This is a genomic window from Symplocastrum torsivum (assembly GCF_059505465.1).
On record NZ_JCACKQ010000049.1, the window covers coordinates 1 to 52,276 of the forward strand.

Below are 52,276 nucleotides of genomic sequence, written 5' to 3' on the forward strand. Positions count from 1 at the left end.
ACCCAAGGAGTGATCTTTGGAATCCCCGCACCTTGATTGTCGGGGAGGATGTCAAACTGCCTTTTATCTCAGTGCAGAGCCTATTTAGCGAAGTGATACCAAATCCGTGTCTGCTACTCCCTTTTTCAAATGCTTGCGAAACTTTCTAGAGACGTTCCGGCGGAACGTCTCTACGACTCTTTTCCCTTCTGCCTTTTGCCTTTTGCTATATGAGACGCGATCGCACTAAATCCCAAATTCCTCTTCTTCTTCTTCTCAATGCTGTCATCTGCGATGACGAGGCAAAAGGTAGTCACGACGGCACTGGTTTCACATACTGCTCACACCACTGAATCATCTCCCACAAAACGTGACCAACACTCTCACGTCCCCGATAGCCGTGGTCTTCCAAAGGTAACTCCACCCAGCGTACTGTACCCCCCAATCCTTTAATTGCTTCATACAGCCGCTCACTTTGTAGGGGATAAGTACCAGGATTACTGTCAACGGCACCATGAATTAGTAGCAGTGGCTTACTAATTTTGGCAGCATGAGTCAAAGGAGATAAATGGATGTAAGTCTCAGGCGCTTCCCAGAATGTCCGTTGCTCTCCCTGAAAGCCGAAGGGTGTGAGTGTGCGGTTGTAAGCGCCACTCCGCGCAATCCCTGCTCGGAACAAATCACTATGAGCCAGTAAATTAGCGGTTGTGAAAGCACCATAGGAGTCGCCTCCAATCACCAGACGGTTTGGGTCAGCAACACCCCGACTAACGACACAATCCACAGCGGCTTTTGCTCCCATCAGTAATTGCTCAACGTAGCTATCATTGGGTTCTGCGTCGCCTTCGCCAATAATCGGTAGTGTGGGATTATCTAGAACTGCATAGCCTTGGAGTAGGAGAAACAGTACTGAAGCCCCATAAGGACGGCTAAAGGTATTCTCAGCCGTGGTAATCTGACTAGCTGTTGTTGTGTCCTTAAATTCTTGGGGGTAAACCCAAAAAACCATCGGCAGTGCCCCATCCCGATTTGGGTCATAGCCTGGAGGTAGGTATAACGTTGCAGAGAGTTGTACGCCATCAGCCCTTTTGTACTGAAGCAGTTCCTTATGGACATCAGCCAATTGGGGAGCTGGGTCTTGATAATCGGTTAACTGTACTATTGATGAGGATTTGTGTTTGTACAAGAAGAAATTAGGTGGTTCTTGCTGAGACTGGCGCTGGGTGATGAACTGTTCAGCCTGATCATCAAGGACATCGACTATCTGCTCGAAGTAAGGAGCTTTCGCTTGCCACAGCCGTTTGCTTTCTCCTGTTGCTAGTTCCATCTGGTCAAGGAAGGGGTAAACTCCTGATGCTGAAGCACCTCTCCCTCTGAAGTAGATTGAACTACCATCTGGAGTGAATCGCAGCACTTCCTTCCCATAATCACCAGGAGTCGTCAGGGGTGAACCTGGGTCACTGTATTGGTCTTGGTAATTGCGCTCAACAAGCAGTTTGGGGTCAGAATTGGGTGCTTTGAGATTAAGATGCCAGAGTCGTTGCTGGCGGTTGTCGTACCACCACTCCCACACCAAGGCAACATCGTCTCGTCCCCAAGTGATGTGTTGAAAACGGTATTCAGATTGCCAGAGTTCGGTAGGCTGGCTGGTAAAGGGTGATTCTAGCTCAAAGAGGGCATCTCGCTTGTCTACTTTGCGCCCTGCATCACCCCCGTCTAGCGCTTCCACCCAGTAAAGTGTTGCACCAACATCTGCCCGCCAGTGAACTCGTCTTCTGCCTTGGCGAACGGAACCGAACTTAATGGGGATATCATCAGCAAGCGGTAAGTCTGCTACTTGATAGATGAGCTTACCTGTGCGATCGCGAACCTCAACTTTTTCGGGAAATCGAGAGGCTGGCACTTGGTAGGAAAAGGGTCGATGCAGAGTGGTGAGCAGAATGAATTTCCCGTCTGGCGAGGGAGTAGCATCATCAATCAGTGCAGGGGTGAGTAAAGGAGTTCGCTTGCCATCCAAAGAGACGTGTTCTAGTACAGAGGTGAGGTAATACTCGAACAGTGCCTCGTCTTGAGCATTTTGCAACAGGTTGGTGTAGGTGATGGCTGGGGCTTTGCGTCCCAGGTTTTCTTGTACAAGCGGCCCCGTTGGAACTGGGGAGGCAACTGGCGGTAAGCCTCGATCAGCAGGTATGACTTTGCACAATAACCCTTCGTCTCCTGGCAACCATTTATAAGGACTGCCGTAGGTGGCATTGAGTATCGGGTCAGTGAGGCGGCGCGGTGTGCCAGATGGCAAGTCTACCGCCCATAGTTCAAGCCCTGATTCTTGAGTTAGGGTAAAGGCAAGCTGTTGCCCATCCAGTGACCAACGAAGAAAGCCGATGCGCGAATCTAAAGGTAGGTCAAGGGAACGTGTCGCACTAGAATTGATGGGTTTAATTGTGAGGCGACGATAGGTGGAATGACGTGCTGGGGCGTTGGTGTTTGGGTTAATCCGGAATCCAGCTAAGGCAATCTCTGGTTCAGCGAGTTCTGCAATGGGAGGTAAAGGCGATCTCTCTAACTCCACTAGCCACTGATTATCCGGAGACAACATTAGGGCTGGCGGGAACGGCGCATCTAAAATCTGGTTAATTGGAGCAGGTGGCGACTGCCATCCTAATTGAGTATCACTAGACAGAGGAGTTGTCATTAGCCACGTAGAGGTAAAAGGAAAGCTTAACAAACAAAACTTTTCTTTTGAAACCACCATGCACGGCGATGTTAACTCTAGTCTTGATGAGGTGGAGTTGTTGAGAGTTAATAGTGCGATCGCTCTCTAGTTTTTCCAGCATACTTCTTGGATGCGATCGCTCTAGCAATGATTCTGGCTTATCGGCAAACTCTTGTATCAGCGGGTTTAGCTAGCGTTTCTGAAACCAATAGACAGATTAACAGTTACAACCCACCCTCAACCCACTGTTATGGGTAATACAAGGGAAGCTATGTGCGATTCTCTATGTGTTTTGTTCGTCAAGTTGACGTTTAATTATGAATACAATAGTATTCGTTTATGGTATACACAGTCATTGATTTATTTGCTGGTGCTGGGGGCTTGACTACAGGTTTTCACTTAGCGGGTTTCCAGACAATATGCGCTATTGATAGAAACGAAAAAGCTTTAGCGACGTTTAAGCATAACTATCCACAAACCCAGCTTGTTCTCGAAAAGGATATTTGTAAAGTCAATCCTATGGAGCTTCGACTGGCGCTTCAATTGAAGCGAGAAGAACTAACAGTCTTGGTTGGTGGTCCTCCGTGTCAAGGATTCTCACGCAATATCCCGGCTGAATGCAGATACCTGGAAGATCCTCAAAACCAGCTATACAAAACTTTCTTAAATTTTGTCAGAGAATTTAGACCTTTATATGTTGTGATGGAGAATGTACCGGAAATCTTAAAAGCCTATAACGGTGCAGTTAGAGAAGAGATCACCATACAACTAGAAAAGATGGGGTATGGGGTAACATCCGCATCATTAAATGCTGCAAACTATGGCGTTCCCCAAACTAGGGCAAGAGCCTTTTTTGTTGGATGTTTAAATAGTACTGCTCCTACATTACCGGAACACACTCATCATGGTGATATTCAATCTCTTAAGCCCAATCAACGAAGTATTCAACTGAACCTACTTCAACCAGTGGACTCGCCAATCGTTACTGTTAGAGATGCTATTGGAGATTTGCCAGTACTAGAGGCTGGGCAGGAATATACTGCACAGACATATCTTTTTGAACCACAAAATAACTATCAAAGGTTACTACGTAGTGGCAGTAACAAGCTCGTTAATCACATTGCTCGTGAATTGAGTCCCATCCAGATGTCTAGAGCTAGAGCCTTAAAAGAAGGGCAAGACGCTAGAGACCTACCTCCAGAGCTGGCTCCAAAGAAGCATTATAGTGGGGCTTATGGAAGGCTTTACTGGGATAAACCTGCCAGAACTATTACTAAATGGGTTTTTCATCCTGGATCTGGAAGATTCTTTCATCCGATAGAGAACAGAACTATCACAATCCGAGAAGCTGCAAGGCTACATTCTTACCCAGATAATTTTCATTTTCTGGGTTCATACACAGAAATGGCTGCCCAGATCGGAGAATCAGTACCTCCCCTATTAGCTAAAGTTATAGCTGAATGTATCCTCCAGAGGTGTCATCGTCATCATCAGGTTGTTCTGAACTAAGCTTTTCCTCAAGAGTTGACAAGATGGCTTTCACATACTCGTCAGGTGTAAGACGGTTTCGCTCAATTCTGATCCGGATTGGTTGTTCTGGTATTGTTTGAACCTTGAAGAGCTGCTTTTGGTTTCTATACCATACTAAAGATAGTTGACCATTAACCTTTCCCTGTAAGCCTTTGCCAGCCAAACCAGTAGTTCTATCTACCGACCAGTCCCAGAAAAACATAGTTGGATCGAGGGGGATTAAGGGATATTCTATATAAATATATTCAATAGCGTTTCTCTTCTTGCAAAGAATACCTTCGTAGCTATTTGTTACACCTTGCAGATTACAATCTTGTATTAGTTTTTTATTCCAATGCCGAATGACGGCTTCTCCAAGAATTGCTGGCGGTGAGTCTACTGTCAAGTTAGGAAAGCCGAGTACTTGGGCTTTTGTGATCACATCAGCTCTTTGAATCACAAATGCAAAAGTAAATCCAGGATTAAGGTTTGATAGCTGAATTGTTTTTAATGACCAACCTGTTCCTGTTCTGATATCAACAGCATCATGAAGAAGTTTTGTGCGCCCCAACGTAGGATCTGAAAGGGGAATATTCTTAACGTAATGAAATATAGCTTCCCACGAGTAATCCTCTATTGAGCCGACAACGGGAGCTGCGATTGTAGCAATGATAGCTTCCCTTAATCTCTCAACTTCATTACTCGTCAGCATCAAGAGTTTCCTCAACTGCTTCCAGCAGTGCGCTCATTGTTACACCCAGAGCAATAGTGATTTGATGGAGAACCCGAACAGATGGGCTTTTTAACCCACGCTCAAGTTGACTGATGTATGTTCTATGGAGGTTTGCAACCTCTGCAAGATACTCTTGTGACCAACCTTTAGCAAAGCGAATACGTTGTATTTCTGCACCTAGAAGACGATCTAATTTTTTGAGTGGCATTAAAGCTAAGTTAATGCTTTGAATACAATAGTTCTATAGACTAAAGTATTCAAATCGGTGTCAGCTCATGTAAGTCTTTACCCTGCCCCTACATAGGGTCTGTTTCGGTATTCAATTGGATGGGAGCGATCGCTCCCTCGCCTATTAAAAGATTGCAGTAAAGCGATCGCACTTCTTCCACTATGATTGCTCCTCATCCTCGGCTGTCTCACCAAGGTAAAGCCTAATAAACTCCTTAGCAGCCTCTGGATTGATTTGCTGAAGCCCTTCCCGAATCTCCAGCATCGTTTCCGCCACAGGGTCTCTAATTTCACTCACCCAACGGCTCACATTAGATCGTCTAATCCCCATCGCTACAGCTAGCTGATTCTGGGTAATCCCATATGTTTCCAACACTTGTTTAAGGGTCACCCCCGATCACTTCTACAAGCTGACCTATCAACCTGCACCCATCAGCGCTTGGGTACTTCACCCAGAAAACAACGACACCCGATGCCATGCGATCAAAACCATCATTCAAGATGCCATAAAAAAGCAACCCAAAAGCTTCACGAGGAGAGCCTCATGACCTACTTTGAAAAACTGCATCCCTGGTGCATCATCCGCCCTCTGCCCAATTTGCAACGGCGCGTCATTGCTCGGTGTCGTCGCCGCAATGATGCCGAAGCTCATCTGCAAGTCCTCCGACGACTCATGCCAACGGTTCCCTTTGAAATCGTCTTTGACGCAATGCCCGATGAGGGAAAAACCGGTTTGCAAAAGTCCCAAGAATGACCTCCTCACTAAAGCTCCGGCTTAATTCCCCCGAAACTGGAGGAAATAAGAATAATCCGGCTCCCTCCCCGCATCAGGGAGGGTTGGGGAGAGGTTCTCCGAGAATTACTGCTGCTGATCAACTGCACTACCTCAAACCGCTATGAACGTTCTGCGCCATCGCATCAACCCCAAAACCTTTGTCATTACCAATAGACAACTTGCCAAGTATCTCAAAATTGCTACAACGCGGATTTGGCGTTGGGAAAAATGGGCGCACGTACTTTGGGTACATATCCAAGGTTTAGGCGGCTACTTCATCAGCTACCGTCAGCTAGAGCAATGGATAGCTGCTTGCTCCACCTTGATTCGTTCTTGCCGAGATTTGAAAACACTTACACTCGTTTGGTCAGCCATTCAGCGGGAATCTCAAAGATATACAGAAGAAGCAATTCTACGACTGTCTCAACTTCATGAACAACGACTTACAAAATTATGTCATTACAGAGAATGCGATCGCCTTTCCTAGAAAAAATGCGATCGCTTTGTGAAACAATCTTGCTAATAACAACGATTGAAACCATTGAAATATCAAGGGTCTAGTGCAAGAAGTGACGGATGCCAGTGAAAACCATCAACACGGTTAGCTGGACGGCTTGGTTACTGGGAGTGATATTTAATAGTTTTCAGACATTATCTTTGAAATCATCTAGTCTCATTTGATTTCCCTGTCAATCTTTAAATAGAGGAGTGTATAGTGCTATTTCCTGTGAAAAGAAGACGCATTTTTTCCTTCATTGCTTGGATAGTTGCAACCGTCATCATTTTGGCAGTTGGAGTAAGTTGTAATAACCAATCTCCTGTCGTTCAGGCAAACGCTAACTTACTTGTATCTGCTGCCGCTAGCTTGAAAGATGCCCTCGAAGAAATTAAACCTCTTTATCGACAAACTAAGTCGAATGTTAACGTTGCCTATAACTTCGGAGCTTCCGGTGCCTTACAGCAACAAATTGAAAATGGTGCGCCAGCAGATATCTTTGTTTCTGCTGCTCAAAAGCAAATGGATGCTTTGGAATTGAAGAATCTTATCCTCAAGGATACTCGTCGCAACCTTCTGACTAATCGGCTTGTGTTGATTGTGCCAAACAATTCTTCTAGAATTACCGACTTCACCCAATTAACAGGCTCTACTGTCAAGAAAATTGCGATCGGAGAACCCAAGAGTGTCCCCGTTGGGCAATATACCGAGGAAGTCTTCACAAACCTGGGAATTTTAGAGCAGGTTAGACCAAAACTTGTGCTTGGAAACAACGTCCGTCAAGTCTTAGCTGCCGTTGAAAGTGGCAATGCCGATGCAGGTGTTGTATACACCACAGATGCGAAAACATCAAACAAGGTAAAAGTGGTAGCGACAGCCGCAGAAAACTTGCATTCCAAAATTATCTATCCCGTAGCCGTACTCACAAATAGTAAAAATGCTTCTGCTGCCAGGGAGTATGTCGAGTTTTTGTCTAACAATCAAGCGAAAACTGTATTTGAGAAATATGGATTTGGCACGGTTCGTTAGCAAGATTGGTCAGTTGTGCTTACTTTGTATTCAGTTATAGCAAAAGGCAGAGGGCAGAAGGGAAATGATTGATTGGTCAAGATTTCAGTATTTGGCAATAGTCCTAATTACCTTGGCAACTGCTATACAAAGGACAACGAAGCATTAACAAATAACAATTGTTTTTATGCAATTTGACCCTTCTCCTTTATGGATATCCCTAAAAACGGCTTTGTTTGCCACTGCCTTTTCCTTCTTTCTTGGTATTGTAGCGGCTTACTGGATGTTGGGATATCGAGGCAAGTGGAAATCATTCATTGAGGGAATTTTCGTCTCGCCCTTAATTTTGCCACCCACAGTAGTTGGGTTTTTATTACTGCTGCTGTTTGGTAAAAATGGTGTCCTTGGGCAACTACTACTATCGCTGAACATTAGTATAGTTTTCACCTGGTACGCTGCTGTTATTACAGCTACGGTAGTTGCCTTCCCATTAATGTATAAAACAGCACTGGGAGCATTTGAACAAATTGATGCCAATTTGTTGCGCGTTGCTAGAACCCTTGGTGCTTCTGAAGTGACAATTTTTTGGCGAATCACTTTGCCTCTCGCCATGCCTGGGATTTTAGCGGGAACTACTCTAGCTTTTGCCCGTGCATTGGGTGAATTCGGTGCCACCTTGATGCTAGCGGGTAACATCCCCGGACAAACCCAAACGATTCCAATGGCTATCTATTTTGCTGTTGAAGCTGGGGCGATGAATGAAGCCTGGATATGGGTGCTGGTAATCATGGGCATTTCTCTATCTGGCATCATTGCTGTTAATTACTGGGGAATGGGGAATAGGGAATGGGGAATAGGGAATAGGGAAAAACCAGCACTTAACAACTTCAATAACCCTCCGTCGCACTCAGCACTTGCTAACTCAGGACTGTTTGTCGATATTCAGAACCAACTTCCTGGGTTTTTGTTGGATGTATCCTTCAGTACGAATGAGCAGGTTCTGGGAGTACTGGGGGCTTCCGGTGCTGGCAAAAGTATGATTCTTCGGTGCATCGCTGGGATAGAAACATTGACTAAAGGGCGTATTGTCTTGAACGGACGGGTGCTATTTGATTCGGAAAGAGGGATTAATATTCCGTCTCGCGATCGCCACATTGGTTTTTTGTTTCAAAATTATGCCCTGTTTCCTCACCTAAGTGTTGCTCAAAACATTGCTTTCGGCTTGCCAAAGGGTACATCAGCCTTAACTAGCAAGCAGCAGGTAGAAGCCCAACTGGCAGCCATGCAGTTGCAGGGCTATGAATCGCGATATCCTCGCGAACTCTCTGGGGGGCAGCAGCAACGGGTGGCTTTAGCGAGGGCTTTGGCAAGTCAGCCGGAAGCATTACTCTTGGACGAACCGTTTTCAGCACTAGATACTCACTTGCGAAGTCAGCTAGAACAGCAATTGATTACCAGCGTGGAGACTTACCAAGGCGTTACCTTATTTGTGACGCATAATCTGGAAGAGGCTTATCGGGTTTGTCAAGATTTGTTGGTGATGGAACGAGGAAAAGCGATCGCATACAGTTCCAAAGAAAACATTTTCGAGCGTCCAAATACGGTCAGTGTTGCACAATTGACGGGTTGCAAGAATTTCTCCCGTGTTGTCGTTAAAGCATCCCAACAGGTAGAAGCGATCGATTGGGGTTGCACACTTCGGGTTATCGAACCTGTCTCAGAGTTACTCTCCCATGTTGGAATTCGCGCCCATCAGTTAATCTTTACCAACAACTCCAACCAAGAGAATACTTTCCCCTGCTGGGTGGCGAGAACCAGTGAAACGCCACACCGGATGACGCTATATCTCAAGCTGAATGTTTCTCCTACCAGTCCCCAGGATTACCATCTGCAAGCGGAAGTGTTTAAGGAAAAATGGGCGATTCTCAAAGACCAATCGTTCCCGTGGCACATTCGTTTAGACCCATTGCGACTGATGTTGATGCAATACACAGAAGACGAGCGCCTTTCATAGAAAAATGCGATCGCCTTCTTTAAATAATCTTGCTAATAACAACGATTGCAGCCGTTGCAGTATCAACACTTTAGTGTAAGAAGTGACGGATGCCAGTCAAAACCATCACCAAACCTAGCTCATTAGCCGCTTGGATAGAATCTTTATCCCGTAGACTTCCTCCTGGTTGAACAATCGCAACAATCCCTGCTGCTGCTGCTGTTTTCACAGAATCATCGAAGGGGAAGAAGCCATCACTAGCAAGTGTTGCCCCTTGGGCTTTTTCTCCCGCTTGTTCTAAAGCAATTTTGACAGAACCAACGCGATTCATTTGACCTGCACCGACACCTAACGTTGTGCGATCGCGTGTTACGACAATGGCATTCGACTTCACATGCTTGCACACCTTCCAAGCAAATAATAGTTCATCCAGTTGCTCTGGTGTCGGTTGCTGTTGTGTAACGACTTGCCAGTTGTCTGGGGTAGCAATCACATCATCAGAGGCTTGCAATAGGAAACCACCAGCAATGAGTTTTACGGTTTGCTTATGCCCAGTTTGCAAGTCTGGCAAAACCAAAACCCGTACCTTCGACTTAGCCGCAAGAATTTCTTGAGCATCAGGTTCACAGCCTGGTGCAACCACACATTCCAAAAAGGTTTGAGTTAGCGCCGTTGCCGTTGCCGCATCAATCGGTTGATTGAAGGCGACAATACCACCAAAGGCAGAAACTGAGTCAGCATTGAAGGCTTTTTCATAAGCTTCGGAAAGTGTTGTTCCCAACGCTACACCACAGGGATTGGTATGCTTGAGAATCGCCGCCGCTGGAGTATCAGTGAATTCTGTAATGATGCGTCGTGCGGCTTCTAAATCGACTAAGTTGTTGTAACTCAGTTCTTTTCCTTGGAGTTTGGTTGCCGCTGCCCAACCTGTGGGGACAGTTCCTGTTTGATACCAAGAGGCAGGTTGATGGGGATTTTCGCCATAGCGCAAGGATTGTAGTTGCTGCCCGGAAAGCATGAATCGTTCTGGTAGTGATGTAGCCTGCTGTGTACCTACGAGATAAGATGCGATCGCTTGATCATAAGCTGCCGTGTGCGAAAAGGCTTGAATTGCACAAGCTTGACGAAACTCTAGCGATGGCACACCCTTAGCCTGACGTAACTCCTCCAAGTAGGCATCATACTGATTGGGATTACACAGAACCGTCAAGTGAGCATAGTTCTTGGCAGATGCCCTCAGCATTGCGGGACCACCAATATCAATTTGCTCAATCGCTTGGGCTAACTCAACTCCGGGTTGAGCGATGGTTTGCTCAAAGGGATACAGATTTACAACAACCAAATCAATCGGACGAATCGAGTGTGTCTCTAAATCGGCAATATCCTGTGGTAAGTCTCGACGCGCCAGAATACCCCCATGAATCCGAGGATGCAGGGTTTTGACTCTTCCTCCTAAAATTTCAGGAGACCCCGTGTAGTCAGAAACTTTTGTGACGGGCAGCCCTGCGGTTAAGAGTGATGCTGCTGTTCCACCACTGCTGATTAAATCAAACTCAAATTCTTCTACTAGCTTCCGGGCAAAGTCAATCAGCCCAGTTTTGTCCGACACACTCAGCAGTGCTAGATGTCCCATGAAAAAGTCCCTCTGCTCTTATCCGCTAACAACGCGCAACTCTAATGATTCCAGAATAAAGGCTGGATCGCATCACTTAGTGATTATCAGATTGAAGAGGTCATTTATCGCTCTTCCATCACTCTCGGATAAATTGACGAGTTTGGGAGGATACAGCAACGGAAAGTTAAGGTTTTACCCCAGACTGAGGGCAGAGGGATAACAGAGCTTGGAGTCCCAACATCCCAACCCACTGTGTTATCTTACTAGACTGCTTATACTGCAAAATCCAGCGTAGCAATAACGTATAATAAACCGAAGTTAAGCCACTCTCAGATACAGCATCGTCACAATTTGAGCAGTAGCTGAAATACTTCGGCAAGATACACAGTACCGTTGCGATCGCGATCTTCGGTGCCTCCAAGGTGGATTGCGGTACAGCCGATTAGCAAGAAACAACGACTTGATGCTTAGTTATCTTAAGGGAACAGTAGCAACTATTCAGAAAGGTACTGGCAATCGTGTCACTCTGATTCTGGAAGTCAACCAAATTGGATATGAAGTACAAATTCCTGGGCGTTTATCACAGGAATTGCAAGCCGCATCAAAAGAACCCGTGCAAGTGTTTACTCATCTGCAAATCCGAGAAGACCAACAGGTACTATATGGCTTTTCCTCTGCTGCTGAACGAGATTTATTTCGTCAGTTGTTGAGTGTGAGTGGGATTGGGGCACAACTTGCGATCGCATTAATCGACACTCTTGGACTCCCCAATTTAGTGCAAGCGATTGTTACAGGTAATATTCGCACCTTGTCCAAAACTCCCGGCGTTGGCAACAAAACCGCAGAACGCATTGCCCTAGAACTAAAAACAAAGCTTGCCGAATGGCGTCAGCTTGCTGGTACAGCAACACCTGCTTCGTCAACAGGACTATCACCAGCCCTTCAAGAAGATGTCGAGATGACGCTACTTGCCTTGGGGTATGACAACAATGAGGTTAATCAAGCGTTGAATGCGATTAGCCAAGATGCACTGCTGGCTAAAAGTACAAATGCGGAAGATTGGATCAGAAATGCGATCGCGTGGTTAAGCCAGTAAATGATTGCTTTGTCTATCCTTGCCCAGTAAATTACCCAAAGTAGTCTAATAGCAAACAATTTCCTTGGCTTACGACAACATCTGTAAATATCTAGCAGAGGAATATCCCGCTGAATTTGTTCGTTGGCTCTCTGGCGATAAGACAAGTGCAAGTGACATTACCGTTCTCAAAACGGAACTGAGCGTAGAACCAATTCGTGCTGATTCCCTAACACTGCTGCAAACAGCTAACCAAATTCTGCACCTAGAATTTCAAACCCTACCTAGCTCTAGTCCACCACTACCGTTTAGGATGCTTGACTACTGGGTAAGACTTAAACGCTTGTACCGATGTCCGGTTGAGCAAGTTGTGATTTTTCTAAAGTCTACCAACTCAGAAACCGTATTTATCAACGAGTTCACCGACACTAACACGACACACCGTTATCGAGTTATTCGCCTCTGAGAGCAAGATCCCACTCCACTGCTAACCAACCCCGCACTGTTACCTTTTGCATGTCTGGCTCGTACTGATTCTCCTACGACCTTACTAGAACAAGTCGCTGCCCAGGTCGATAGAATCGAAGAACCACGACAACGGGGGAGTCTCGCCGCTTGTGTAGAAGTGCTGGCGGGTCTACGATTTGACAAAGATTTTATTCGCCAACTGTTCACGGAGGAACTGATGCAGGAATCTGTAATTTATCAAGACATTCTTCAAAAGGGATTACAACAAGGTCTGCAACAAGGTCTGCAACAAGGAAGACAAGAGGAAGCCTTATCATTACTCATGCGTTTACTAACTCGGCGATTTGGCGAGGTTGACCCTCAGTGGCAAGAGCGGGTTCGCGGGTTATCTCTTGCTCAGTTGGAGGAGTTGAGTGAGGCGCTGCTGGATTTTGAGAGGGTAACGGATTTAACTATCTGGTTGGATGAGCATCAGCTAGAGGAGAATAGCGATCGCTTAGATGGATAACCTAAGTGTATAATCGCGTAATTAGCAGAATAACAGCGCTAGAAGCAGTAAAATAGCTTATTCGTAAGCTTGTGAACCCAGAGTTTAGATAAGGCTATTCATTTCCAGATAATCTGCCAGGAAGCAAGTTTATCTCTTGGGAACGATTCCCTATCGGAATTTAAGACTAGACAATAGCTATGTCTGCTTCAACTTCTTGAACCTCTTGGCTGGGGATTTTATGGCAAGTCCAATTGAATTTAATTTATTTGCTCCTTACAACAAAGGGGCGGCATTGATTGGGTCTTTCTCTAATTGGGAAGACATTCCTATGGAGAAAGGTAAGGATGGTTATTTCCGGACGAAGGTTGAGCTTGAGGATGGAGTTTATCAGTATAAATTCCGTATTCAATCCAAGTCCTGGTTCTTTGAACCCGATCAATGGGTGGATGTTAACGATCCCTACGCCACAAACATCGATAACCCTACACAAAACGGTGTTGTGCGGATTAAAGATGGTCAACGGATTGTCGATACCTACGTTTGGCAGCACGATGACAAGCCATTACCTAGCGACCATGAGTTAGTTATCTACGAATTGCACGTTGGTAACTTCTCCGGCGGTGAGGCTGATGCCTATGTTAGAGGTCAGTACAAGCACGTTGTTGAAAAATTAGATTATCTCACTGACTTAGGGGTTAATGCGATCGAGTTGATGCCAGTCAAGGAGTATCCTGGTGACCATAGCTGGGGCTATAATCCTCGCTACTTCTTCGCTACAGAATCCAGCTATGGCACAACAGATGAGTTGAAGCATCTGATCGATGAATGTCATGCGCGTGGAATTCGCGTCATCATGGACGGGATTTATAACCACTCAGAGGCTGAAAGTCCTCTAACCCAAATTGACCACGACTACTGGTATCATCACTCTCCACGTGACCCTGAAAATAACTGGGGACCAGAGTTTAACTACGAATTCTACGACGAAAGCCTGGATACTTACCCAGCCCGCAGGTTTATGGGAGACCAAGTAAGCTTCTGGGTTGAAGAGTATCATATCGACGGCATTCGCTTTGACGCGGCGCGACAAATTGCTAACTATGATTTCATGCACTGGCTTGTTCAGGAAGCCAAAAACTCGGCTAACATGAAGCCTTTTTACGCTGTTGCCGAACATATCCCTGAAACCTCCAGCATCACAAATGCAGATGGACCAATGGATGGTTGTTGGCACGACAGTTTCTATCACTGCATTCTGGAACATATCTGTGGTGACACGTTTGATCTAGAACGCCTCAAGGATGTGATTGATTGCAAACGGCAAGGCTTTATGGGGTCAACCAATGTTGTGAATTACCTAACAAATCACGACCACAATCATGTTTTGGCAGAGTTGGGTGAGCGTGGCATCTTAGATGATGAAGCGTTTAAGCGCAGAAGGTTGGGCGCTGTCATTAATATGACAGCCGTAGGAGTCCCTCTACTCTGGATGGGTGAGGAGTTTGGTGAGTATAAGTACAAAACTCAAGAGCAAGCAAAAATTGATTGGACGTTACTCAGTCATGACCTCAATCGCAATTTATTTGAGTTTTTGAAAGGCTTAATTCATCTTCGTAAAAACAATCATGCTCTCTACACCGAGAACATTGACTTTATCCATGAAAATCCCGAAGCCAAAGTGTTAGCTTACAGCCGTTGGAATGGTGAGGGTTCGCGTGTGGTTGTCGTAGCAAATTTCTCCGACGACTTCCTTGCTGGTTATCGCGTTCCTAACTTCCCTGAAGCAGGGACGTGGCACGAGTGGACGGCTGACTACGACGTAGAAGCAGGTGAAGATGGCATTCTGGTTGACCTTGGCGGATATGAGGCGAAGGTGTTTGTCTGGCACTAGCCTGAGCGAATTGGGAGGCTAATTCTACTCACATCAGAAGTAATTGACCCAATTTTGACAGTGGCAGGCTGCTCTATCTAAAGAAGTGTTTTAGCACTCATACTCTAAACTTGCCTTAATCAAAGCCTAACCACAGAGGAGCAGAACTTAAAAATCTTCTCCTCTGCTTTCGTTGTTGAAGCGAGAGACCATAAATCGGTGCTTGATCTGCCAGAGTACGCAGCAAAAATATTTATTCTTACTTCAAACTGAGTCGCGACGATTTGTGACTCTTGTGCCGTGATATCCTGATGTTTGCGCCCTGCTCCCTAGTGAATTAAGTCGCTGTGGAGATTGGCTGTTCCCTATCCCCTTTAATATTGGATTGCAGTATATCTGCCATGTTCTCATCTGAATTACCCCACGAGAATGGGCAATCTGGTAACGAAAGCATCACGCTAACGGATGCAGCAGGGCGATCGCTCAATTGCTACGTTGAGCATTCTCTGGAGGTGGAAGGTTCCGAATACCTACTCCTCTTACCTGTGGATTCCCCTGTGGAAATTGTTGTCTGGGATGATGAAGAAGACGAAGACTTAGCTGACGCGACTCTCCTTGAAGATGACGAGGAGATTGATTTAGTCTTCTCTGATGCCCAAGCGGTTCTCGCTGAGCAAAATCTTACCCTCAAGCGCACTGCCTTCACCCTCACCGTTGCGGGTGAACTCCCATCTGTGAATGAGGACGATATCCTCACAATTGAGATTGAGGAAGATAATGTTGAACTAGAACCAGAGCAGTTTCAGCTTCTCGCTAGCTTCTATCATGAAGAACAGGAGTACGGGATCTACACTCCCCTCGATCCACTCCTATTTTTTGCTCAGAGAAATGAAGCTGGTGAGCCTGAGTTACTTTCCCCAGAAGAATTTAAAAAAGTGCAGCCGCTGCTGGAAGAACTGCTGTTTGATGAACTAGACGAGGAGTGAGCATCTTACGAAAGAAGAGAGGGAGAGTCCAGAAGTAGTGATTTCCGAAAATACCACAACCCTTGTAGGCAAAATCTTGTCTAAATCAAGGGTGATGTCTTGAAGAAATTATCGGGTAAAATTTTTTTCTTCACCCTCTTGCTCCCCTCTCATCTTTAGTAGTACACCAATATGAAAGCTGTCAGAAGCATCTCCAAGTGGTCATATTATCTTGCTTTGCTACCAGTAATACTGGCTGTCTGTGCATGGCAAGGCTGGGCGTGGTGGAGTTGGGCACAGTCGCCACCTACTCTATCTCCTGCTTCCAGTACAACAGCAGGAAATGACGTACAGATTCAAATCCCTTCAGGGACAGCGGCGCAGCAGATTGGTAATGACCTGGAAGCCGCTGGTTTAATTCGCTCGTCCCACGCCTGGAAGCTATGGACGTATTGGCTGAGATTCCAAGATCGTGAGGGTGGATTTCAAGCGGGAACTTACAAACTATCGCCAACTGAACCGCTACAATCCATTGCTGAGAAAATTTGGAGTGGCGAGGTGATGCAACTCTCGTTCACTATCCCTGAAGGGTGGTCACTCCAGCAGATGGCAACTTATTTTGAGTCTTTGGGGTATTTCAAAGCTCAAGACTTTCTGACGGCGGCGAGTCAAATTCCTAAAGATAAATATCCTTGGCTACCCGATGGGATACCGCACTTAGAAGGGTATCTGTACCCAGATACTTATCAGCTACCGAGCGATCGCGTTTTGCCTCAACAAGTCATCGAACTGATGCTCAACCGCTTTGAGCAGGTAGCGCTACCGTTGTATCAGCAAGGACAACAACAAACTCAGCTCAACTTTGCTCAGTGGGTAACCTTAGCTAGCATTGTGGAAAAAGAGGCAGTCATTCCTGCTGAACGCCCTCGCATTGCAGGTGTCTTTGCCGCTCGTCTACGTCAAGGGATGAGACTAGAAACTGATCCAACTGTTGAATATGGACTAAACATTCGACAAACGGCTGATCAGCCTCTGACCTATGCACAAGTAAAAGTTCCCTCGCCTTACAACACCTACCTCAACCCTGGTCTACCCCCCACCCCAATTGCGAGTCCGGGTGTTGCTAGTCTGAAAGCTGCACTCAATCCTGAAAACACTGATTACCTCTTTTTCGTTGCTCGGTACGATGGCACTCACGTTTTCAGTAAAACGGTAGAAGCCCACGAAGCCGCTAAAGTAGCTATCCGCAAACAACGGCAAGCCCAGCAAAAAGCCTCTCCTTAACCAACACTCTTGCTATAGCTGCTAGTTATTGGCTTGGAGTGTTAACCTAAGCGAAAGGTAATTGCATCTAAGAACGTGAACCCCTAATACGAAGTCTGGTTAATTATTCCCTTGAGCGACCTAGGTTTAAAGTCCACTGCAACGGACCCGATGGTAGGCGTAGCCAATGCTTTTGTCGTATCACGCTACGCGAACAGGAAAACACAGCCAAAAGGGGAAGAGAAGAACGTTCAATTGTCAGAATGCAAGCCGATTACTAAATAACTACTGATGTCTTGGTTATCAAATTTACAACCTGATTTAATCTTGGGAGGTCCAATCTTGAGCCTGACTCAAGATATCCTAAAGCACTACCACATCAAGGGTCTAGTCTTGGATGTTGATGAAACTCTAGTACCTTTGAGAGCAACTAAAGCTTCCACAGAACTCATGGAGTGGGTGGAGCAAGTTAGACCTGTGGTATCGATCTGGCTCGTTAGTAACAATCTTAGTGAAAGTCGAATTAGTAGCATTGCCAAGTCGCTCAATTTGCCCTATATGCTAGGGGCACGTAAGCCTTCACGGCGAAAGCTCAAAAAAGCAGCGGAGGCGATGAACCTCCCTGTGAAACAGGTTGCTATGGTAGGCGATCGCTTATTTACCGATGTGCTGGCAGGCAATCGCTTGGGGATGTTCACCATCCTCGTAGAACCGATGGTAGACCCAGCGAGAACGGTCACTTCCTACCCAACTCGTGATTTTGAAGTTTGGATATCTCAATCCTTAGGAGTAACAATTACTTCCACGCAACAAAACTTAAATAAACCTGACAAATCAAGAGAAAGCGAAATATAAAAAAAAGATTATGAAGACTGATATTTTAAGGAATTCATGAGATTCTTAATATTGGTTCAAATGGGGTCAGCCACTATAAAGACCCTAACTATAAGAAGCCATAATTAGTCCTTTTAGAGCGCCAAGCTTTTCAGCGTTGAGAAGTGGGCGCTTTATAGTTTTGCATTGCAAGGAAGTCTCAGTCGTTGTGAAGATGAGGGGAGGCGTTACGCCATTTTCTAGTGAGCAAGAACCTGTAAAATCACTCCATGCCCCAAACGATTGTTGTTAAAGTTGGCACATCCAGTCTGACCCAACCAGCCACAAACCAGCTAGCTCTCTCGACCATTGCCAAAATAGTTGAAACTCTTACTCATCTGCGAGTCTCAGGTCATCGCATCGTGCTAGTGACCTCTGGTGCCGTAGGGATAGGTTGTGCGCGACTAGGATTAAAGTCACGACCCCAAACGATGGCTCTTAAACAAGCTGTTGCCGCTGTCGGTCAGGGACGCCTGATGCGGGTATACGATGATTTTTTTACTAGCCTCTCTCAACCGATCGCCCAAGTTCTCCTTAGCCGTCGTGACTTTGTACAGCGTAGCTGCTACGTCAACGCCTACGCGACATTTCGGGCTTTGCTGCAATTGGGCGTTATCCCAGTCGTGAATGAAAATGACACCGTTGCTGTCGAGGAACTAAAGTTTGGCGATAATGATACACTCAGCGCCCTAGTAGCAAGTTTAATTGAAGCCGACTGGTTATTCTTATTAACCGACGTAGACAGGCTTTACTCTGCTGATCCACGCCTGGTACCAGATGCCCAGCCAATTACACTCGTCAATAGCATTGAGCAGCTAGAAGAATTACAGATACAAACGGGTGACGCCGGTTCTCAGTGGGGTACTGGTGGCATGGTTACAAAAATTTCTGCTGCTCGTATCGCTACCAGTGCTGGGGTGAGGACGGTGATTATGGAAGGACGTCGCCCTGAAGCCATTGAAAAAATCTTGCAGGGAGAACCTCTCGGTACACAGTTTGAAGCACAGCCCCGGACTGGCAATGCCCGCAAGCGTTGGATTGCCCACAACCTCGTTCCAACAGGTAAGCTTTATCTCGATAGTGGGGCGGTAGCAGCAATAGTCCAAGCAGGGAAATCCCTATTAGCGGCTGGAATTACAGCAATTGAGGGGGATTTTCGCTCATCAGAGGCAGTACAGCTATGCGACAGCACTGGCACGGAAATTGCTAGAGGGCTAGTCAACTATAGCAGCACTGAACTCCAGCAAATTCGAGGGCATCAATCGGACAAAATCCCTGCTATTTTGGGCTACGCTGGCGAAGAAACTGTTGTTCACCGCGACAACTTAGTTCTGAGCAATTAGCTAAGCTGTTGCATTAATAGTTTGATGCCTCAGGGGGAGCAATATCTGCTCCAGCTTTGACACCGTTTTTGCTAGCTTTTAGTCCAGGTTTACTAGTTGCTTCTGCACGATCAGCTTTAGGAGAGACGGAGGCTTGAGAAGGAGTAGCTGGCTCAACCTCTACTGATGCGCCTGAAATCGCTTGTTTGGACATTAAACCTAGTCCTCCAACTGCTCCTGCAATTAGAGCTGTATAACCAAGGTACAAGTGTACTGAATTCAGTTGAATACCTGGAATTGCTGCGGATTCGTACCAGGAGGGAACAACGGATTTCACGGGGTCAGGTTGCGGAATGGAATCTGCGATCGCCACACCATTCAAACCTAAAGCACAGCCGATTCGACGGATGAAGCCGCGAACATAGACATCCTCTGGTAACTGGTCTATGCGCCCCGTTTCCAATGATTCAATGTGATGAAGTGGTACAAGGGTTTGAGTATGAAGTTGCTGTACACTAAGCGATCGCGCTTGACGTGCTTGCCGCAGTTCTTGACCGACTTGACGCAGAAGTTCCTCTCGCTGTTGTGCGATCGCTTGTGCCGCTAGTTCTGCCTTACTTGTTTTTTTTGCCGACTTAGTCTCACCAAATGTTCTGCTGATGAAACCGGGGCTTTTGGCTTTCTCAACGGAAGGGGTAGCTTCTTCGATGGAGGTTGCATGAGGCTGTGATTCTGCCTGCACTGGTTGCTCATTTACCATGGGGGGGGAATTTGTCTCCTCTTGACCAGCTTTGTTCGTTCCGTCGTTAGTCACAGGAACGATTTTATACTGTCTGACAAATTGCTGGAATGTCAACCGAACGGCTTCTCGCCCGACTGCTTTAACTAAAATTTGAGCGGTGCCAAATCCCTCTCCTAGCATCGTCTGTAACCCAGCCATGGTACGGCGGTAAACTTCGCTATCGAGCAGTTCCGCTTCTATCTGAGTTAGGACATTTCGTAGTCCTTCCTGAGTAATCTCAATAGGTGGGGATTCGATAAAACCGTTACCGTATGTAGGTTGCATTACCATAGCTGCCTGTTATTTCCGTACTTGAATAAAACTGTTTTGACCAGAGGCGAATTACCCCTAACTCCGGTGAGCCACATAAGGATAAAGATGGGAGTGCTACCAGTACACCCACCAAAGTTTTTGCTAAATTGACATTGGGCTTGGGCTTTCTATGTAACCTTTCGAGCAGCCTAAGGACAAATCCGGAGAGTTGTGTTAGAAAAAGCCTTTGTGGATTGGATCTTGAGCGAATAAGCTGCCCTACAAGACTTGTAGGGAGATGGGAGAGATTTTCCTTCTGAAGTGACTAAAGGAAATTAAGCTAAAAGCGATCGCTCCTTGCCTACGACACCTGCCTTGACCCTTCCCAAAAACCAAAAACCACCTCGAATTTTAAGTCTGAGGTGGTTTATTTAAGTGGAGCCTACGGGAATTGAACCCGTGTCCGCCTTGGGTATTGACCTACCGTTCATTCACAGGTTTAGCCCTTCTGACCCTCAGGGCGGGAACCATCCATTATCCCGGATGACAGGATTCTCTGGTGAAGTCTTTTCCCCTCAGCCGACCAAAGGCACCTAAAGAGAGCATCCGTTGGAGTTGGTCTATAGTCCTTAACGGAGTCAAACTATAGACGCTCGAACCGATTAGAGGTTATTAAGCAGCTACAGGAGCAGCCTTACGAGCGAAAGGAACGATGTTGTTCGCATTTACTTTTTTTTTGAGTCCGGTATTAACGAGAGAAGACTCACTCTCGACCTGAATCACGGGGCGGCTTTCGCCAACACGTCGAAACCATTAAGGCCCCATTTCATCTATTTACCATTATAGTCGGGGAATCAGGAGTGTCACAAGAGAAGTTCAGAAAGCGGGGACTGCTGGAGTTCAGAATTTCCTATAGCTCAATCTGGGGCATCAAAATCCTAACTAAATTCAATTGTTCTCATTCTCCGTCGTATTGGGTTCAGGCTTCTTTGGGAGAGCGTCTTCCGGTGGTGGGGCTGGTGTTACAGGTTGTTCAGCTGGCGCACTAGTTGATGGTGGTGGTGGGGCAGCTTGTGAAGCTGGGGACGCTTGCGGTGCTGCCGATGGCTGAGGTTGACTAGTTGAAGTGGCTGGGTTTGAGGTGGGTACAGGGTCAGGTGCTTCACCTGCTGGCACAGATGGAGTGTTTGTCTTTACTGGCGTTGGTGATGGCGAGGCAGGTGCAGGTGCGCTGACTGGCGGCTGCTGAGATTTTTTGCGGCGACGAGAAGATCGGCGCACGGGTGTCTGCACTGGGGGAGAAGGGCGAACTACCTCTACTGGTTTAGTCCGCTTTGGCAGTGTATCCTCCTGGACTTCATCAACTCTAGGCTGTACAGTAGGAAAAATTGATGGTTGGGTAGTGGGGGGATCTGAGGTTTCTTGAGGTTTTTGGGACTGATGCCAGACCGTGCCTACAGCCGCTAAACCTGTTGCGATCGCCAATCCCATCCCAGCTAAAATTTTAGGAGTACCTAAGCGCTTAACACCTTGAATCTGAGTAGCAGGCGGCGATTCTGGCTTAATTTCAGGTAACGGTTGGGGAACAATAGGAATCGTTGCTACTGTCTGGGTTCGGCTTAATCCAGGTACCGTAGTACTACCCTGGTCATAAGGGTCAGGTAAAAGTGACAACCATTCATCTACACTGGCTGGTCGGTAACGCGCCTCTACTGCCATACCTCGCATCACCGCTTGGTTAATCGCTGCACTCACATGAGGTTGTAAATCGCGGGGGGCACTCATCGGTTGGCGATCGCGAATTACAGCCGGGGTCGGGACTTGTTTAGTCAACAAAGCATAAAGCGTTGCCGCCAAACCGTAGACATCCGATGCGGGTGTACGCTTTTCCTTGCTTAAATACTGTTCAATCGGAGCATAACCCTCAGAAACCATACTTGTATGGGTTTGAGTTGAGTCAGTTTTAAACTCTCGTGCAATCCCAAAGTCAATTAAAACTACTTCCTGGGTACCTTGCCGCAGGATGATGTTCTCTGGCTTGATATCCCGATGAAGTAAGCCCTTTTGATGTACAACCTTTAAGGCTTCTCCAATTTGTCGGATGTAGTTAATCGCTGTTGCTTCACTTAAAGCTTGTCCTTGAAACACAACAGCTTGCAAAGTCTGACCTGCTACATAGTCCATAACCATGTAAGGCGAATCCGCTTCTACAAAGAAGTCACTAACCCGGACAATATTCGGATGAATGCATAAAGCCAGCCGTCGCGCTTCATCTTGAAACTGGCGCTGAAACCGGGCAAAGTCTGAGTGTAAGTGCAGGGACTCGTTAAGGGTTTTAATCACCACTAGCTGACCCAAGTAGTGATGGGTGGCTTTGAACGTAACCCCAAAGCCACCCCGCCCCAATTCTTGCTCTATGGTATATTTGCCACCCTGTAAGGTTTTGCCAACTAACGAGTTCATAACGCTGACACCGTTGTTCATTTTCGGTTGTTAGTCTTCTCAGGAGAGTCTAACAACTGGTATATTGACGAAGCACTCGTATCTAAGTTGCAATTAAGCTCTCTGTTCAGAGTATAAATACGTTGCCTGTATCAACCAACTCCTCACTCTAGCTCAAAATTGCCTTTCGTGAGTAGAACGCTAGTGCAAGAAGGCTCTTATGCAGGAGGCTCCAGGGCAGAATGAATATTGCTTGTACAGTGAGCTTCTTAACCTTTTTCAACTAAATAGTTATTTCCGCCCTGCTGGACTAGTTCATCAAATTATTGCCACTTATTGACACTACCCAGTATCGAATAGATATGTACAATCGAATTTTTATCTAATGCGATAGGTTTGTGTGCTGACAGGAGAATTCAATTCTTCCAAAGCGGCAACTCTCTCTTACCGCTGAAATAGGCACCTGAGATTTTGAAATAAAACTCTATGGATATATAAAAATAAGACGATAACTTAGAATTTAATAAAGCTAAATAAAGTAAGTGCCGAGCAATGAAATATTTTTACTTTCTGATTTTTTACACTTTATTTACGGAAATAATTTAGTATTAAAACAGATTTAGAAAATTGTATTTATCCAATTTACTTGAAGAAAAAGTGTTAGCAAAACATACTGTCAGGCTGATTGATTTGCCCTACATTCACCAAGCTTTACAACGCAATGCCAATGTGAACGCTAAAGTAAAAAGACCATTCGTTAATCAATATGTATTTGAGGTAGTACTGTTATGACTAATACTGCTTCTGCCCAAACTGGAAACTTCTGGGACCTTGAGTTTGTCACGCCGCAACCGACACAGGATGCTGACCTACTCAGGCAACTAAATTTTGTTCCGGGTTTGAAAGAAATTCTCATGCTGCGTCAAGTCCATGCTCTAGAACACGCAACTGTTTGGGTTCTTGGTGAGCGAGGGAATCTTGGTAATGCCAATGGTTCAACAACGACTCGGCAGTCAGACAATGTAACTTTAGGAGGCTTATCCACTGACGAGGGTTTTTATCTCTATGGTCGGGTAAACCTAGCTGATTTGAGAAGAGCTGTTCCCACTGCCTTGCAGCGCCTTACAACAGGAGAATGGGACTTGGCAGTACATCCGCGTTGTGGCACTAATCTCTCTGTCGGTATGTTTTTAACCGCTGGGCTGGCGTTAGGCACTCATCTACTTCTGCCACGAGGTCCAATTGAGCAAATTATCGGTCTGGGTATAGCCGCAGCAGCAGCGACTCAACTAACCCCTGATATTGGTAGCCTTGCCCAACGATACCTGACAACCGCCATTCCTTTTAACCTGACAGTTGTGGACATTACGCCCACGTCCGATATCTGGGGGCGTCCGGCGCATTTCGTCCAAGTCCGGTGGCAGGAGTAGGCGCATTTTGAAATCGAGATTTTCGCTGAAAGCTTGGAAAATACGCGATTTTGCTAGCGATTCAGCCCCCAGTTCCACTCGCCAATCCCCAATCAGTAATAAAACTTAAAAGGCAGATTAAACAGATAGCCCACAACCAGTAGTACGCTGTAAAGCTAGAGCGCAAGGGAAAAAACTCTTATGGTTCAACGTGGTTCTAAAGTACGAATTCTCAGAAAAGAATCTTACTGGTTTCAGGATGTTGGCGTTGTCGCGACTGTAGACCAGAGCGGCATCAAATACCCAGCAATTGTCCGTTTCGAGAGAGTCAACTACGCAGGTGTCAATACCAATAACTTTGCTCTGGAGGAACTCCTAGAGGTTGAAGCACCCTCAGCCAAGACAAAACAAGTCTTGCAAACAGCGGGTGGCGGCAAAAGCACCCCCACAGACGAGAGAGTGCGTAAGACAGGTCAGGGTACTACAACCAATAATCCGAAAGCTCCTAAGGTACCAGAGGAACCGGGTGGTGACAAAGTTGTAGAAGGCGATCCTAATCAGGGAACGGAAGCGCGTTAAGACGTGCCAGAGTTACCTGAAGTTGAAACAGTCCGCCTGGGTTTAAATCAAGTAACCTTGAACCAGGTAATTTTGGGTGGCGATGTGTTGCTTGCTCGCACGATCGCTCACCCAATTTCTGTAGGTGAGTTTTTAGCACAGCTCAAGAACGTTACAATTACAGGCTGGCATCGACGCGGCAAATATTTACTTGCACAACTGAGTAAATTAAACTCAGGCGACGCTGGCTGGTTGGGTGTCCACCTGCGAATGACGGGTCAGTTGCTGTGGTTCAATCAAGAAGACCCATTACAAAAACACACGCGAGTGCGATTGTTCTTCCAAGGCAGCCGCGAATTACGTTTTGTTGACCTACGAACCTTTGGTCAGATGTGGTGGGTGCCACCCGATGTTGCTCCAGAAAGCATTATCACTGGTTTGAAAAGACTGGGACCAGAACCTTTTTCTGCTGACTTTTCAACGGAGTACCTAGCTAGAAAGCTGCGAAATCGTCAGCGTCCGATAAAAACTGCACTGCTGGATCAGGAGTTAGTGGCAGGTGTAGGAAATATTTATGCTGATGAAGCCTTGTTCTTGAGCGGTATCCCACCAGAGACGGTGTGTTCGGCTCTGAGTTTAGAGCAAATTGAGCGGATTCGCACATCAGTTATCCAAGTCTTGCAAGCAAGCATTGAGGTTGGTGGCACTACCTTTAGTAATTTTCTCAATGTACAAGGCATTAATGGCAATTACAGCGGAGTTGCCTGGGTGTATGGTCGCACGGGTGAGCCTTGTCGTGTCTGTGGCACATCGATTCAGCGCCTTAAGCTAGCAGGACGTTCATCTCACTTCTGTGCGAAGTGTCAGCGCTGATCAGCTTTTTGGTTATTGGTTATTAGTTGTTTGTCTTCTTGTGTCTTACAAACAATCAACAACAAAGAACGAATAACCCACAAAACGAGCGTAAAATGCTAAACAAAGGGATTGATCGCTTTACAATGAATCGGACATTATGGCAGACAAAATTAAAAAAGGGTCTTTGGTTCGTGCTATCCGCGAAAAGCTGGAAGGTAGCTTAGAAGAGCAAGCCAGTGATTCACGCTTTCCTCCTTACATATTTGAAACTAAGGGGGAAGTTGTAGATACCAGAGGTGATTATGCCCTGATCAAGTTTGGTCAGGTACCTACTCCCAATGTTTGGTTACGCATGGATCAGATAGAAGCCGTGGGTACTGCTGCCGCGTCTGACGCTTAGGACAAGTCATTTCAGTCGCGCTTCTTAACTCATGGCATCTTCCCCTATGTCCACCATTCCAGACACACGCAATCGTGTCGCAGTGATTGGCTGCGGTCGGGTCGGTAGCACTCTCGCGCAACGGATTGTAGAGAAGAATCTTGCCGATGTCGTGCTACTCGATATTGTAAATGGTCTGCCTCAAGCTCTTGCTCTGGATTTACTGGAGGCACGGGGAATTGAGCGTCATGATTGCCAAATTATTGGTACATGTGACTATGCCGAGACGGCTGGTTCTGCGATTGTTGTAATTACTGCTGGAAGCCCCCGGAAACCGGGGATGAACCGGGACGACCTGTTGCAGATTAATGCAAAGATTGTCGTGGAGGCAGCTAAAAATGCGATCCCTCACTCACCTGATGCTCTGTTAATTATTGTCACAAATCCCCTAGATATCCTAACTTATCTAGTATGGCAAGCGACTAATCTCCCGCCGCGTCGCGTCATGGGAATGGCCGGTGTTCTAGACTCAGCTCGATTCCAAACCTTTATTGCTATGGAATTAGGGGTTTGCGTCCGGGATGTCAGCGCCTTGGTTCTGGGAGGCTATGGGGATTTAATGGTTCCCTTGCCTCGCAACTCTACGGTTAATGGTATTCCCATTACTGAATTGATGGATACAGCTACGATTGAGCGTTTGGTAGAACGGACTCGCCACGGTGGTGCAGAAATTGTGGAACTCATGCAGACGGGTGGAGCCTATTTTGCACCCACCTCTTCCACCTGCTTAATGGTAGAAGCTATTCTAAAAAACCAGTCGCGCCAGGTTCCAGCATCTGCCTATCTTCAGGGCGAATATGATTTAAATGATATTTTTATAGGAGTTCCCTGTCGATTGGGCTGTCGCGGCATCGAACGAGTGATAGAACTCAATCTTACAGATGCTGAACACGAGGCTCTCAAATCGTCTGCTGAGTCAGTACGCCAAGGTATCAAAAAAGCATCCGAGATGCTTAAGAATTAAGAATTTAATTAAATAACTTACCTACTTTGTCCTTGAGGTTGGGTTGAGAGAAACCGATTTTCGCTCCCCTAGCTGCCCAATTTTGCCGGGAACTGGAACTTCAAAGTCCCCCAGAATTGAGGGATTTAGGGGGCATCCCAGGATTATGCAAGAAATTCCATGAAGCTACGCTCACAACGAAGGATAAAAGTAGTCTTTCAAGATAGGTTTACTATCACTCGTAGAGACGTTCCGCCGGAACGTCTCTACAAAGTTGCTAGTTGAGTGCTACTTGGTATTAATAGCCTGCTTCCTCTTCATATTCAGGGGCTTTTGTCTTCTCTGGAATGTTGACTCGTGGAGCTTTGTAAGGCTCAGGGTCATCATCATCATCCCAGGCATCACCCTCAACTTCGTAATCTTCGTACTCATCTACATAATCTTTCCCGTAGCGAGAAGGCTCGTTATACACTGGCTCCTCATAGCGGTTGAGCCGGGGCGTATCCACTCTCTCATCACCCCAGTTGTCTTCTTCGAGTTCTTGTTCCAGGTATCGGGGTGCGGGGGCTTGCCGACGTATCGGAATCGGCTCTGGTTCTGGCTCGTCTTGCCAATCATCCTCATCCCAGGATTCTTCTACTGGTGTCGCCGATTGGATAGGTTGAGACACAGGTGTACGAACAGGAATTCCCGTTCCTAGTTGATTCTCTGGTCGAGCGGTAGGAGTATAGTAGCCTTCCTCTTCTTCTCGCTCCCAAGGTGGTCTACCCACACCCAAACGCTCTAAAACGCCAACCGTTAGCTGAAGTAGCTGCTCTTCAGCACCTTCAAATACAATTAAGCGGTTTGGTCCGCTGCTGACAATTAAGTCAACTGGCAGCTCATAAGTACTAATAACTTGGTCAGGAATCTGCGGTAAGCCTAACGACGCAACAATCAACGAAGACACTTTGCCGTCTTCAATACTGAATTTAAAGCCTCTTACCCGACCGAGCATTTCGCCCGTTTCTGTAATGACTTCGCTGTTAATCAGGGTGCTGTAGGCGTCAACGTCAATATCTTCAATTACATCTTCGTCATCAACCAGGATCGTATCGCCAATCCGTCGAATGCTGCTCAGGAGCATATAGCGTGGCATCCCAGCAACCGAGAGCAAGTTATCTCGCAAACCCAGCGCTACCACTTCGCGCCGATCAATGTCTACCAAAAGCTCCTTAACGACTCCCAGGCGCTTGGCGCTGTCGATAGTGACTACCTGAGTATTTAAAATATCGGAACGTTGACGAATTATTTCAGTTGTCATTATGTTTTGCAATCCCGATCTCGATTCCTGCTGGAATATCAATATCAATATATTGAACGCTAAATCATGAAATTTAAGCTACCGAATTGCACGCTTAGGCGGCAATTTTAGCCCTAAGACTTGAGTATAAGCTCCTCTGGCTTGAGTAACACCGATTGTACGCTCAGAAGACTCGATCATAGGTCGGCGAAGACTTACAACAATAAATTGGGCTAAAGTAGCCTGTTGTTTGATCATTCTAGCTAATCGCTCGACGTTTGCCCCATCGAGAAACATATCAACTTCATCAAAAGCGTAGAACGGCGAAGGACGATAGCGCTGGAGGGCAAAGATAAAGCTGAGGGCGGTGAGAGATTTTTCTCCACCTGACATAGAAGCGAGTCTCTGCACAGGTTTACCTTTGGGGTGAGCCACTAAGTTCAGTCCACCATTGAAGGGGTCTTGAGGATCATCAAGTTGTAGGTAACCGTCACCATCGGAGAGTTCCGCAAAGATGGTTTGGAAGTTTTCATTAATGGCATCAAAGGCTTCTTTAAAGGCGCGAAACCTTAATGTTGTAAAGTTTTCCACTCGTAACAGAAGTTCAGTGCGCTCAGCTTCTAGAGTTGCTAGTTTCTCAGAAAGTTCTGATAAGCGAGTTGTTGTGCGTTCATATTCTTCTAACGCCAACATATTGACAGGTTCCATCGCTTGGAGGCGCTTTTGACCGTTTCGTATTTCTTTTGAAAGCTGTTCGAGTTGAGCAGCAAATGAATCAAATGTAATTGAGTCAGATGGCGCTAATTCAGATTCACTCAATCGTGTCTCTACAAGCAAGGGAACTTCTGGCAAGGGATCGGGTAACTCGGCTTGTTGGATTTGTAGTTGAGCTTGCAGGGTTGCCAGTTCTTCACGTCTTGCTAACTGGATTTCCTGGAGTTTTTGCAGTTGCCAGGACTGCTGTTGCTGTTGTAGGTTTTGTTCTCGCAGGTGTTGTTCTGCGCGATCGCGTTTCTGTTTTGTTTCTCCTAATTTTTGCTCTAGCTGCGTCAGTGATTCCTGCGTTTCCCTAATTTCCTCACTAACCGCTGATAGCTGAGTGCTGAATGCTGAGCGCTGCTCCTGTACAGATTGCTGTCTAGCGTGATACTCTTCTATCCGTCTGCGACCATCTGTAATTTTTTCAGCCGTGCGCTGCTGTTGATTTTCCAAATCTTGTAGCTGTTTTTCCGATCCCCGGAGTGCGTGTTCGCACTCTTTTAACCGAGATTCCCAGTCTTTGATGACGGTTTGAATGTGTTGCCACTCGCTGTGCGTTTGAGACTGCTCTAATTGGGCGAGTTGTTGGCGTAATCCAACAAGCTGAGTTTCTTGAACGGGTAACTCTACGGTTAGAGTTTGGAGACGTTCTTGAGCCGTGGCGAGTTCTTGCGTGTTTTTGGCAAGAAGCGATCGCACTTGCTCCTGTTGAGCCGTTAGATTCTGAATCTCCTTGTGTAACTGTTCCAAGCGCAACTCGTGTTCCTTCCGTTTCCCTCTTGCCTCCGCGAGTTCTTTCGTCAGTTGTTTAACTGAGGCGGAAGCTTGATTAACCAAGTCTCCACAGCGATTTAAAACCTGTTCAATCTCCTGAAGGCGCCTTCTTAATCCAGCCAATTCAGCAGATTCGCCAGCATCACTGGTACCGAAGTGCAAACCAGAACGCTGGGTACTACTACCACCTGTCATTGCGCCACTGCTTTCCAGGATTTCGCCTTCTAAGGTAACAATACGATGTTTGCCTAAATAAGGACGAGCCGCATGGAGGGTTTCAAAGACAACCGTTGTGCCGAAAACGTAGGCGAAGACGTTCTGGTAGCGGGGTTCGCAGTCAATCAGGTTAACTGCATAGTCAATGAAGCCGTTTGCATAGCCCAGGGCTGCTGTATCTGAGAATCTAGGCGGTTGGATTTTGTTGAGTGGTAAGAAGGTTGCTCTCCCCGCACGCTTTTGTTTGAGCAACTCAATTCCTGCCGCCGCAACACCATCATCTTCGACAATCAAGTTTCCCAAACGCGCACCTGCTGCCGTTTCTAAGGCTAGCTGATAGCGGGGTTCCACGCGACCCAGTTGGGCAACTAATCCACAAACACCTGGTATTCCGGTTTGGAGGATAACCTTGGTGGCATAGGTGCCTTGAGCTTCTTGTTCTGCTTGCGCTTGGGCTTCTAGTTTATCGAGTTGGCGTTGCTTGTCTCGTTGTTCGGCAAGTAGTCGAGTTTGAGTTTGCTGCTGGATTTGGAGTTCTTGTTCTGTTGCCGCAAGTGATTTTGCAAGTGATTGGATGGCTTCAGAAGAGGCAGTTAATTGTGCGTCTAAATCCCTAGACTGAGCTTGTTTCGTCGCAATTTCTGGTTCTAGGGTTTGCAAAAGCTGGGTTTGTTCCTCGATGACACGACTAAGCTGGCTCTGACGCTCTTGCAACTGCGCTTGCTCGGTGCGTTGTGGATCAATCGTTTGTAATAACGTTTCAATCTGGCGGCTAAGGGCAGTTTGTTGCTGTACCCAAGCTTCCGAGGCAGATGCGATCGCATTTGCTTGTTCCCGACTTTGGTTGAGGGATTCTTGAGCTTCGTCGCGTTTGGCACGTAGAGACACGATTACACTTGTCTCTACACGATGTTTCTCTTGGGCTAGCTGTTGTAAGGTTTGCTCGTGCTGTTGAATTTCCTCTTGTGTTCGTTTGAGTTGACGCTCAGTTTGTTGCTGCTTATCTGCTAGTTCCTGTTGTCGGATTTCGAGTTGGCGCCGTTCAGCTTCCTGGGTAGCGAGGATTGAGGCGACAGCTAGCTGTTCTTCTTCTCCCAAACTTTTAACATGGGCGTTTAGCTGGTCAAGTTCTGCTGTCGCTTGGCTAATTCGGGCTGTTAAATGGGTTAGTTGCTCATTTAGCTGAATTTCTTCGTGTTCCCCTGTCTCGATCTGAGCTTTGAGTTTTGACTCTTGTTGTTGAAGCGATCGCCATTTTAGTACAGCTTCCCACTGCTGTTTTTCTTGGAGTTCAGCGCGGAGTTTCTGGTATTTCTCAGCTTTAATGCGATCTTGGCTTAAGCGATCGCGTTGAGCAACCAGTTCTTTTTCAATAATTCGGCAACTGTCCTCCCGCTCTTTTACCATGTCCAGCGTTTGTCTAGTCTGAACAATTTTGCGATCAAAGGCAGCAACACCAGCCAACTCATCAATAATCTCTCGACGTTCGCGTGAGTTCATCGAAATGATGCTGGTGACATCCCCTTGCAGCACAACGTTGTAACCCTCTGGATAAATCCGCAGACGGTTGAGCTGTTCGTGAAGTTCACTGAGGTTGCAGGGTTCGCCGTTGATGTAGTAGTTCGAGGTGTAAGTACCTTGCTGAGTGACTCGCAGCCGTCGCGTCACACTCCACTCTTTTGCTACCTTCTCTTGCCCCTTCTTGTGAATGAGGGATTCGGGGAGGTCAGATTCTGGATTTTCCAGTTTCCCCTTCTCTGTACCCTCCTCATCCTCGTCTAAGAGAACATCCGGTGCATCCGACAAATCAAACGTAACAGTAACACTGGCTTCAACAGTACCCCGACGCTCCCTGTCGTGGTTGACCAAATCAGGAAGGCGTTCTGCTCGCATTCCCTTAGAACTGGCAAGACCAAGGCAAAATAGTAAGGCATCTAGAATATTCGATTTACCTGACCCGTTTGGTCCAGAAACAACCGTAAATCCAGGCAGCAGAGGAACCGCTGTCGTACCGCCAAAGGATTTGAAGTTGGTGAGTTCCACTCGCTTGACATGCACCATAGGCGCTAGCTTGACTGTGTTTTATGCAGTGGTACAAGTGTTCAGGGTAACAATTCTCAACAGGTTAGCACGGGTATTGAGGAGATGAAAGATGGTTCATACCGTACTTTGAGGAGGAACTTGCCAAAATTTCGAGTTGAGAGGGGCACTAATGCGATCGCGTTAGCGTTTGCGTAGCAGGGTGGGTCAGTAGCAAAGCAGAACGTAGTTCAGCGCTGCCACCTAAAAGCGATCGCTTTCAGTTGTCGTTAATTCTATGGAGTGTGATGAAGAGCAGATTCTGCTATCCCAACACTTCATCCACCATAATCTCAATATCAGGAAACGCTTGTATCGCTATGGTTTGACCCCGATGGAACGTCTGAACGCTTTGGTAACCCGTAGGCGAAGGTTGTCGATAAACTTCAATGTACTGCTTGTTGATATCCACTAGCCAAACTTCAGCAATGTTGTCTTTAGCGTAGAGGGGAATCTTCACCTCGCGGTCAAATTTGGCGGTAGTATCTGCCACTTCTACGATTAGAAAAATATCTTCGGGCTTGGGATGCTCTGACTCGTAGAAATCTGGACGCGGTTGCAGCAAGGTTAGATCAGGTTGGGGTTCGGAGGTATCATCTAATTCAATTGGATTCTGCGGCCAGACGATTGCTGTCTCTCCCAGACGAAGGGTGAATAGCCTGGTAAGACGCGCAACACACGAAGCATGTCGTCTGCCAATAGGGGACATTTCGATCACCTCTCCTTGAATAAGTTCCACCCGGTCATTCTCAGTGAGAATACCGGACTCCGCCATTTTGTGGTACTGCTCTACCGTAAATTTTCGCCGAAGTAACTGCACAGACATTGCCACCTCTACTGTTTGCTGCAAGTCTACACTCTACAAGAGCGATCGCTCTTCCTATCCTAGGCTGTTTGTTGGTTGAGCGATCGCGTCCTCTTCCCCTACGATTGCTCCTCATCCTCATCTGATTCATCCAAGTACAGTCGAATAAACTCCGCCGCAGCCGCCTGATCAATCTTCTGAAGTCCCTTCCTAATTTCAAGGATTGCATCACCGCCTGGATCTCTATTTTCATTCACCCATCGGTTAATACTAGAACGCCCAATTCCCATCGCCACCGCCAATTTATTTTGGCTAATGCCATAGGATTCAACACCTGCTTTAGCACTGTACCTGCTTTTCCCATGCCCTTGATTGTGTCAAAGGATTATAACCACGTAAATGTTGACAAAGATCGACATCTGGATAAGACCAATAGTGTCGCACTTTGTCAACAGCGCTATCACAAGAAAAGTAGGTAAATCCCAATGACAGAAGACTTTATTCCTGACTTAGACCAAACCCCCGGCTCTGAAACGCCTTTCCCAGGCAATACATTATCAGAACCCAACCGAGTCCCCCTCAAAATCCTGGTCATCAGTTCTCCCAAAGGTGTCACCAACACCATTCATACGTTCTATCGCCTTGGATACGCTCAAATCAGCGAATGGAGCAAGCCACAGCCTACCCAGACTCCTGGTGAAGTGATGAGCGTTCTCAGTCGCCGCATTCCTATTGACTAATCTCTATAAAGTGCGATCGCACGACTGGAAGCCATCTGGAAGCAACGATATATTTATCTATTCTGCAATCAGCAGAACTAGAAATGCGCTCGCACGAACAACGAGATAGCTATATCTAGCATCTAGCATTTAACTGATAATCAAGGGAGAAAAAGCGATCGCTAAAAATGACTACAAATCTAGACGCTAGAAATCTCTCTTTAGAAGATGTTCATCATTTTTTGAGATATGAAGAATATTCCAATGGTGCAATTACATCATTACTCTCCCTAGAACCTGTAACAGAACTTGAACAGCAGGAACTCTCGCGAATCCGTACTCTTTTTCGGAGCTATTACGCCAGCCGTAAGATTTCTGAAGGACAAGTTAAATTTTTACTACTTGCTCCGTTGATGTGGCTAACTGGGTTCTACCAGACCAACATTAAGATAACTCTCGAAGAAAATATTGCTGATATTTCCATTGAAGATGAAGACACAATCATCAAAGGGCGGATGGATATCTTAGCTGTTAACCGAACTGAAGCGAAAAGCACTACTACACCCTTTTGGATATTGGTGATTGAATCTAAAAATAGTAGTGTTGAAGCCCTAGAAGGTTTGCCTCAATTACTGACTTACGCCTATAAAAGTCTAGAGAATCAAGAATTAGTTTGGGGGCTGACTACCAATGGAGTCCGTTATCAGTTTGTGTATCTTCAACAAGGGAACCCCCCAACTTATCAGATCTTGCCGGAAGTGAACCTGCTAGACTCTGAACGCTCGATCCAGTTGTTGCAGATTTTGAAGGCAATCTGCAAGTTCAACCCAAGATAAGCGATCGCTTTCCTCCTCTCTCTTGCTGAATAGTGACCGCCTCTCCTACCAGGGCTTAGAATAAAAAAGATGCTATGGAATTTTTGCTTAGATTGGATAAAGCTCCGGCTAGGCTGGGTGCTGTCAAATTCAATATAGATATTTCGGGTGCTAACTTTACGCAGTTGACCCGTGTACTTCATTAATGCTTCGCACTCCCCATAACATATGTTCATAGAGGAAAAAACTCAGACACCGGAGCTAAGAGGGCACCGTACTCTCGCAGCGATCGTGTTTACAGATGTCGTCAGCTATAGTGCGTTGATGGCAGCCCACGAGGATTACACTTTGGACTTGCTTCGTCGGGACTTCCAACTGATCAACGAACTATGTCATCGCTTTGAAGGCAAAGTACTCAAAACCATCGGTGATTCATTACTAATGTACTTCTCCAGTGCTGTCAAGGCAGTGGCTTGCGGTCAAGAAATCCAATCGAGCTTAGCGACACTTGCGGCTAACCTAGCCCCAGAAGATGTCTTAACTCATCGTATTGGTATTCATTTGGGGGATGTGTTTTTCAATGGCAGCGATGTCATGGGCGATGGTGTTAATGTGGCAGCGCGGTTGCAAGCGGAAGCGCAACCGGGAGGAATTTGCCTGTCGCAAACCGTCTACGAGGTTGTCAAAAATCCTCTGGCGCTAAAAGCAACTGACTTAGTGCAAAGAAAGTTAAAAAACCTTCCCGAATCTATCTTGGTTTACCACATTCCTCCACTCTACCCCACTCCATTTACAACACAGTGGGAACTTAACCAGGCACAGGTTCACGCGGAACTTAGTCGCAACGAAGCTAAGTCAGTTATTTACTCATCTGGACAATGGGTTTTGTTGAATGAACACTTTTTCCAAATTGAAACATACAGTCAGAATCCCGATGGCAAACTGACAATTCAAATTCCTTCTAAAAGTGTCGAAGATGATGCTGTAATCCAGTTGCTTCGCCCTAACCTTGAGCAGTCGCAGTCGGTGAAGTTTGCTTACCAAAATGACGGGATGCTCGTTAAAGTCAAGGGTGTAGAAGCCATATCCAGAGAAGATTACAAAATTTGGACACTCACCCTTGAACCGAAAAACCTCAAGGCTAATGGTTATCCGCTTGAGCAATCCTCTAAAGGACCAAAACAAGTCTATTCGCCAGATGACATAGCTAAGTTGAAAGTCAGGCGGCTTTTACTCAATGACCCACCAAAACTGCTAATGCTGAGGGATGCTCAGATGTTCAGCCCAGCTTTAGCGGAACGTGAAAGGCTGGAGAACTTAATCAAAGGTAGTGCTACCCCAATTAGTGTTGAAGATTGCGTGATTCAGTCTCTATATCCCAGGTATAAGGATAGACCAGGGGTGTTTCTAGAACTTGCCCGACTTCAAGCAATTTTCTTTCTAAAAGCAGCAGGTATTGTTGAGCAAGTACAAGAACTGGCTGTAGGACCAATTTCTCAAGGCAAGGTTCATGTCCGGTTTCGAGGAAAAAGACGGCAAGCTCAGAGCGAACTCGCGGTAATTGAAGTAGAAGGCGACTGTCTTCTTGTGAATGAGGGCTAATCAACCCGCTTTTGAGGGTTGCCAGAACTCTCAAACTGTTCCATTAAACAGTTTGCAATGCGAGCAGCCGCTCCTGGCTCACCCATCCGCTGACGACCATTCTCTCCGATTAGCTGTAGCCAGTCGGGGTCACGAAACAACTGCTGTACTACACTGGCAACCTTATCTGGGTGTTCCACCAAGATTAATGATGGTCCTAATAAACGAGTTTGCGCTTCGGCAAAGGCGGGGGTAAATTGAGGGCCTTTTCCAGGAATTGCGATCGCAGGTTTTCCCAGTCCCACAAACTGCTCTGTTGCTGTTCCTGCCATTGCAATGCAGCAGTCACCTTTGAGCAAGCAGAGGTTATAGTCATCAGTCGTCAAAATCAACGTTGCATTGTTTTTGGTAAACGCTAAAGCAGTTGGGTCATTAAGTTGGAGAGTAGACACACTCAATTCAAGTGGTTGCTCTACCCAACCTTGCGCTTCTAGCGTTTGGCGTAATGGGTCAAAACTTAACGCTGGAGTAATGGCACCAAGAAACAAAAGCGATCGATCAGAAAACGTTTCAAAGAACCCAGCCGTTGATCGCACGATTTTCTCCCAATTCTCATAAGCCTCTGGCGCTCTGGAACCAGGTAATAGCGTCACAATAAGCGATCGCTGCATTTCCTTCAATTCAGCGTCGGGTTCATAAAAAATCGGTGCCGGATTTTTTGGATAAATTCCATCCATCATCGGATTACCCAGATCAAACGCTGGGATAGACCACTGCTGTAAGATTTCCGTTGTCAGCTTGTCTCTCGGAAATACCGCCTTGCAACGTCGATGACTCATTAACCAGCGTTCCCAAGGTAGATAAGCTGACCCAGACCAACCTTCCCAACGCGATCGATTAGGCAACCATCCCGCTTCATCTCGCAAATAGTATTCAGATTTAGCGGTACCGACAAAGACGTAAGGTGCCCCGCTCAACCAAGCAAATAACAAGGGAACAATATCCCCGACCGCTAGTATGACTCCTCCTCTTTTAGCCCACCGACGAACTGCTTTAAATTGCGCCCAAGTGAGTTGCAGTAAGCCACCCTGTAAATCTCGTAGTAGCTGACGCCCTTCCATATAAATAAAGCCGCCGGAAGGCATCGTCCGCACCGAGCCAATCATCGGAATGTCTAGTTGAGTATAAGCTCGTCCTTCACCCACTAACGGCAAAGCTGCCAGTTCTGGGGCAGCTTGGTGATGCTGCAATTCTTGGCAAATTCGGACGGCAATGACATCCTCTCCGTGACCATTACTAAGGCACAGCAGCTGCATAATGGGTGATTAGTTTTTTAACGGTTTTTAACATCGAAAAATTAACCACTGAGCATCAGTGGCATCAAAAATTCGTATCAAGCATTAGTGATCATACATTCACTTGTATGTTCGCGCCTTTTTCTGAGCAATTGTACCTGTTCTGCTCGAAAAAGCCCTCTGCCTTTTGCCTTCTGCCTTTCGCCATAAGTCACGCCTCATTCTGTCAAGACCTGCCAACATTTCTCAAGTTAGCCTCATCGGGTGTGGCAGATGCAGAGGTGGCACAGCCCTTGGAACTTAACGATTTAAGCAACGGTCACGTTAAACAAAAGCAAGCAATTTTTAACGGATCGGACTAGCGATCGAGGCTATTTTTATGCTAAACAGAGCTGTTGCAATTTCCACATTAGCACTCCTCGCGGCTGGAGAGTTAAATCACCAAGCGATCGCGAGTCCAGATGTTGTTAGTTCAACCCCGGAACCCGCAGCAAGAAGCTATGTCGTTCCTGTTGAAGCCTCTCCAGCACCACAACCTTCTACGGCAGTCGCTTCACCCGAAGTGGTTGTGACACCAGAATTTGCTCAAATTACCCAAACACCTGTTAGCGCAACGGCTTCTGATCTGCCGATACAGTCAACCCCAATATTAGCTCAGTCTACGAGAGCCAATACCAATGTAGTAGTAACCACAACACCAGCGTCTACCCAACCAACAAGAACGCCTGTTAACTCTATAAATCCACCATCAGGAACTACCACTACCTCAACAACTATTAATACCCAAGCTCAGGCAACCCAAACACCTGCTAGAGCTGTGGTTTCTAATGATTTAGCCGTTACTGCCGTTGATGTTCAGGTAAGGGGGGTAACACAAGAATTACAGCAAGTTGTTTTAAACACAATCGGCACTCGTGCTGGCGGTTCAACCAGTCAAAGCCAGCTAGATAGTGACGTTGCAGCAATTTTGAACACAGGTTTATTTGCCAATGCTCGTGTGTCCACTTCTCAAAGTCAAGATGGATTGAGCGTAGTTTACCAGGTAGAACCAGTCATTTTGCGATCGCTTCAACTCTCTGGTAACCAAGTTCTCACCCCAGCGGTTGCTAATGACTTCTTCAAATCTCAAATTGGACAACCCATTAGCCCAACGGCAATGCGCCAGGGTATTCAACAGCTAAGCAAATGGTACACCGACAACGGTTATACTTTGGCACAAGTACTAGACGCACAACCATCACGCAATGGTGTTGTCACAATTGCGGTAGCTGAGGGTGTCATTGGTGACATTAATGTCCGTTTTCTGGACAAAGAGGGTAAGCCAGCTGAAGGGCGTACCCGTGAAGACTTCATCAGGAGTGAGTTAAAGCTCCAACCGGGTCAAATATTCCGTGTAGATGTAGCGCGGCAAGACTTACAGCAACTCTATCAATTAGGGCTGTTTGACAACGCCAATGTTGCCTTAAATGGCGATGCCAGAAATGTTGATGTAACTTACGAACTCACCGAACGACCTGCCCGTGGGGTAAATGTGGGTGGTGGCTACAGCGGTAGTACTGGTGTCTTTGGCACCATCAGTTACAAAGACCAAAATTTAGGTGGAATCAACCAGCAATTAGGACTCAACGTTCAGGCTAGTGGTCGCGATTTACAATTTAACGGCAATTTCACTGACCCTTATCGTGCTAGTAACCAAGACAAGCCAGGATATAGCGTTGATGTCTTCCGCCGTCGAAGTGTATCTACGGTCTTTGATGATAATTTTGCGAATGATATTGAAGCGGAGGATTATGATGAACCCAACCAAGGACAATTTGGTGCTGGCGTTAGGTTAAGCAAACCAATTGATGATTGGCAAGCCTCGGTGGGCTTGAACTACACCCGCACCAGCATTCGCGATGACGATGGCAATATTATCTCAGTAGATGCCTTGGGGAAGCCTCTCTCCTTTAGTGGAACTGGTATTGATGACTTGATTACTGTATCTGCTGGGGTAACAAAAGACCAACGGAACAATCCCGTTAATCCCACTCAAGGCTCCGTCCTGAGTCTCAGTACAGAACAGTCAATCCCTGTTGGGAATGGCAATATTTTCATGAATCGTCTGCAAGCCAATTATTCACAATACACACCTGTTGACTTGTTGGGTGGTGATAAACCCGAAGTGCTGGCGTTTAATGTCCAGGGTGGTACAACGATTGGTGATTTGCCACCTTATCAAGCCTTTAACCTGGGTGGTATCAACTCAGTACGGGGTTATGGCACGGGTGACGTCGGTAGTGGGCGCACCTATGTCTTAGCATCGGCTGAGTATCGTGTGCCTCTCTTCAATCCAGTTGGTGCGGTTCTGTTTGCAGACTTTGCCTCTGATTTAGGTACAGGTGACACGGTGCCGGGAGAACCGGGAATTGTGCGTGGGAAGCCAGGAACCGGATTTGGTTATGGAGCAGGTTTACGGGTAGATTCCCCAATTGGCATCATTCGCGCTGACTACGGTTTCACTGACCAAGGCGATAGCCAACTCCAGTTCGGAATTGGTCAACGGTTCTAAGGTCTTAATGGAGTGGCTGTGAGGTAGTGGGTGGAGATCGAGTAAAGGATGTATTTGTCAAGTCTTCCTTTACCCCATCCTTCCAAACGTCGTTCCCTTCAAGTGGAACACTGGGTTTTACGGGAGTCAGCACAGCCACGATCACTGCCTTAATCAAAAACAGAGTGAGGATGGCTTGCCTGATGATAGACCACGTTGAGATACGCTACGGAGATGGGGAAGGTGGCGACGCTTTCGGAGGCGCTGCTGAACCACTAGGTAAGGACAAGTCAACACCAGTTCCCCGATCATAAATCTCTATATTCCACTGCCCTGAGCGATTAGACTCAAAGGCAACAAAGCGACCATTACCGCTAATCGTCGGATGACGGACTTCTGCCAAGATATTTTCCGTTAAGCGTTTAGCTTCAAAGGTTTGGCGATCGTAGACAAAGACATCCGGCTTACCCAACTGCTCAGAAATATAAACGATGTAGCGACCATCAGCACTGATGTCTGGCTGTTCTTGGAGCGTATTTAGCTGATTCAGTCCAGGCAAATCCACGAGACGCCGTTGCTGCATATCGTAGAGATAGATGCTTCGCTGTGCCAGACGATCAGAGGCAAAGACTAAGTAGCGCCCATCGTAAGAATAGCTGGGTTCTTGGTCAGCAGCGGAACTATTGAGGCTTGCACCCAGGTTTTGAGTCGGCGGCGTTACAAAGCCACCCGAACCGAAGCCACCCCAAAGGGAACCGCCACAACTTGCCAATCCAATTACTAAACAAAGCGCTAAAACCTTGAGGGACGTACGATTCCAGCTAGGACAGCACTTCATCATTCGGGGACGGTAAAGGGCAGCAGTTGACATCGTTCAAGCAAACTTTGCCCCACTGCAAAGCCCAACGTACCAATGCCACCCGATTATCTGTTGCTGTCTTCGTGAGGATGTTGCTGATGTGGTTATCAACTGTGCGTTTACTAATTTCTAGCTGCTGGGCGATTTCATGATTGGTTAAACCTGCGGCTACTAGTTCTATAATTTGTACTTCGCGGTCTGAAAGAGACGCGGGGGTATAAGATTCGCCACCAGCCATAGGTATTTTGCCCTTGGTATATCTACTTACTATTTTAGAGGATTGTTAATAACGTCTGCGTCTGAATAATCCTTATTAACACGCTCTGTTAAATTTTTAGGTGCAAAGGCTTGCCGTTGAGTGAGTTAAGGAAGAAAGTAGGGGAGGCAGGAAGCAGGGGGAGAAAGAGCTAGAGAAAAATAGTTCTCCTATTCTCTCTACTTCTTGTTTTCGATCTTGACTTTATTGGTGATATCTCTTATTAGGGGATGAAGCCTTTGTTTAGTCTGAAAAAGTTGAGCTGGATCTAGCCGTGACCAAACCGCGTGTACTCTGCCTTGGTGAAATATTGTTTGACCTTCTAGCTGATCAGCTAGGGCGATCGCTTGAAGAGGTTGAATCTTGGACGCCTTATCCGGGAGGCGCTCCTGCTAATGTTGCTTGTGCCTTAGTTAAGCTAGGCACTCCGGCTGGTTTTTTGGGTTGTGTGGGACAAGATGAGCCTGGAGATACTCTGGTACAGCTATTGCAGGAGGTTGGGGTAGACAGCATGGGTGTCCAGCGCCATCCCACAGCACCGACACGACAAGTTTATGTGGTGCGTACTGAAAAAGGCGATCGCGAATTTGCAGGTTTTGGCGGCTTAGACACAACCCAATTTGCGGATGCCTTCCTCCAAGCGTCACAGATACCCGAATCCTTATTTGAAGAGGCTGAAATTTTAGTCTTGGGAACCCTGGAGTTAGCCTATCCCCAAAGTCGTGACGCGATCGCAAAAGCGCTGCAATTTGCCGAGCAGTATGATGTCAAGATTTTCTTGGATATCAACTGGCGTCCAGTCTTTTGGCCTGACACTAATGCCGCAAAGCCGCTAGTTCAAGAACTTTTCAAGAAAGTTGATTTCCTCAAACTTGCGAGGGAAGAAGCTGAGTTGTTCTTCGACACTACTGATGCAGGTGCGATTACCCATCGTCTGGGTTCAGTAGAAGGTGTCCTAGTCACCGATGGAGATCAAGGCTGTTCCTACTGTCTCAATGACCATGAAGGCAAGTTTCCCGCGTTTGAAGTGGATGTTAAAGATGCCACGGGTGCCGGAGATGGCTTCGTTGCTGGTTTCCTTCATCAGCTATGTCACCAGGGACTTAAGGGCTTTGAGACGTTTGAATCTACAACGAATATCATTAAATACGCCAGTGCGGTGGGGGCATTAACAACACTGAAACCTGGTGCGATCGCGGCTCAACCTACAGCCTCAGAAGTGGAATTGTTTCTTAAAGACCTTGGTGAATTATGAGGTTAAAGGCTGAATTACTCTGACTGCGCTACCTAGTGCAGTCAGTCAAACGGTAGACGGTTTATTTTTATGCCCAACTGCTGTCTGCGTTCTGGCGACCGAAAGGTAGCAAGGGGCGAGAATCCCCCACTTCTTCAAGTGGCTTGCATTCAGGTGGGGTTGAATCCCCATCTGAATATTCCCTTCTGCCTCCTGCCTCCCGCCTTCTGCCCTCTGCCTTCTTCACACTTCTAGATATATTTGTTCTGTAGTCAATTCCTTAAAAATTGCAGCTTTCGTTCTAACTGTGCTATTGTTATCTATTGTTCGGACGCATAGCTCAGTTGGTTAGAGCACCACGTTGACATCGTGGGGGTCACTGGTTCGAGTCCAGTTGTGTCCATCTCAAAGCATTGTTATAGCGTAGACTGAGGGTTCTAAAGCTCAGTCACTTCAGCAAATACTTGCGTTTTTGAGTATGACTTGAGTATGATAATTCTGACCTCCACGATATCATACTCAAAGAATTAGAGATGGCAACTAAAACGCAGGTAGCCTCTACTGGTAGAGCTAGCAAAGGGAATGTGTCTGTAGAAGCATTCCAGAATCGTTTAAGACTGAGATTTCGAGTTAATGGCAAGCAGAAGGCTTTCTCCCTTGGATTAGCAGATTCTCCCGAAAATAGAAAGCTTGCAGAACTACAAGCTCGTCAGATAGAACTTGACATCATCTCAGGTAACTATGACTGTACTTTACAAAAATACAAACTACAAACACAGGTTGCAGCTCAGCAGAAAGTAGAGAAAAGAGTCACTATCAGTGAACTATTCAATGATTTTATTGACACTAAGACTAAAGATGTTTATAGTCGCACTCTCGAAAAATATCAAGCTACTCTGAACTACCTAAATCAGTTTGAATGTCAGGATGGAATGAACCAAAAATGTCTAGGAGATAAACCTGCTTGTTTTTTAAGTGATACTTGTGCTGAACAGTTTACAGACTGGTTGAGAGATAAAAACTCTGAAAGAGTACTAAAAGAGCGTTTAGGCTTGCTCAATGCCTGTTGGGAGTGGGCAATGAAAAAACAAATTGTAGAATATAATCCTTGGAAAAATTTACAAAAGCGTATAAAAGTTGCTCCAAAACAATCGCCAAAACCCTTTACTAAAGATGAAGTTCAGGCAATTATAGAAGCATTTAAAAATGAGCCTTATTATAAGCACTATGCAAGTTATGTGCAGTTTCTATTTTCTACGGGTGTACGAACTGGTGAAGCTATAGGTTTGTGCTGGAAGCATATATCAGATGATTTCTCTACTGTCTGGATTGGTGAAAGTTTAACGAAAGGAGTAAGAAAATCTGCTAAAAATAACAAGGCTCGTACAATCCCTGTCAGTCGCAACCTCAAGAATTTGCTCCAATCTATAAAGCCAGAAAACGTTAATCCAGATGCTCCAGTGTTCGTGACTCGTCAAGGGAATGCATTAGATGAACATAACTTTAGCCGTCGTGCATGGCAAACCATTTTAACTCGGTTAGGTATTCCTTATCGTAGACCCTATAACACAAGACATACTTTTATATCTCATTGTTTAGAAGCTGGTTTAAATCCTGTAGTAGTAGCCTCTATTACTGGACATGACGTAAAAGTTCTTTATCAGGACTATGTAGGTTTAGTATCTAGTTCATCATTACCGGAGTTGTTTTAATTCTCTATTGAGACGAAAAGAATTGATATTTAACTATTTAGAAATTAAAACATGACAGGTTCAACAGCAACACTGCTAATTTCCTGCCCTGACCAACGCGGACTCGTCGCCAAATTTGCTAATTTTATCGACTTCAATGGCGGCAATATTATTCATGCTGACCAACACACTGATTTCGCCACTGGGCTGTTTCTCACCCGAATTGAATGGCAACTTGATGATTTTAATTTGCCGCGTGAGTTGATTACACCTGCCTTTAATGCGATCGCAAAACCCCTAAAAGCTAATTTCTCGTTGCACTTTTCAGACAAAACTCCCCGTCTGGCAATTTGGGTTAGCCGCCAAGATCATTGCCTGTTTGACTTGGTTTGGCGACATAAAGCCAAAGAATTTTTTGCTGAGATTCCACTTATTATCAGCAACCACACTGATTTAAAAGATGTCGCCGCTCAATTTGGCATTAACTATCACTACATTCCCGTTACCAAGGAAAACAAAGCTGAGCAGGAAGCCAAACAGCTAGAACTCCTGCATCAGTACAACATCGATTTAGTGATTCTTGCTAAATATATGCAAGTTCTCAGCCCAGAATTTATTCACCAATTTCCTCAAGTCATCAACATTCATCATTCCTTTCTCCCCGCCTTTGCAGGGGCAAAGCCTTACCACCAAGCGCATGAGCGAGGTGTTAAAACCATTGGTGCAACAGCTCACTATGTCACGCCTGAATTAGATGCAGGACCAATTATTGAGCAAGATGTTGTGCGAGTCAGCCACCGGGACAGCGTTGCTGACTTGATTCGCAAAGGGAAGGACTTAGAACGAGTTGTTTTAGCAAGAGCAGTACGCTTACACCTGCGCCATCAGGTGCTGGTTTATGGCAATCGGACAGTAGTATTTGCTTGAGAAGAGCATTAGAAATTTGTGACTTGAGGGCTGTTATCGCTTAAAAGGCATTAACAACCACGAAAGAAGTTTTGGGGTTGGACGAGGATTTTCTATAGGCAAGATTGTTCCGTCAGGCATTATTGCGCCACTCCAATCAGTACCGCTCAAATTAGCTGCACTAAAGTTTGCTTCACTCAAGTTTGCCCAGCGTAAGTCAGCCTTTTTCAGGTTAGCCCAAGCTAAGTCTGCCCCCCGCAAGTCTGCTCCAATTAAGTTGACTCGGCTTAAGTTTGCCCAATTTAGGTTTACTCCCCGTAGATTAGCCCCCCGCAAGTCTGCTCCACGTAAGTCTGCCCAAATCAGGATTTCATCACTAAGGTTAACTCCTCGAAAATTACGTTCTCCTGCTGCATAGCGTTGCAACAGTTCATCTGGAGTCATTTTTTGAGCGCAACCTGCCCTAAGTGCATGGCTAGAAGCGTTGGATTCGTAGCGGACGCTACCCTGAAAATCCATATATCTCGTTTCCACAGAGTTGACAAAGTTCATCCTCAGGCGTTTCTTTCAAACAGTCGATGAAATAAGTCATACCAAAGGGTGAACTTTATCGCAGGAAATCGGTAGCTATATCAGTCAAAAGCGTGACATCATCTTCAAGGTATCGTGACTTGAAGTCAAACTTATTTGTGACGGGTGTCACAAGTTGAGAGTATCTCCTCAATCGCAGGCTAGGAGGTTGATAGATGCCTTCCCTTCAGGAAGCCTATCTTTAGTTTTTTCAATGCACCAAATAGCGAAAAGGCAAGGATGATCGTTCCTTTGACCTTTCTCCACAAACCTATGACAGGTAGGGAATAAATGCGATCGCATTTATTCCCTACCAAAGGCGATCGCACTAGTTTAATGAGATTAGTGTTATGAACTGAGTCGATGATTGAGGGCGTTTTGTCTTAAGGCGATTAGACTTTAGCAACCTTTCTAGAGAGAGTTAGGATTTCAACACCGTCTTGAGTCACTGCTACGGTATGCTCAAATTGAGCAGAAAGCTTACGGTCTTTCGTGAGAGCCGTCCACTGATCAGCGAGAACCTCAACTTCCCAGGTACCTTCATTAATCATTGGCTCAATGGTGAATACCATTCCAGGACGAAGGCGCTTGCCCTTTCCTCTTGTGCCATAGTGAGGAACCTGGGGCGCGGTATGGAAAATATTGCTAACGCCGTGTCCAACGAAATCTCGGACTACAGAAAACCCTTGTGCCTCAGCATATTCCTGAATTGCTGCACCAATGTCTCCAATCTTTGCTCCTGGCTTAACTTCAGCAATGCCGACATCTAAACACTTTTGGGTCACCTCAACCAACTTTTTCGCCATGGGAGAGGGAGTACCGACAAAGAAGGTTTTGGAGGTATCGCCGTAATAGCCATCGAGAATTGGCGTAACATCAATGTTGATGATGTCACCCTCTTTAAGGATTTGTTTGGCATTCGGGATGCCGTGACAGACAACCTCATTTACACTAGTGCAGATGGACTTAGGAAAGCCGTGGTAGCCAAGAGGGCCGCTTTTTGCGCCACGACTTTGTGTCCAGCGTTCAGCCTCATCATTCAGCTCTAATGTGCTAACTCCTGGCTTCACCATCGTTTCCAGGTGGTCTAGGAGTTCAGCAGCAAAGCGCCCAGCCTGACGCATTTTTTCTATTTCTCGGCTCGATAAAAGAACGATGGTTTCTGATGCCATGAGTTTCTATTCCAACAATTTCTCCCGCCAATGGAGAGCTATCTATTTATTCACTTTACTGCGATCGCGTTTGTGCTGCTGCTCTGCCAATCGTCTCGGCATCTTGCACGGCTGAATGTAACTCAAACACTGCCTCTGAGAGTAAGCGATGTCGCCAGATGAGGACAGGAATCTCATGAACTGTGGCAGGTACAGCACAATTTGGCGATAGTCTCTGCAAACAATGGGGCGGTTTAACAACAGCAATTCGGGGGAGTAAGTTTAGGGCAGTGGCTTTGGGAAGGGCTATTGTCTGCATTGTGCCACAAGGTTTTGCCCAGACTTGTAACCCTATTTTGGCAGAAGCGATCGCCTCCTCAAAATTCAAGCCGCCATACGTTCCCAAATCTCCATACAAACCCAAGCGAAAGCGTCCTTCACACAAGCGTAGAACTGAATATTGATAACCCGTAAAGATAAAGTCAAGGGATTGGAATGGAGCAATCTTCGCTGCCACATCACTCACAAGTCGCTTGACCAATTGCAAACCATCAACACCCACTAACTCCCAAAGTTGATACTGAGAAAGATTGAGAAACGGTGAGTGTTCTTCTTTATCCAGCAGTGCTTTTGCCGCTTTGGTGAGAAATAACTGTTCGCTGGAAAGCTTGCTCATAGCCACTCAGTTCATTACTAGCTTCCGCAGGAAGCCGTTGTGAAGTATGTTTACAGCTAAATAATAAGGGTGGGCAATGCCCACCCTTAGACCAGAAGTGCGATCGCAACTTTTCTGTAGTATGACTAAAAAGACCGACGCTTACTCTGATTAGCTCTTGTGGTTCGAGTAGAACGTCCCCTCAACGACAGTCCTTTCTGGATTTGCTGAGAAATACTTCCCAAAATCAAATTACCATTCTGAAGACGGCGACGAGGTTTTCGGGATTGACGCTGCAACGTACTACCAGAAGCAATCATTCCTAATACGGCTGGTATATACCCTTCGTGTCCCCGCTTTGCACGACCAACTCGTTCATTGCCTAATTCTTTGTGCGTAATAGTGCGATTGTCTTTCTCAATATGAGGCTTATAAACTGACTCGGCTAAGGAAAATGCACTCAGCGCAATCAGAATACCTACAACTACCGGATTTTTAGCCTCTGTTTTACCATTTTTGATGGTGTAGGAAGCATAAATGAACCAAATTAAAATCCCAACACTAAGAATAATCAATAGACCAATAATTACAGGACTACCGCTGAAGCTATAAATTGGCCCTTTCGCTTCCAAAAAATCTTGAGGGGTTTTAAAAGGACTGCTCATTTTGATTTTCTCCCTACTCTATTCCAGCAGTACCAGGACGTGGACGTTCAAACATTTCCGGCATCGTTTCTGCCCCATTTGGCTCTAACATCTTTGGTGTTGACCAATTCATGCTGTATTCTGGATAGCCTTCAATTCCCAAATCTGCTATATCTAAACCCTCAATTTCTTCTTCCCTAGAAACTCGCAATAAATTCATTTTTTTCAAAATCCAGCTAGTTCCATATCCTGGAAGAAAACCAAGAACGACAACACAGATAAATACTCCTACAAACTGACCAAATAAACTAGTTAAGGGTACTCCTTCTCCTTGAGGATAGCCACTGGCGAATAGTCCGACAACCAAAGCACCAAACATTCCGCAAAAACCATGAACTCCAACAGCTCCTACCGCATCATCAATGCCCAATTTTTCTATAAATATGGCAACTTTTGGCATCAGGAAAGCACCAAGAAAAGCAATGACAATCACTAAAGAGGGATGATACAAGTCCATACCACCACCTGCTGAAATAATTCCTGCCAAGCCTCCAGAAATTGTAAAAAATGGGTCTGCTTTAGAAGAGATATAAGCGGCAATTATTCCCGATGCGAGAGCGAGAGTAGTATTAACACCAATTGAAGCAAGTGTCATTGGTGAACCGTAGATTGTTGTTTCCTTGGCATAACCGGGAAGGAAAATCAGGCAAGCGGCTAAGAAAGCGTAAAAACCGACAAAAATAAGCATTAAACCTACCATAGTTAAAGGTAGGTTGTGAGGTAAGATTGGTCGAGGTTTTCCTTGTTCGTCATACTTGCCAATTCTAGGACCAAGATTGATTAGTACTCCTAAGGTGAAGAATCCTGCAACGCCATGAACAACGGCGGCACAGCCAAAGTCGTGATAACCAAATTGAGTATAAAACCAACCGAAAGCACTCCAGCCCCAAGCAGCCGCGACAACCCAAGTAAAACCACCAAGAACGATTGACAGAATCAGGTAAGCCCCGATTTTCACCCGTTCAATTAAGGCTCCTGATAAAATTGAAGCTGTGGTCATTGCAAACAGGGCAAAGGCAAAGAAAAATACCCCAGTAAGATGGTCTGCCGTGTTCGGTGCTAAGGCATCAGACCACGGATAAGAGGCTTGAACATAGGGCATTGCTGCCTTCACGGTTTCATTGGCTTCTGGGTTAGTCCAAGGACCAAGAATTCCACCTGTAACTGGGAATAAAGGGAAGGCGTTGTAAACCCACCATCCGAAGAAGTAAAACGCTAAGCCAACACTTGATAAGGTCAGTAGGTTTTTGACCATTGTGGCAAGAACGTTTTTAGTACGGGATGCACCGCCTTCATAAGCGAGAAAGCCTGCATGAATCAACAACATGAATACAGAAGCATAGTAATAGAAGCTCTCTGATACAAATGTTCCTAAAAATTCTTGCGCTTCAGGAGTCATAATTCACGCTGAGTAAATTTCCAACTGGGGGTAGATGAAGTGTTGAATAACTTAGAAGAAATGCTTGGGTTGTTGCAGTCAACTAGGATACGGTTGTCATAACAAACCAGTGACATTTAACAAGAAAATTAGAAAAGCGATCGCATAAAAACCTCGTTATAAACTGAAATGAGTCCGTTGATGCAATTAGGAGAGAATGAGTGGACATCAGAGCAGCAGTAGCCTTCGAGGCAGGCAAACCGTTGACGATTGAAACGGTGCAGCTAGATGGACCAAAGGCTGGTGAGGTGCTGATTGAAATCAAGGCAACCGGAATTTGCCACACCGATGCCTACACCCTCTCTGGAAAAGACCCCGAAGGTCTATTCCCCGCCATTCTGGGGCATGAAGGCGCAGGTGTTGTGATCGAGGTGGGTGAAGGTGTAACCAGCCTAAAACCAGGCGACCATGTGATTCCCCTCTACACCCCAGAATGCCGTCAGTGTGAATATTGTTTGAGTCGCAAGACCAATCTTTGTCAAGCCATTCGTTCTACCCAAGGGCGTGGTGTAATGCCTGATGGTAGTAGTCGCTTTTCAATTGATGGAACTATGCTCCATCACTACATGGGAACATCTACCTTTGCCAACTACACCGTGCTGCCTGAGATTGCCGTAGCAAAAATTCGTGAAGACGCTCCCTTCGATAAAGTCTGCTACATCGGTTGTGGTGTAACAACGGGTGTCGGTGCAGTCATTAACACCGCGAAAGTCGAACCAGGAGCGAGGGTAGTAGTCTTTGGATTGGGTGGTATTGGTCTAAATGTCATCCAAGGGGCGCGGATGGTTGGTGCAAGCCAAATCGTAGGAGTGGATATCAATCCAGCTAGGCGCCCACTTGCAGAAAAATTTGGGATGACTGATTTTGTGAATCCCAAGGAAGTCGAAGGCGATTTAGTGCCGTACCTCGTTGACTTAACCACAGGTGGCGCTGATTACAGCTTCGAGTGTATCGGCAATGTCAATGTGATGCGCCAAGCCTTGGAATGCTGTCACAAAGGCTGGGGCGTTAGCGTGATTATTGGTGTTGCAGGTGCTGGTGAGGAAATTCGTACCCGTCCATTTCAACTAGTCACTGGGCGCGTTTGGAAAGGGACAGCCTTTGGTGGTGCAAGAGGACGCACTGATGTTCCTCAGATTGTTGATTGGTACATGGAAGGCAAAATTAACATTGATGACTTGATTACCCATGTGATGCCTCTAGAGCAAATCAACGATGGTTTTGATTTAATGCACAAGGGCGAATCTATCCGTAGCGTTGTGACATTCTAAAACCTGCTTCAGGTTTTAGGACTCTATTGAGTGCAACAAAAGGCTCCTGCTTTTAAACAGGAGCCTTTTAGTTATTCAAGTTTTAACTGAAACTTAATTGAGCAATCTAGTCGAGGTCAGGCATAGATAGAACCGGCTCAGTGATACGGTCGATGCCCTTCTCAAATCCAGCCGCCGCCGCACGAGCACGACCAGCGTGCCAGAGGTGACCCACTAGGAAGAAGAAGCCCACCACAAAGTGGAAACAAGCCAACCAAGAACGTGGAGACACGTAGTTGAAGGAGTTGATTTCTGTCGCAACGCCACCAACTGAGTTTAGAGAACCCAAAGGAGCATGGGTCATGTACTCAGCGGCACGACGAGCTTGCCAAGGCTGAATGTCATTGTTGATCTTGTTGAGGTCAAGACCGTTAGGACCACGCAGAGGCTCCAACCAAGGGCCTTGGAAATCCCAGAAGCGCATTGTTTCACCACCGAAGATGATTTCTCCAGTAGGAGAGCGCATCAGGTATTTACCTAAGCCAGTCGGTCCTTGAGCAGAACCAACGTTTGCACCCAAGCGTTGGTCACGAATCAAGAAGGTCAAGGCTTGAGCCTGAGAAGCCTCAGGACCCGTTGGGCCATAGAATTCGCTGGGGTAAGCGGTGTTGTTAAACCAGACGTAACAAGCAGCAACGAAACCCATCAGAGACAGGGCACCCAAGCTGTAGGAGAGATAAGCTTCTCCAGACCAGATGAAGGCGCGACGTGCCCAGGCGAAAGGCTTGGTGAGAACGTGGAAGATACCACCGAAAATGCAAACCAAACCAACCCAGATATGACCGCCGATGATGTCTTCCATGTTGTTGACGCTGATAATCCAGCCTTCGCCACCGAAGGGAGCCTTCAGCAGATAACCGAAGATTACAGCAGGATTCAGTGTCGGGTTGGTAATGATGCGGACATCACCACCACCTGGTGCCCAAGTATCGTACACACCACCGACGAACATTGCCTTGATTACCAGCAGCAAAGCACCGATTCCCAAAACAATGAGGTGGAAGCCCAAGATGGTGGTCATCTTGTTCTTGTCTTTCCAGTCGTAACCAAAGAATGCCGAATAATCTTCTAAGGTTTCAGGACCACGAATCGCGTGGTAAATACCACCGAGACCCAAAACAGCAGAAGAAATCAGGTGCAGTACACCGACAACAAAATAAGGGAAGATGTCGATAACTTCACCACCAGGACCAACACCCCAACCAAGGGTGGCGAGGTGAGGTAGGAGAATCAAGCCCTGTTCGTACATGGGCTTTTCGGGCACGAAGTGAGCAACCTCAAATAAGGTCATTGCTCCTGCCCAGAAGACAATCAATCCAGAGTGGGCAACGTGAGCGCCCAGCAGCTTACCAGAAAGGTTGATTAGACGGGCGTTACCAGCCCACCAGGCAAAACCTGATGATTCCTGGTCACGATTCCCTGCAATCAGAGAACTATTAGAGAGCGTTACCACGGGGTAGTACCTCTTTGAGAATAATGAATGATAAACAAGGAGTGATGAATGCTGAAAGATGAGCGTTCAGCATTCATCTTAAAGGTTTTTTACAGAGCGTTACCACGAGGAAGAACTTCCTCAGGGAACTCAAAGTTCTC

49 protein-coding genes, 1 tRNA gene and 1 other RNA gene are annotated in these 52,276 nt (G+C 46.3%); 27 read left to right on the forward strand and 24 right to left on the reverse strand.

Translation table 11 applies throughout. From position 1 onward, the window contains the following. Nucleotides 1-170: 170 nt before the first annotated feature. The 3 genes from AC5JL3_RS16370 to AC5JL3_RS16380 are packed head-to-tail and all read right to left on the reverse strand — an operon-like array spanning nucleotide 171 to nucleotide 2,813. Nucleotides 171-296 carry a hypothetical protein gene (locus AC5JL3_RS16370; RefSeq protein ID WP_496075491.1) on the reverse strand — a complete coding sequence of 42 codons (126 nt, stop codon included), beginning with the start codon at nucleotides 294-296 and terminating at the stop codon, nucleotides 171-173. Then, complete coding sequence (locus tag AC5JL3_RS16375) at nucleotides 293-2,671, reverse strand: S9 family peptidase (RefSeq protein WP_496075492.1); 2,379 nt, start codon at nucleotides 2,669-2,671, stop codon at nucleotides 293-295. Before AC5JL3_RS16375 ends, AC5JL3_RS16370 begins: the two co-directional genes overlap by 4 nt. Beyond that, entirely contained in the window at nucleotides 2,652-2,813 is a 162-nt protein-coding gene (locus AC5JL3_RS16380) for a hypothetical protein (RefSeq protein WP_496075493.1), read from the reverse strand. The genes AC5JL3_RS16375 and AC5JL3_RS16380 overlap by 20 nt, the downstream gene beginning before the upstream one ends. Before the next feature lie 218 nt (nucleotides 2,814-3,031). Here AC5JL3_RS16380 and AC5JL3_RS16385 point away from each other — a divergent pair, with 218 nt between their 5' ends. Further along, the gene (locus AC5JL3_RS16385) at nucleotides 3,032-4,201 is read left to right on the forward strand and encodes a DNA cytosine methyltransferase (protein WP_496075494.1); all 1,170 of its coding nucleotides are present in this window, start codon (nucleotides 3,032-3,034) and stop codon (nucleotides 4,199-4,201) included. Here AC5JL3_RS16385 and AC5JL3_RS16390 read toward each other — a convergent pair. From AC5JL3_RS16390 to AC5JL3_RS16400, 3 genes are all read right to left on the reverse strand, one after another. Beyond that, entirely contained in the window at nucleotides 4,143-4,913 is a 771-nt protein-coding gene (locus tag AC5JL3_RS16390; protein WP_496075495.1) for a hypothetical protein, read from the reverse strand. The two genes, AC5JL3_RS16385 and AC5JL3_RS16390, sit on opposite strands and share 59 nt — an antisense overlap. Next, complete coding sequence (locus AC5JL3_RS16395) at nucleotides 4,900-5,142, reverse strand: helix-turn-helix domain-containing protein (RefSeq protein ID WP_496075496.1); 243 nt, start codon at nucleotides 5,140-5,142, stop codon at nucleotides 4,900-4,902. Before AC5JL3_RS16395 ends, AC5JL3_RS16390 begins: the two co-directional genes overlap by 14 nt. A 180-nt stretch (nucleotides 5,143-5,322) precedes the next feature. Continuing rightward, nucleotides 5,323-5,553: a helix-turn-helix domain-containing protein gene (locus AC5JL3_RS16400; protein ID WP_496075497.1), complete on the reverse strand. Its 231-nt coding sequence runs from the start codon at nucleotides 5,551-5,553 to the stop codon at nucleotides 5,323-5,325. 153 nt (nucleotides 5,554-5,706) lie between these two features. Between AC5JL3_RS16400 and AC5JL3_RS16405 the strand changes: the two genes are divergently transcribed. The 4 genes from AC5JL3_RS16405 (at nucleotide 5,707) to modB (ending at nucleotide 9,455) form a co-directional block, all read left to right on the forward strand. After that, nucleotides 5,707-5,916: a hypothetical protein gene (locus AC5JL3_RS16405; RefSeq protein WP_496075498.1), complete on the forward strand. Its 210-nt coding sequence runs from the start codon at nucleotides 5,707-5,709 to the stop codon at nucleotides 5,914-5,916. Nucleotides 5,917-6,058: 142 nt separating this feature from the next. Next, nucleotides 6,059-6,424 carry a hypothetical protein gene (locus AC5JL3_RS16410; protein ID WP_496075499.1) on the forward strand — a complete coding sequence of 122 codons (366 nt, stop codon included), beginning with the start codon at nucleotides 6,059-6,061 and terminating at the stop codon, nucleotides 6,422-6,424. A gap of 240 nt (nucleotides 6,425-6,664) precedes the next feature. After that, nucleotides 6,665-7,462 (forward strand): molybdate ABC transporter substrate-binding protein, encoded by a 798-nt coding sequence (gene modA / locus AC5JL3_RS16415; RefSeq protein ID WP_496075500.1) that lies wholly within the window; start codon nucleotides 6,665-6,667, stop codon nucleotides 7,460-7,462. A gap of 166 nt (nucleotides 7,463-7,628) precedes the next feature. Continuing rightward, nucleotides 7,629-9,455 (forward strand): molybdate ABC transporter permease subunit, encoded by a 1,827-nt coding sequence (modB, locus tag AC5JL3_RS16420; RefSeq protein WP_496075501.1) that lies wholly within the window; start codon nucleotides 7,629-7,631, stop codon nucleotides 9,453-9,455. 70 nt (nucleotides 9,456-9,525) lie between these two features. Here modB and purH read toward each other — a convergent pair whose 3' ends face one another. Both purH and AC5JL3_RS16430 read right to left on the reverse strand, forming a co-directional pair. Further along, entirely contained in the window at nucleotides 9,526-11,067 is a 1,542-nt protein-coding gene (gene purH, locus AC5JL3_RS16425) for a bifunctional phosphoribosylaminoimidazolecarboxamide formyltransferase/IMP cyclohydrolase (RefSeq protein ID WP_496075502.1), read from the reverse strand. Between the two features lie 166 nt (nucleotides 11,068-11,233). Then, entirely contained in the window at nucleotides 11,234-11,470 is a 237-nt protein-coding gene (locus AC5JL3_RS16430) for a hypothetical protein (protein WP_496075503.1), read from the reverse strand. A 42-nt stretch (nucleotides 11,471-11,512) separates the two neighbouring features. Between AC5JL3_RS16430 and ruvA the strand changes: the two genes are divergently transcribed. The 8 genes from ruvA to proB all read left to right on the forward strand — a co-directional run bounded on the left by ruvA (nucleotide 11,513) and on the right by proB (nucleotide 19,396). Then, nucleotides 11,513-12,145: a Holliday junction branch migration protein RuvA gene (ruvA, locus tag AC5JL3_RS16435; protein WP_496075504.1), complete on the forward strand. Its 633-nt coding sequence runs from the start codon at nucleotides 11,513-11,515 to the stop codon at nucleotides 12,143-12,145. 64 nt (nucleotides 12,146-12,209) lie between these two features. Next, a complete protein-coding gene (locus AC5JL3_RS16440; protein WP_496075505.1) occupies nucleotides 12,210-12,590 on the forward strand; it encodes an Rpn family recombination-promoting nuclease/putative transposase in 381 nt (126 codons plus the stop codon). Between the two features lie 219 nt (nucleotides 12,591-12,809). After that, nucleotides 12,810-13,100, forward strand: coding sequence for a DUF4351 domain-containing protein (locus tag AC5JL3_RS16445; protein ID WP_496075506.1), 291 nt, complete (start codon nucleotides 12,810-12,812; stop codon nucleotides 13,098-13,100). A 220-nt stretch (nucleotides 13,101-13,320) separates the two neighbouring features. Then, a complete protein-coding gene (locus tag AC5JL3_RS16450; RefSeq protein WP_496075507.1) occupies nucleotides 13,321-14,973 on the forward strand; it encodes an alpha-amylase family glycosyl hydrolase in 1,653 nt (550 codons plus the stop codon). Nucleotides 14,974-15,353: 380 nt separating this feature from the next. Beyond that, the gene (locus AC5JL3_RS16455; RefSeq protein WP_496075508.1) at nucleotides 15,354-15,938 is read left to right on the forward strand and encodes a DUF3727 domain-containing protein; all 585 of its coding nucleotides are present in this window, start codon (nucleotides 15,354-15,356) and stop codon (nucleotides 15,936-15,938) included. A gap of 171 nt (nucleotides 15,939-16,109) precedes the next feature. Beyond that, a complete protein-coding gene (gene mltG / locus AC5JL3_RS16460) occupies nucleotides 16,110-17,201 on the forward strand; it encodes an endolytic transglycosylase MltG (RefSeq protein ID WP_496075509.1) in 1,092 nt (363 codons plus the stop codon). A 270-nt stretch (nucleotides 17,202-17,471) separates the two neighbouring features. Beyond that, nucleotides 17,472-18,035 (forward strand): YqeG family HAD IIIA-type phosphatase, encoded by a 564-nt coding sequence (locus tag AC5JL3_RS16465; RefSeq protein ID WP_496075510.1) that lies wholly within the window; start codon nucleotides 17,472-17,474, stop codon nucleotides 18,033-18,035. A gap of 248 nt (nucleotides 18,036-18,283) precedes the next feature. Continuing rightward, nucleotides 18,284-19,396 (forward strand): glutamate 5-kinase, encoded by a 1,113-nt coding sequence (gene proB / locus AC5JL3_RS16470; RefSeq protein ID WP_496075511.1) that lies wholly within the window; start codon nucleotides 18,284-18,286, stop codon nucleotides 19,394-19,396. Between the two features lie 13 nt (nucleotides 19,397-19,409). Here the strand turns inward: proB and AC5JL3_RS16475 are convergent, their stop codons facing one another. The 3 genes from AC5JL3_RS16475 to AC5JL3_RS16485 form a co-directional block, all read right to left on the reverse strand. Next, nucleotides 19,410-20,441, reverse strand: a complete 1,032-nt coding sequence (locus tag AC5JL3_RS16475) for a helix-turn-helix domain-containing protein (protein WP_496075512.1) — start codon at nucleotides 20,439-20,441, stop codon at nucleotides 19,410-19,412. Between the two features lie 400 nt (nucleotides 20,442-20,841). Next, nucleotides 20,842-21,231: a transfer-messenger RNA gene (gene ssrA / locus AC5JL3_RS16480) on the reverse strand. 125 nt (nucleotides 21,232-21,356) lie between these two features. Further along, nucleotides 21,357-22,871: a serine/threonine protein kinase gene (locus AC5JL3_RS16485; protein WP_496075513.1), complete on the reverse strand. Its 1,515-nt coding sequence runs from the start codon at nucleotides 22,869-22,871 to the stop codon at nucleotides 21,357-21,359. Nucleotides 22,872-23,638: 767 nt separating this feature from the next. Between AC5JL3_RS16485 and AC5JL3_RS16490 the strand changes: the two genes are divergently transcribed. The 5 genes from AC5JL3_RS16490 (at nucleotide 23,639) to mdh (ending at nucleotide 27,075) form a co-directional block, all read left to right on the forward strand. Continuing rightward, a complete protein-coding gene (locus tag AC5JL3_RS16490; RefSeq protein WP_496075514.1) occupies nucleotides 23,639-24,280 on the forward strand; it encodes a DUF6391 domain-containing protein in 642 nt (213 codons plus the stop codon). Between the two features lie 180 nt (nucleotides 24,281-24,460). Next, nucleotides 24,461-24,838 (forward strand): photosystem I reaction center subunit IV, encoded by a 378-nt coding sequence (locus AC5JL3_RS16495; protein WP_496075515.1) that lies wholly within the window; start codon nucleotides 24,461-24,463, stop codon nucleotides 24,836-24,838. Nucleotides 24,839-24,841: 3 nt separating this feature from the next. Then, on the forward strand, nucleotides 24,842-25,690 hold the full coding sequence (locus tag AC5JL3_RS16500) for a DNA-formamidopyrimidine glycosylase (RefSeq protein WP_496075516.1): 849 nt from the start codon (nucleotides 24,842-24,844) through the stop codon (nucleotides 25,688-25,690). 139 nt (nucleotides 25,691-25,829) lie between these two features. Continuing rightward, the gene (locus AC5JL3_RS16505; RefSeq protein WP_496075517.1) at nucleotides 25,830-26,072 is read left to right on the forward strand and encodes an NAD(P)H-quinone oxidoreductase subunit O; all 243 of its coding nucleotides are present in this window, start codon (nucleotides 25,830-25,832) and stop codon (nucleotides 26,070-26,072) included. Nucleotides 26,073-26,103: 31 nt separating this feature from the next. Further along, nucleotides 26,104-27,075: a malate dehydrogenase gene (gene mdh, locus AC5JL3_RS16510; RefSeq protein WP_496075518.1), complete on the forward strand. Its 972-nt coding sequence runs from the start codon at nucleotides 26,104-26,106 to the stop codon at nucleotides 27,073-27,075. A gap of 277 nt (nucleotides 27,076-27,352) precedes the next feature. Here mdh and AC5JL3_RS16515 read toward each other — a convergent pair whose 3' ends face one another. The 4 genes from AC5JL3_RS16515 to AC5JL3_RS16530 form a co-directional block, all read right to left on the reverse strand. Then, the gene (locus tag AC5JL3_RS16515) at nucleotides 27,353-28,357 is read right to left on the reverse strand and encodes a PRC-barrel domain-containing protein (RefSeq protein ID WP_496075519.1); all 1,005 of its coding nucleotides are present in this window, start codon (nucleotides 28,355-28,357) and stop codon (nucleotides 27,353-27,355) included. A gap of 78 nt (nucleotides 28,358-28,435) precedes the next feature. Next, nucleotides 28,436-32,146 (reverse strand): chromosome segregation protein SMC, encoded by a 3,711-nt coding sequence (gene smc, locus AC5JL3_RS16520; RefSeq protein WP_496075520.1) that lies wholly within the window; start codon nucleotides 32,144-32,146, stop codon nucleotides 28,436-28,438. A gap of 283 nt (nucleotides 32,147-32,429) precedes the next feature. Further along, nucleotides 32,430-32,990 (reverse strand): Uma2 family endonuclease, encoded by a 561-nt coding sequence (locus tag AC5JL3_RS16525; protein ID WP_496075521.1) that lies wholly within the window; start codon nucleotides 32,988-32,990, stop codon nucleotides 32,430-32,432. A 98-nt stretch (nucleotides 32,991-33,088) separates the two neighbouring features. Beyond that, the gene (locus AC5JL3_RS16530) at nucleotides 33,089-33,259 is read right to left on the reverse strand and encodes a hypothetical protein (protein WP_496075522.1); all 171 of its coding nucleotides are present in this window, start codon (nucleotides 33,257-33,259) and stop codon (nucleotides 33,089-33,091) included. A 195-nt stretch (nucleotides 33,260-33,454) separates the two neighbouring features. Between AC5JL3_RS16530 and AC5JL3_RS16535 the strand changes: the two genes are divergently transcribed. The 3 genes from AC5JL3_RS16535 (at nucleotide 33,455) to AC5JL3_RS16545 (ending at nucleotide 36,105) form a co-directional block, all read left to right on the forward strand. After that, nucleotides 33,455-33,709 carry a peptide ABC transporter substrate-binding protein gene (locus tag AC5JL3_RS16535; RefSeq protein ID WP_496075523.1) on the forward strand — a complete coding sequence of 85 codons (255 nt, stop codon included), beginning with the start codon at nucleotides 33,455-33,457 and terminating at the stop codon, nucleotides 33,707-33,709. A gap of 167 nt (nucleotides 33,710-33,876) precedes the next feature. Then, nucleotides 33,877-34,524, forward strand: a complete 648-nt coding sequence (locus tag AC5JL3_RS16540) for a restriction endonuclease subunit R (protein ID WP_496075524.1) — start codon at nucleotides 33,877-33,879, stop codon at nucleotides 34,522-34,524. 207 nt (nucleotides 34,525-34,731) lie between these two features. Next, nucleotides 34,732-36,105 carry an adenylate/guanylate cyclase domain-containing protein gene (locus AC5JL3_RS16545; RefSeq protein ID WP_496075525.1) on the forward strand — a complete coding sequence of 458 codons (1,374 nt, stop codon included), beginning with the start codon at nucleotides 34,732-34,734 and terminating at the stop codon, nucleotides 36,103-36,105. Here AC5JL3_RS16545 and AC5JL3_RS16550 read toward each other — a convergent pair. Continuing rightward, nucleotides 36,102-37,400: a lipid-A-disaccharide synthase-related protein gene (locus AC5JL3_RS16550; RefSeq protein ID WP_496075526.1), complete on the reverse strand. Its 1,299-nt coding sequence runs from the start codon at nucleotides 37,398-37,400 to the stop codon at nucleotides 36,102-36,104. The genes AC5JL3_RS16545 and AC5JL3_RS16550 overlap by 4 nt on opposite strands. A gap of 358 nt (nucleotides 37,401-37,758) precedes the next feature. On the opposite strand from AC5JL3_RS16550, the gene AC5JL3_RS16555 reads away from it, so the two are divergent. Then, nucleotides 37,759-39,930, forward strand: coding sequence for a BamA/TamA family outer membrane protein (locus AC5JL3_RS16555; RefSeq protein ID WP_496075527.1), 2,172 nt, complete (start codon nucleotides 37,759-37,761; stop codon nucleotides 39,928-39,930). Between the two features lie 205 nt (nucleotides 39,931-40,135). Here AC5JL3_RS16555 and AC5JL3_RS16560 read toward each other — a convergent pair whose 3' ends face one another. Next, on the reverse strand, nucleotides 40,136-40,780 hold the full coding sequence (locus AC5JL3_RS16560; RefSeq protein WP_496075528.1) for a TolB family protein: 645 nt from the start codon (nucleotides 40,778-40,780) through the stop codon (nucleotides 40,136-40,138). Further along, nucleotides 40,731-41,006 (reverse strand): photosynthetic electron transport-dependent transcriptional regulator PedR, encoded by a 276-nt coding sequence (gene pedR, locus AC5JL3_RS16565; protein WP_192219565.1) that lies wholly within the window; start codon nucleotides 41,004-41,006, stop codon nucleotides 40,731-40,733. Before pedR ends, AC5JL3_RS16560 begins: the two co-directional genes overlap by 50 nt. A 292-nt stretch (nucleotides 41,007-41,298) precedes the next feature. Between pedR and AC5JL3_RS16570 the strand changes: the two genes are divergently transcribed. The 4 genes from AC5JL3_RS16570 (at nucleotide 41,299) to purU (ending at nucleotide 44,876) form a co-directional block, all read left to right on the forward strand. Further along, entirely contained in the window at nucleotides 41,299-42,279 is a 981-nt protein-coding gene (locus AC5JL3_RS16570) for a carbohydrate kinase family protein (protein WP_496075529.1), read from the forward strand. A 308-nt stretch (nucleotides 42,280-42,587) separates the two neighbouring features. Then, a tRNA-Val gene (locus AC5JL3_RS16575) sits at nucleotides 42,588-42,661 on the forward strand. Nucleotides 42,662-42,791: 130 nt separating this feature from the next. Next, nucleotides 42,792-43,970, forward strand: coding sequence for a tyrosine-type recombinase/integrase (locus tag AC5JL3_RS16580; protein WP_496075530.1), 1,179 nt, complete (start codon nucleotides 42,792-42,794; stop codon nucleotides 43,968-43,970). 51 nt (nucleotides 43,971-44,021) lie between these two features. Beyond that, nucleotides 44,022-44,876 (forward strand): formyltetrahydrofolate deformylase, encoded by an 855-nt coding sequence (gene purU, locus AC5JL3_RS16585; RefSeq protein ID WP_496075531.1) that lies wholly within the window; start codon nucleotides 44,022-44,024, stop codon nucleotides 44,874-44,876. A 33-nt stretch (nucleotides 44,877-44,909) separates the two neighbouring features. Here purU and AC5JL3_RS16590 read toward each other — a convergent pair whose 3' ends face one another. The 5 genes from AC5JL3_RS16590 to AC5JL3_RS16610 form a co-directional block, all read right to left on the reverse strand. Continuing rightward, entirely contained in the window at nucleotides 44,910-45,407 is a 498-nt protein-coding gene (locus AC5JL3_RS16590; protein WP_496075532.1) for a pentapeptide repeat-containing protein, read from the reverse strand. A gap of 410 nt (nucleotides 45,408-45,817) precedes the next feature. Beyond that, nucleotides 45,818-46,597, reverse strand: a complete 780-nt coding sequence (map, locus tag AC5JL3_RS16595) for a type I methionyl aminopeptidase (protein WP_192219561.1) — start codon at nucleotides 46,595-46,597, stop codon at nucleotides 45,818-45,820. A 55-nt stretch (nucleotides 46,598-46,652) separates the two neighbouring features. After that, nucleotides 46,653-47,252 carry a hypothetical protein gene (locus AC5JL3_RS16600; RefSeq protein ID WP_496075533.1) on the reverse strand — a complete coding sequence of 200 codons (600 nt, stop codon included), beginning with the start codon at nucleotides 47,250-47,252 and terminating at the stop codon, nucleotides 46,653-46,655. A gap of 125 nt (nucleotides 47,253-47,377) precedes the next feature. After that, entirely contained in the window at nucleotides 47,378-47,896 is a 519-nt protein-coding gene (locus AC5JL3_RS16605; RefSeq protein ID WP_496075534.1) for a hypothetical protein, read from the reverse strand. A gap of 13 nt (nucleotides 47,897-47,909) precedes the next feature. After that, complete coding sequence (locus AC5JL3_RS16610) at nucleotides 47,910-49,334, reverse strand: ammonium transporter (protein ID WP_496075535.1); 1,425 nt, start codon at nucleotides 49,332-49,334, stop codon at nucleotides 47,910-47,912. Between the two features lie 200 nt (nucleotides 49,335-49,534). Between AC5JL3_RS16610 and AC5JL3_RS16615 the strand changes: the two genes are divergently transcribed. Then, entirely contained in the window at nucleotides 49,535-50,644 is a 1,110-nt protein-coding gene (locus AC5JL3_RS16615; protein WP_496075536.1) for an S-(hydroxymethyl)glutathione dehydrogenase/class III alcohol dehydrogenase, read from the forward strand. Nucleotides 50,645-50,750: 106 nt separating this feature from the next. Here the strand turns inward: AC5JL3_RS16615 and psbC are convergent, their stop codons facing one another. Next, the gene (gene psbC / locus AC5JL3_RS16620; protein WP_192219556.1) at nucleotides 50,751-52,136 is read right to left on the reverse strand and encodes a photosystem II reaction center protein CP43; all 1,386 of its coding nucleotides are present in this window, start codon (nucleotides 52,134-52,136) and stop codon (nucleotides 50,751-50,753) included. Between the last annotated feature and the right edge of the window lie 140 nt (nucleotides 52,137-52,276).

Coding starts and splice junctions, on each gene's coding strand:
- AC5JL3_RS16375 (WP_496075492.1), bottom strand. CDS start 2,671: ATGACAACTCCTCTGTCTAGTGATACTCAATTAGGATGGCAGTCGCCA.
- AC5JL3_RS16380 (WP_496075493.1), bottom strand. CDS start 2,813: ATGCTGGAAAAACTAGAGAGCGATCGCACTATTAACTCTCAACAACTC.
- AC5JL3_RS16385 (WP_496075494.1), top strand. CDS start 3,032: ATGGTATACACAGTCATTGATTTATTTGCTGGTGCTGGGGGCTTGACT.
- AC5JL3_RS16390 (WP_496075495.1), bottom strand. CDS start 4,913: ATGCTGACGAGTAATGAAGTTGAGAGATTAAGGGAAGCTATCATTGCT.
- AC5JL3_RS16395 (WP_496075496.1), bottom strand. CDS start 5,142: ATGCCACTCAAAAAATTAGATCGTCTTCTAGGTGCAGAAATACAACGT.
- AC5JL3_RS16405 (WP_496075498.1), top strand. CDS start 5,707: ATGACCTACTTTGAAAAACTGCATCCCTGGTGCATCATCCGCCCTCTG.
- AC5JL3_RS16410 (WP_496075499.1), top strand. CDS start 6,059: ATGAACGTTCTGCGCCATCGCATCAACCCCAAAACCTTTGTCATTACC.
- modB (WP_496075501.1), top strand. CDS start 7,629: ATGCAATTTGACCCTTCTCCTTTATGGATATCCCTAAAAACGGCTTTG.
- purH (WP_496075502.1), bottom strand. CDS start 11,067: ATGGGACATCTAGCACTGCTGAGTGTGTCGGACAAAACTGGGCTGATT.
- ruvA (WP_496075504.1), top strand. CDS start 11,513: ATGCTTAGTTATCTTAAGGGAACAGTAGCAACTATTCAGAAAGGTACT.
- AC5JL3_RS16445 (WP_496075506.1), top strand. CDS start 12,810: ATGCAGGAATCTGTAATTTATCAAGACATTCTTCAAAAGGGATTACAA.
- AC5JL3_RS16450 (WP_496075507.1), top strand. CDS start 13,321: ATGGCAAGTCCAATTGAATTTAATTTATTTGCTCCTTACAACAAAGGG.
- AC5JL3_RS16455 (WP_496075508.1), top strand. CDS start 15,354: ATGTTCTCATCTGAATTACCCCACGAGAATGGGCAATCTGGTAACGAA.
- mltG (WP_496075509.1), top strand. CDS start 16,110: ATGAAAGCTGTCAGAAGCATCTCCAAGTGGTCATATTATCTTGCTTTG.
- AC5JL3_RS16465 (WP_496075510.1), top strand. CDS start 17,472: ATGTCTTGGTTATCAAATTTACAACCTGATTTAATCTTGGGAGGTCCA.
- proB (WP_496075511.1), top strand. CDS start 18,284: ATGCCCCAAACGATTGTTGTTAAAGTTGGCACATCCAGTCTGACCCAA.
- AC5JL3_RS16475 (WP_496075512.1), bottom strand. CDS start 20,441: ATGCAACCTACATACGGTAACGGTTTTATCGAATCCCCACCTATTGAG.
- AC5JL3_RS16485 (WP_496075513.1), bottom strand. CDS start 22,871: ATGAACTCGTTAGTTGGCAAAACCTTACAGGGTGGCAAATATACCATA.
- AC5JL3_RS16490 (WP_496075514.1), top strand. CDS start 23,639: ATGACTAATACTGCTTCTGCCCAAACTGGAAACTTCTGGGACCTTGAG.
- AC5JL3_RS16495 (WP_496075515.1), top strand. CDS start 24,461: ATGGTTCAACGTGGTTCTAAAGTACGAATTCTCAGAAAAGAATCTTAC.
- AC5JL3_RS16505 (WP_496075517.1), top strand. CDS start 25,830: ATGGCAGACAAAATTAAAAAAGGGTCTTTGGTTCGTGCTATCCGCGAA.
- mdh (WP_496075518.1), top strand. CDS start 26,104: ATGGCATCTTCCCCTATGTCCACCATTCCAGACACACGCAATCGTGTC.
- AC5JL3_RS16515 (WP_496075519.1), bottom strand. CDS start 28,357: ATGACAACTGAAATAATTCGTCAACGTTCCGATATTTTAAATACTCAG.
- smc (WP_496075520.1), bottom strand. CDS start 32,146: ATGGTGCATGTCAAGCGAGTGGAACTCACCAACTTCAAATCCTTTGGC.
- AC5JL3_RS16525 (WP_496075521.1), bottom strand. CDS start 32,990: ATGTCTGTGCAGTTACTTCGGCGAAAATTTACGGTAGAGCAGTACCAC.
- AC5JL3_RS16530 (WP_496075522.1), bottom strand. CDS start 33,259: ATGGGAATTGGGCGTTCTAGTATTAACCGATGGGTGAATGAAAATAGA.
- AC5JL3_RS16535 (WP_496075523.1), top strand. CDS start 33,455: ATGACAGAAGACTTTATTCCTGACTTAGACCAAACCCCCGGCTCTGAA.
- AC5JL3_RS16540 (WP_496075524.1), top strand. CDS start 33,877: ATGACTACAAATCTAGACGCTAGAAATCTCTCTTTAGAAGATGTTCAT.
- AC5JL3_RS16545 (WP_496075525.1), top strand. CDS start 34,732: ATGTTCATAGAGGAAAAAACTCAGACACCGGAGCTAAGAGGGCACCGT.
- AC5JL3_RS16550 (WP_496075526.1), bottom strand. CDS start 37,400: ATGCAGCTGCTGTGCCTTAGTAATGGTCACGGAGAGGATGTCATTGCC.
- AC5JL3_RS16555 (WP_496075527.1), top strand. CDS start 37,759: ATGCTAAACAGAGCTGTTGCAATTTCCACATTAGCACTCCTCGCGGCT.
- AC5JL3_RS16560 (WP_496075528.1), bottom strand. CDS start 40,780: ATGTCAACTGCTGCCCTTTACCGTCCCCGAATGATGAAGTGCTGTCCT.
- pedR (WP_192219565.1), bottom strand. CDS start 41,006: ATGGCTGGTGGCGAATCTTATACCCCCGCGTCTCTTTCAGACCGCGAA.
- AC5JL3_RS16580 (WP_496075530.1), top strand. CDS start 42,792: ATGGCAACTAAAACGCAGGTAGCCTCTACTGGTAGAGCTAGCAAAGGG.
- purU (WP_496075531.1), top strand. CDS start 44,022: ATGACAGGTTCAACAGCAACACTGCTAATTTCCTGCCCTGACCAACGC.
- AC5JL3_RS16590 (WP_496075532.1), bottom strand. CDS start 45,407: ATGAACTTTGTCAACTCTGTGGAAACGAGATATATGGATTTTCAGGGT.
- map (WP_192219561.1), bottom strand. CDS start 46,597: ATGGCATCAGAAACCATCGTTCTTTTATCGAGCCGAGAAATAGAAAAA.
- AC5JL3_RS16600 (WP_496075533.1), bottom strand. CDS start 47,252: ATGAGCAAGCTTTCCAGCGAACAGTTATTTCTCACCAAAGCGGCAAAA.
- AC5JL3_RS16605 (WP_496075534.1), bottom strand. CDS start 47,896: ATGAGCAGTCCTTTTAAAACCCCTCAAGATTTTTTGGAAGCGAAAGGG.
- AC5JL3_RS16610 (WP_496075535.1), bottom strand. CDS start 49,334: ATGACTCCTGAAGCGCAAGAATTTTTAGGAACATTTGTATCAGAGAGC.